Here is a 53,834-nt window from a genome sequence, read left to right as displayed (position 1 = left end):
GCCCGGTTACATTTCGAACCCGGAAGCTAAGCCTTACAGCGCCGATGGTACTGCAGGGGGGACCCTGTGGGAGAGTAGGACGCCGCCGAACAATCTTTGGGAAGGACCCCTGGTCACCAGCGTTCAGCTGGGACCAGGGGTCCTTTTGTTTTTACAATGCTTGTAGTACCGAAGACAGGAGTCACCGATGTCCACCAACTCTCCCGACGACCGTCCGGAGCGCGATCAGCGGCGCCGGGAGGGCGGGGAACGCGGCGACCGTGGCGGCTTCCGCGGCGGCAACGACCGTGACCGTGGCGGCTACGGCCGCCGTGACGGTGGCGACCGCGGCGGCTTCCGCCGTGATGACCGGGGCGACCGTGGTGACCGCGGTGGGGCCCGGCGTGACGACAACCGTGGTGGTTTCGGCCGGCGCGACGACCGGGACCGGGGACCGCGGCGTGATGACCGTGGTGGTGACCGTCCCGGGTTCCGTCGTGACGACCGCGGGGACCGTGGCGGTGACCGTCCGGGCTTCCGTCGTGACGACCGTGGTGGTGACCGTGACGACCGTGGTGGTGACCGTCCCGGGTTCCGTCGTGACGATCGCGGGGACCGCGGTGGTGACCGTCCGGGCTTCCGCCGTGACGACCGCGGCGACCGCGGTGGTGACCGTCCCGGGTTCCGTCGTGACGATCGCGGGGACCGTGGCGGTGACCGTCCGGGCTTCCGTCGTGACGACCGTGGTGGTGACCGTCCCGGGTTCCGTCGTGACGACCGTGGTGGTGACCGTCCCGGGTTCCGTCGTGACGACCGCGGGGACCGTGGCGGTGACCGTCCGGGCTTCCGCCGTGACGATCGCGGGGACCGCGGTGGTGACCGTCCGGGCTTCCGCCGTGACGATCGCGGGGACCGCGGTGGTGACCGTCCCGCGTTCCGCCGTGACGATCGCGGGGACCGCGGTGGTGACCGTCCCGGCTTCCGCCGTGACGACAACCGCGGTGGTTTCGGCCGGCGGGACGACCGGGGCGACCGCGGTGGTTTCCGCCGTGACGACAGGCGCGATGACCGCCGTGACGATCGGCGCGACGACCGTCGGGACGACCGCGACCGTGGAGGCTACGCGCCCCGGGACGACCGCGGCGACCGTGGCGGCTTCCGTCGGGACGACCGCGACCGTGGAGGCTACGCGCCCCGGGACGACCGCGGCGACCGTGGCGGCTTCCGTCGGGACGACCGCGGTGACCGCGGTGGTTTCCGCCGTGACGACCGCCGTGATGACCGTCGTGACGACCGCGGTGGTGACCGTCGCTTCGGCGAGCGTCGGGACGACCGTGCCGGCGAGCGCCGCTTCGGTGACCGCGGCGGTGAGCGCACCGGCGAGCGTCGCTTCGGCGACCGTGGTGGAGACCGTGGTGGCTTCCGTGGCCGGGACGACCGTGGCGATCGCGGGCCCCGTCGGGACGACCGCGGTGGCCGGCCGGGCGGTTTCCGTGGCCGGGACGACCGTCGGGATGACCGGCGCGGCGGCGGAAGCTTCCGTGACGACCGCGACCGCGAGCCGATCAAGCGGCTGCCGATCCCGCCGGACGTCACCGGCGAGGAGATCGACAAGGACGTACGCCAGGAGCTGCAGAGCCTGCCGAAGACGCTCGCGGACGACGTCGCCAAGAACCTGGTGATGGTCGCGCGGCTCATCGACGAGGACCCCGAAGGCGCCTACGGCTACTCCAAGGTGGCCCTGCGGCTCGCGTCGCGGGTCGCCGCCGTGCGGGAGGCCGCCGGTTTCGCGGCGTACGCCAGCCAGAAGTACAGCGAGGCGCTCGCCGAGTTCCGCGCGGCCCGGCGTATGACCGGCAACACCGACCTGTGGCCCGTGATGGCCGACTGCGAGCGTGGGCTCGGGCGGCCCGAGAAGGCGCTGGACATGGCCGGTGCCCCCGAGGTGCACAAGCTGGACAAGGCCGGCCAGGTCGAGATGCGGCTCGTCGCGGCGGGTGCCCGGCGGGACTTGGGGCAGCTCGACGCGGCCATCGTGACGCTGCAGAGCCCCGAACTGGCCTCCAACTCGGTCCAGCCGTGGACCGCGCGCCTGCGCTATGCGTATGCCGACGCGCTGCTGGCGGCCGGCCGCAAGGACGAGGCACGCGAGTGGTTCGCCAAGGCCGTCGAGGCGGACCGGGACGGCAGCACCGACGCGTCGGACCGGCTCGCCGAGCTGGACGGTGTGGAGTTCGTCGACGCCCTGGACGAGGACGCGGCCGACCCGGAGATCGCGGAGATCCCGGAGGCATCGGAGGTCGCGAAGACCTCCGAGGAGAAGGACGCCGCCGCCGACGCTGCCGCCGATGAGGACGCCGAGGCCGTCGACAGCGACAAGGACAGCGACAAGGACAGCGACAACGACTGACGGCCGTGACGGCAGAGGGCGGGCTCCCCGGGTTCACCGGGGGCCCGCCCTTTCGTCGTTGTGCCGTCGCGCCGGAAGACCGAGGGGTTCAGAGGTCGAGGGCGCGCAGGACCAGGCCGGAGGCCGGTTTCGGACCGAAGGACGTCGACTTGCGGGGCATGGTGACGCCGTGGCGGGCGAGGTCGCGGACGACTTCCTCGCGCACCGGGTGCAGGAGCACCGCCGTGGAGCCGTCGCGTTCCGCCTTGGTGATGGTGGCGGCCGTGTCGTGGATGTAGGCGATGTGGGCCGGGGAGTCCTCGGGGATGTGCCAGACGTGTTCCAGCAGCGTGGCGTGCAGGACCGTCGCGTCCAGGGTGCGCCAGGCCGCTGGGCGGTCGGCGGGGATCGTGCGGGCCAGCAGCGCCGGGTCGGGCCGGTCGAGGAGGTGGAAGGCGCCGTCGCCGGCCAGCAGGAAGGCGTTGCCGGCACAGGCCGCGTCGGCGAGGGCCTCCATGGCCTCCGGCAGCGCCACGTCCAGCCGCTGCACGCGGAAGTGGCCCTCGACGGCGGCGACCGCGTCCGCGACCGGCAGGCCGTGCAGGAGCCGGTGGATGGCGCGGACGCGCAACGGGTAGCGGACGGTGTCGACGAGCAGGACCAGGCCGTAGTCCCAGGGGCCGGGGGAGGGGTGTTCCTCGCGCAGCCTGCGGTAGGTGGCCCAGCGGTGGTGGCCGTCGGCGATCAAGGCCTGGTGGTGGGTCAGGTCGGCCTGGATCGCGGCCAGTTCGGCCGGGTCGGTGACGGCCCACAGGCGGTGGGTGAAGCCGTCCTCGGTGGTCGTCGACAGCAGCGGGGGCTGCTCCGCGGCGCGCTCGACGGCCCGGGTGGTGGGGGCCGTGGGGCCGTTGCCGCGGTAGGTCAGCAGCAGCGGTTCGAGGTTCGCGGAGGTCGCGCGCATCAGGGCGGCGCGGTCGGCGACCACGTGCGGCATGACGTCCTCGTGCGGCAGGACCAGGCCGTCGTCCGGGTCGGTCACGCGCAGGGCGCCGATCAGGCCGCGCTGGAGCATGCCGTCGCCGTCGCGCTGTTCGTAGACGTAGAGACCGGGTTCCGGGTCCGCGGTGAGGACGCCCTCGTCGAGCCAGCGGCGCAGGGTGTCGGCGGCCTGCTCGTTGCGGGCGCTCGGGGTGCCGGCCTCGGGCAGGATGAGGCGGACGATGTTGTACGGGTCCGACGACTGGAGGTGGTGCAGGCCGTCGGGGCGGACCACGACGTCGTACGGCGGTGAGGTGACGGCGGCCAGGCTGCCGACCCGGTCCGGGTCGTAGCGCAGACCTCGGAACGGGGTGAGTTCGAGGCCCCGGCGCGCCGTCGCTTCCGAGTGACCTGCTGTGTCCATCCCGGCATCGTACGTGTGTCAGTGGCATGCGCGATGATCGGGGGAAAGAGCATGCGACCCGAGGAGCGATGTGCAATGAGCCGGAGCGTCAGGACGAGGCCCGAGGGCAGTGGCCAGGCCCTGAGCGAGGCGTACGACACGGCGCTGCTCGACCTGGACGGGGTGGTGTATGCGGGCGGGAACGCGATCGCGCACGCCGTGGAGTCGCTGGAGAGGGCGCGGGCGGGCGGGATGCATCTCGCGTACGTCACGAACAACGCGCTGCGCACGCCGGACGTGGTCGCGGAGCATCTGACCGAGTTGGGCATACCGACGGGCGCGGAGGACGTCATCACGTCCGCGCAGGCGGTGGCCCGGCTGATCAGTGAGCAGGTGCCGGCGGGTTCGCGGGTGCTGGTGATCGGTGGTGAGGGGCTGCGGGTGGCGCTGCGCGAGCGCGGTCTGGTGCCCGTGGAGTCGGCGGACGACGACCCGGTGGCGGTGGTGCAGGGGTACGGCGGGCCGGACCTGTCGTGGGGGCGGTTCGCGGAGGCGTCCTACGCGGTCGCGCGCGGGGTGCCGTGGTTCGCGTCCAATACCGATCTGACGATTCCCAGCGGGCGGGGTATCGCGCCGGGCAACGGCGCCGCCGTGGAGGTGGTGCGGATCGCGACCGGCGCCGAGCCGCAGGTCGCGGGCAAGCCGCTGCCGCCGATGCACCGGGAGACCATCCTGCGCACGGGTGCGAAGCGGCCGCTGGTGGTGGGCGACCGGCTGGACACGGACATCGAGGGGGCGTTCAACGGCGGGGTCGACTCGCTGCTCGTGCTGACCGGGGTCACCGACGGCGCGCAGTTGCTCGCCGCGCCGCCGCAGCACCGGCCGACGTATGTCGACGCGGATCTGCGCGGGATGCTCACCGGGCAGCCGGAGATCACCGAGGAGGGTGACGGTTTCCGGTGCGGCGGGTGGACGGCGCGTGCCGCGGAGGAGCAGCTGGGGCTGAGCGGGGACGGTGAGGCGCTGGAGGGTCTGCGGGCGCTGTGCGCGGCGGCCTGGACGGCGGCCGGGGACGGTGTGTGCGAGCTGGACGGGGGGAAGTCGCTGGCCCGGCTGGGGCTGTGAGCCGGGGTCCGGTGTCCGGTCTGCGCAGAAGGCTCTGACCGGGAGCGGACCAGTCACTACGACCGGGGATCGTGGAGCGGAGCGAGGGTAGGCTAACCTAACCTCGTGTTGGTCGACAGTCCTCCCGAACAGTGCGCGGCGACCGCTCCCGCGCCCCCGAGCCGCCGGGCGCTCCGTGCCGTCGGGCTGCTGGTCGCCGTGGCGCTTCTGGCGCTCCTCGTCGTGGCGAGCATCGCCGTCGGGGCCAAACAGCTGTCCGTGGGGCAGGTCTGGCACGGCTTGTTCCACGACACCGGGACGTACGGCGACGTCGTCGTCGACGACCGGCTCGCGCGGACCGTGCTCGGGCTGCTCGCCGGAGCGGCGCTCGGGCTGTCGGGGGCCGTGCTCCAGGCGCTCACCCGCAACCCGCTCGCCGATCCGGGGCTGCTCGGCATCAACGCGGGCGCGTCCGCCGCGGTCGTCACGGCCATCACCTATCTCGGCGTCACCAGCCTGACCGGCTACGTGTGGTTCGCCTTCCTCGGGGCCGCCGTCGTGGGCGCGCTGGTGTGGTTCCTCGGCGGCAGCCGGGGCGCCACCCCGGTCCGGCTCGCGCTCGCGGGCACCGCGATCACCGCCGCGCTGTACGGGTTCGTACAGGCCGTGATGATCACGGACGACGCGGCGCTCGGCAAGATGCGCTTCTGGACCGTCGGCTCGCTCAACTCCGCCACCGACGGGACCATCAAGCAGGTGCTGCCGTTCTTCGCGGCCGGCACCCTGCTGGCGCTCGTCCTCGCCCGCCCGCTGAACGCGATGGCCATGGGCGACGACACCGCAAAGGCGCTCGGCGCCCACCTCGACCGGACCCGGGCGCTGGCCATGCTCGCCGCCACCGTGCTGTGCGGGGCGGCCACCGCCGCCTGCGGGCCGATCCTGTTCGTCGGGCTGATGGTGCCGCACGTCGTGCGCTCCTTCACCGGTCCCGACCTGCGCTGGATCCTCCCGTACGCCACCATCCTGTCGCCCGTGCTGCTGCTGGGCGCCGACGTGCTCGGCCGGATCGCCGTGCGGCCCTCGGAGCTCCAGGTCGGTGTCGTCACCGCCCTCCTGGGCGGTCCGGTCTTCATCTTCCTGGTCCGACGGCGGAGGACGGCGCAGCTGTGAGCACGGCGGTGAAGAAGGCGAGCACCACCGGGCGCACGAGGCGCAGCGACAGCCCGCCGCGTGCGCTGCGCACCCCCGGCGGGCTGTCGCTGCGCCTCGACGTACGCGCGCTGGTCGTCGTCGCCCTGCTGCTGGTGGCCGCGCTCGCCGCGAGCGTCGTACTCATCGGCACCGGTGACTTCCCGATCTCCGCCGGGGACGTGATCAGGACGCTGCTCGGCTACGGCAATCCGGGCCAGGAGTTCATCATCCGGGAGCTGCGGCTGCCGCGGGTGCTGGTCGGCCTGCTGGTCGGGGCCGCGCTGGGACTGGGCGGTGCGCTGTTCCAGGCGGTCTCCCGCAACCCGCTGGGCAGTCCGGACGTCCTGGGCCTCGGGCAGGGCTCGACGGCCGGGGCGCTCGTGGTGATCGTCCTGGTCGGCGGCAACACCGCGCAGGTCACCCTCGGCGCGCTGGCCGGCGGCCTGCTGACCGGCCTCGCCATCTATCTGCTGGCCTGGAAGCAGGGCGTGCACGGCTACCGGCTGGTCCTGGTCGGCATCGGCGTCTCCGCCGTCGCCACGGCCGTCAACGGCTACCTCATCACCAAGGCCGACCTGGTCGACGCGGCCCGCGCCGTCGTCTGGATGACCGGCTCGCTCAACGGCCGCGGCTGGGAGCAGGTGTGGCCGCTGCTCGCGCTGTGCGCGGTGCTGGTGCCGCTGGTCCTCGCCCACGCCCGGGGCCTGAGGATGATGGAGATGGGCGACGACATGGCCGGCGCCCTCGGGGTGCGCGTCGAGCGCGTACGGATGCTGCTGCTGGTGGCCGCCGTCCTGCTCACCGCGACCGCCACGGCCGCCGCCGGACCCGTCGGCTTCGTCGCCCTCACCGCCCCGCAGCTCGCCCGTCGCCTGACCCGCTCGCCGGGGCCGAATCTCCTCCCGTCGCTGTGCATGGGCGCCGCCCTCCTGGTCGCCGCCGACTTCGCCTCGCAGCGGCTGTTCGGCGCCGACCAGCTGCCCGTCGGCGTGGTCACCGGCGTGCTCGGCGGCGTCTACCTGCTGTGGCTGCTGGTCACCGAGCGCCGGGCGGGCCGGATATGAGCGGCACGCATCAGAACACCGATAGGAGCCCCGTGAACCGCCTGTCCGCGGAAAACGTCACCCTTGCCTACGATCAGCGCGTCATCGCCGAGCAGCTGTCGGTTCAGATCCCCGACCACTCCTTCACGGTCATCGTCGGACCGAACGCGTGCGGCAAGTCGACGCTGCTGCGGGCGCTGTCGCGGATGCTCAAGCCGAGCCGGGGCCGGGTGCTGCTGGACGGGCAGGTCATCCAGTCGATGCCGGCGAAGAAGGTGGCCCGCACCCTCGGCCTGCTGCCGCAGTCGTCGCTCGCGCCCGACGGCATCACGGTCGCCGACCTCGTCGGCCGCGGCCGCTACCCGCACCAGGGCCTGCTGCGCCAGTGGTCCGGCGAGGACGAGCGCGTCGTACAGGAGTCCATGGCGCAGACGGGGGTCGCCGAACTCGCCGACCGGTACGTCGACGAGCTGTCCGGCGGTCAGCGGCAGCGGGTGTGGATCGCGATGGCGCTCGCCCAGCAGACCCCGCTGCTGCTGCTCGACGAGCCGACGACCTACCTCGACATCCAGCACCAGATCGACGTGCTCGACCTGTGCGCCGAGCTGCACGAGACACAGGGCCGCACCCTCGTCGCGGTGCTGCACGACCTCAACCACGCGGCCCGGTACGCCACGCACCTGATCGCCCTCAAGGGCGGCCGGGTGGTCGCCGAGGGCGCGCCGAAGGAGATCGTCACGGCCGAACTGGTCGAGGAGGTCTTCGGTCTGCGCTGCCAGGTCATCGACGACCCGGAGACGGGCACGCCGCTGGTGGTACCGGCCGCGCGGAGAGCACGCGTACGGGCCTAGAGCAGCTTCCTGAGCCGGAACAGGTCCACCAGGCTCGCCTCCAGCCTCACCCGGCCCGAGCCCCAGGCGCGCGCGAAGCTCAGCTCGCCGTCCACCAGGGCCACCAGGTCGTCGCCGGCCATCGCCAGCCGGATCTCGGCCCGCTCCGGGGGCGGCCCTTCAAGGGTGTCGTCCACCCGGATCCGGCCGCCGGTCAGCCGCCCGACGAAGGTGACGTCCAGGTCCCTGATGTGGCAGCTCACCGAACGGTCCATGGCCGCGGCCTCGCGGACGTCGCCCTCGGCGCGCTGCATGTTGTCCGAAAGCTGGTCGAGCGCGCTGCGGCACTCCTCGATCGTGGCCATCGCGCTCGACGGTACCGCAGGGCTTCGAGGTAGCGTCTGGGCATGCACGACACCGTCCCCGACGCCGAGGCGCACGAGGGGGGCCCGGACGAGCAGGCCTACGACCCCGCCGCCCCGGCCCCGCTGACCGTGCCCCGCACCCCCACCGGCAACGCCGACGTCGACGCCGCCCTGGACCGGCTCGCCGATGCCGACCACCTCGCCACGGACGGACACCTCGAGGTGTACGAGGATGTACATCGGGGGCTGCGCGACGCGCTCACCGCGCTCGACGCCCGCCCGGGACCTCCGGCGCCCCCGACGCCGTATGGAAACAGGAGCTGAACGCACCGTGGCAGGAGTCGCACGTCGCCGTCTGGACGCGGAGCTGGTCCGCCGCAAGCTCGCGCGCTCGCGTGAGCACGCCAGCCAGCTGATCGCCGCGGGGCGGGTCACCGTCGGCAAGACCGTCGCGACCAAACCCGCCACGCAGGTGGAGACCGCGGCGGCGATCGTCGTCAGGGCCGACGGCAGCGATCCCGACTACGTCTCCCGCGGCGGGCACAAGCTCGCCGGGGCGCTGGCGGCCTTCGTGCCGCAGGGGCTGGCCGTGGAGGGCCGGCGGGCGCTGGACGCCGGCGCGTCCACGGGCGGCTTCACGGACGTACTGCTGCGGGCCGGTGCCGCGCACGTGGTCGCGGTGGACGTCGGGTACGGGCAGCTCGCCTGGACGCTGCAGAGCGATGAACGCGTCACCGTCAAGGACCGTACGAACGTACGCGAGTTGACGCTGGAGGCGATCGACGGCAAGCCCGTGGATCTGGTCGTGGGGGACCTGTCGTTCATCCCGCTGGGTCTGGTGCTGCCCGCGCTGGCGCGGTGCGTGACGCCGGACGCCGATCTGGTGATGATGGTCAAGCCGCAGTTCGAGGTGGGGAAGGAGCGACTGGGCAGCGGGGGTGTCGTACGGAGTCCGCAGCTGCGGGCGGAGGCCGTGCGGGGCGTCGCCGGGAAGGCGTGGGAGCTGGGGCTCGGGGTGAAGGGTGTCACCGCGTCTCCGCTGCCCGGGCCGTCCGGCAACGTCGAGTACTTTCTGTGGCTGCGTGCCGGGGCGCCCGCCCTGGACCCGGCCGAAGTTGACCGTGCAGTGGCGGAGGGGCCGCGTTGACGCAGAACCGAGCTCGTACTGTTTTCCTGCTCGCCCACACCGGACGGCCGGCGGCCGTGCGCAGTGCCGAGCTCGTGGTCAAGGGCCTGCTGCGGTCCGGTATCGGGGTGCGGGTGCTTCAGGCGGAGGCGGTCGACCTGCCGCTGCCGGACGAGGTGCAGCTGGTCAAGGAGGCGACCCCGCAGTGCCTCGACGGGTGCGAGCTGCTCATCGTCCTCGGCGGTGACGGCACGCTGCTGCGCGGCGCGGAGTTCGCGCGGGCGTCCGGGGTGCCGATGCTCGGCGTCAACCTGGGGCGCGTCGGGTTCCTCGCCGAGGCCGAGCGGGACGACCTGGAGAAGGTCGTCGACCGGGTGGTGGCGCGGTCGTACGAGGTCGAGGAGCGGATGACCGTCGACGTCGTCGTGCACCGCAACGGCGACATCGTGCACACCGACTGGGCGCTGAACGAGGCGGCCGTGCAGAAGGTGTCCGCGGAGCGGATGCTCGAGGTCGTGCTGGAGATCGACGGCCGGCCGGTGACCGGGTTCGGCTGCGACGGAATCGTGTGCGCGACGCCGACCGGGTCGACGGCGTACGCGTTCTCGGCGGGCGGGCCGGTGGTGTGGCCGGAGGTCGAGGCGCTGCTGATGGTGCCGATCTCGGCGCACGCGCTGTTCGCGAAGCCGCTCGTGACGGCGCCCGACTCGGTGCTGGCCGTCGAGGTGCTGCCGCACGTCCCTCCGGGGGTGCTGTGGTGCGACGGGCGGCGGACGGTGGAGCTGCCGCCGGGCGCGCGGGTGGAGGTGCGGCGGGGGGCCGTGCCGGTGCGGCTGGCGCGGCTGCACCACGCCAACTTCACGGACCGCCTCGTCGCGAAGTTCGCGTTGCCGGTTTCGGGATGGCGCGGGGCGCCGCACTAGGCCGACGCCGCCTTGGCCGAACGACGGCGCCTCGCTCGCGTGGGTGACAAAGGCGGGGCGGTCGCAATCGCCCTGCGGGACCTCGTATGGTCTTGTGCGTGCTGGAAGAGATGCGGATACGGTCGCTCGGTGTCATCGACGACGCCGTTGTCGAGCTGTCGCCCGGGTTCACCGCCGTCACCGGCGAGACCGGTGCGGGCAAGACCATGGTGGTCACCAGCCTCGGGCTGCTGCTGGGCGGCCGCGCCGACGCGGCGCTCGTGCGGCTCGGGGCCGACAAGGCGGTGGTCGAGGGCCGGATCACCGTACCCGCGGACGCCACCGCCGTCGTACGGGCCGAGGAGGCCGGGGCCGAGCTGGACGACGGGGCGCTGCTGATCAGCCGCACCGTGTCCGCCGAGGGCCGGTCGCGGGCGCACGTGGGCGGGCGGTCGGTGCCCGTGGGGCTGCTCGCGGAGCTGGCCGACGACCTGGTGGCCGTGCACGGGCAGACCGACCAGCAGGGGCTGCTGAAGCTGTCCCGGCAGCGTGAGGCGCTGGACCGGTACGCCGGGGACGCGGTCGCCGTGCCGCTGGCCAAGTACCGCGAGGCGTACAAGCGCCTGCGGGCCGTGGCCGCGGAGCTGGAGGAGATCACGACACGCGCGCGTGAGCGGGCCCAGGAGGCCGACCTGCTGCGCTTCGGTCTCGACGAGATCGCCGCGGTCGAGCCGCGCGCCGGTGAGGACACCGAGCTGGCCGAGGAGGCCGAGCGGCTCGGGCACGCGGAGGCGCTGTCGTCGGCCGCGACGGTCGCGCACGCCGCGCTCGCGGGCAATCCCGAGGACCCCGAGGGCATCGACGCGACCACGCTGGTCGCGGGCGCCCAGCGGGCCCTGGAGGCCGTCCGGTCGCACGATCCGGCGCTGGCCGCGCTCGCCGACCGGATCGGCGAGATCGGCATCCTGCTCGGGGACGTGGCCGGGGAGCTGGCGGGCTACGCCGACGACCTGGACGCCGATCCGCTGCGGCTGGCGGCGGTGGAGGAGCGCCGGGCGGCGCTCACCCAGCTGACGCGGAAGTACGGCGAGGACGTGAACGCCGTGCTGGCGTGGGCCGAGCGCAGCGCGCAGCGGCTGACCGAACTCGACGGCGACGACGAGCGGATCGAGGAGCTGACCGCCGAACGCGACGGGCTGCGCGCCGAACTCGGCGGGCTCGCGCAGGCGCTGACCGAGGCGCGCACCGAGGCCGCCGAGCGGTTCGCGGCGGCCGTGACCGCGGAGCTGGCGTCGCTGGCCATGCCGCACGCGCGCGTGTCGTTCGACATCCGGCAGACGGACGACCCGGAGGGCGTCGAGGTGCACGGGCGCACGGTCGGCTACGGCCCGTCCGGTGTGGACGAGGTCGAGCTGCTGCTCGCCCCGCACCCGGGTGCGCCGCCGCGGCCGATCGCCAAGGGTGCCTCCGGCGGTGAGCTGTCCCGCGTCATGCTGGCCGTGGAGGTCGTGTTCGCGGGCACGGACCCGGTGCCGACGTATCTCTTCGACGAGGTCGACGCCGGCGTCGGCGGCAAGGCCGCGGTGGAGATCGGGCGGCGCCTGGCGCGGCTGGCGAAGTCCGCGCAGGTCGTCGTCGTCACGCACCTGCCGCAGGTGGCCGCGTTCGCCGACCGGCAGCTGCTGGTGGAGAAGACCAATGACGGCTCGGTGACCCGCTCGGGCGTGAAGGTCCTGGAGGGCGAGGACCGCATCCGCGAACTGTCCCGGATGCTGGCCGGCCAGGAGGACTCCGAGACGGCCCGCGCCCACGCGGAGGAACTCCTGGCGACGGCCCGCGCGGACGTGTAGCGCCAGGTCTGGCCGAGGGGCAGAGGGGCGCGGTCCGCTCACTCGTGTGAGTGACGCCGGGAGGCGCACGAGGTCGGCGTGCGCCCCCGGGGTTCCCGGAACGCCCGTACGTGCTGGCATTCTTGGCGTCAGTGGCGGAGGAAACGGTGTGGTCCACCCCCTTCGCACGATCCTTCTGTACGTTCTCTTCGTGACCGTCCCACGCCGACCCAGGAGCCCGGCCACGTGACCCCCGCGAGCAGCCCGTCACCGCGCGGCCGGCCGTTGCTGCGCACCGTGCAGGTACTCGGCGGCGGCAACGCCTGCAGCAGCGCCCATGTGCGCTCGCTGGCCGCCGGGCTCGTCGCACGGGGCGTGAAGGTCACCGTGTGCGCCCCCTACGAGGTCGATCACGCCTACGACTTCACCGGCGCCGGCGCCGATCACGTGGCCGTGCCGCGCAGCAGCGACCCGGTGTCCGTCGCCGCGCTGCGGGCGGCCTGCGCCAACGCCGACCTGGTGCACGCGCACGGGCTGCATGCCTCCTTCCGGGCCGTGCTCGCGCTCAGCGGGCGCCGCACCCCGCTCGTCGTCACCTGGCACGACCGGGCGTACGCCGAGGGGCCGCGCGCCCAGCTGCTGCGGCTGCTGGAGCGGCGGGTGGCGAGGACCGCCTCCGTGGTGCTCGGGACCAGCTCCGTCCTGGTGGACGTCGCCCGCCGCACCGGCGCCCGGGACGCCCGGCTCGCCGCGGTCTCCGTACCCGGATCGCGCCCGGCCGCACCGGACGAGGAGGCCGAACGGCGGCGGCCCAAGGTGCGGGCCGAGCTCGGCGCCACCGGGCGCCCGTTGCTGCTGGCGGTGGGCTCCCTGGACCGGCACCGCGGATACGACCGCCTGCTGGACGCCTCGCGCGCGTGGCGCTCCCTGGACCCGGCGCCGCTGGTCGCGATCGCCGGGGAGGGCCCGCTGCGGCCGGAATTGCAGCAGCGTATCGAGGACGAAGGGCTGCCGGTCCGGCTGCTCGGGCGCCGCGACGACGTCGGCGAGCTGCTCGCCGCCGCGGATCTCGCGCTGCTGCCCAGTCGCTGGGAGTCGCGGTCGGTGCTCGCCCAGGAGGCGCTCCACGCGCGCGTACCGCTGGTCGCGACCGACGTCGGCGGCATCCGCGAACTCGTCGGCGACGCCGCCGAGCTGGTGCCGTACGGCGACGCCGCCGCACTCGCCGCCCGTGTGGTCGCCCTGCTCGGCGACCCCGGCCGCTGCGAGAGGCTGCGGCACAAGGGCGCACGCCAGGCGGCCACCTGGCCCTCGGAGGACGAGACGGTCGCTCAAGTGCTGAGCGTCTACGACGAGTTGACCCAGCCCTCGCCGTGGCTGTAGGAGCCTACGGCGCGTGCCGGCGGGCGCGCAGCGCCAGGCTCAGGGCCAGGACCGTCTGGGGGTCGTCGAGGTCCGTGCCGAGGAGTTCGCCGATCCGGGCGAGGCGGTTGTAGAGCGTCTGGCGGTTCAGGTGCAGTTCGCGGGCCGTCTCCGCCTTGCGGCCGGCGTGCGCCAGGTACGTCTCGAGGGTGGGCAGCAGCGGGGGGCGCGAGCTGCGGTCGTGCTCGCGCAGGGGCCCGATCGCGCGGTCCACGAAGGCCGCGAGGTCCGGATGGTCGCGCAGCCGCCACAGCAGCAGGTCGATGTCCAGGCGGCGGGCGTCGTACCAGGGGCGGTCCGTGAGGCCCTGCGCCGCCGTCGCCGTCTCCGCCGCGTGCCGCAGGCCCGCCGAGGCCGCCGCCCAGCCGCCCGCGACCCCGACCACCACGACCGGCGGCTGCGCGCCCGGCCGCTGCATCCCGGCCCGCTCCACGCCCGCCCGCAGCGCCGCCGCGACCCGGTCGGCGACCGCGGCCCGCTCCGACTCCGAGCGCAGGCCCAGCAGGACCAGCACCCGGCCCTCGACCGGGCGTACGCCGATCAGCACCGGCACGCCCACGGCCGCCAGTTCCTCGGAGACGGCACGGGCCAGCACCGCCCAGCCGCCGCCGGGGGAGAGGGCGTCGCCGAGCCGCATCACCACCGGCAGCAGCGGCCCCGAGCCCGGTTTGAAGCCGAGGACGCGGGCCTGCGCCGGGGCGTCCTCGGCGGCGATCCGGCCCTCGGCGAGGTCGGTGAGGAAGTCGCCGCGCCCGCGCGCGGCGAGCTCCTCCTCCTGGCGGGCCTGCATCAGCACCACCGCGAGGATGCCCGCGGCCCGCTCACCGGCGATCCGGTGCACGGGGGCCAGCGGTGAGCGCACCGGCAGCAGCACCAGCCGCGCCCGCACCGAGCCCGTGCCCGGACCGCCGCCGGGAACGTCCACCAGCACCGAACCCGACGGCGGCGGCGCGTCCTTGTGCGGGCCGCGCAGCCCCTCCCACACCTGGAGCGGATCGGTGCCCTCCGGCCCGGCCCCGGCGGCGTACAGCAGCCGGCCGTCGGCCGTCTCCAGGAAGACCGGGTTGTCGCTGAAGTCGGCGAGGATGCCGAGGACCTGGGGCACCCCGCCGCCGCCCAGCAGGGCCTGCGTGCAGCGCCGGTGCACTTCTTCCGCCCGCTGCAGCAGCGCGTAGTGGCCGTTGACGATCTCGGTGTGGATCTCCTCGGTGACCGTCACGAACGGCACCTCGCGGTGCAGCTGGACCAGCGGCAGCCCCGCCGCCCGCGCCGTGTCCACCAGCGGTGCGGGCAGCCGGGCGAAGCGCGGGCCCAGCTCCACCACCAGCGCCGCGATGCCACGCTCGGCCAGGGTCCGCACGAACGCCCGCTGCTCGGCCGGACGGGTGCCGACGCCGTATCCCGTGGTCAGCAGCAGCTCGCCGCCCTTGAGCAGGGAGGCGATGTTCGGCACCTCGCCCGCGTGCACCCAGCGCACGGTGCGCCCCAGCCGGTCGGCGCCCGCGAGCACCTCGGGCAGCCCGCTGCGCAGACCCGGCAGCTCCAGTGCGCGCTGCACGGTGATCCCGGTGCCCTGGGTGTCGAATCGGTGGTCGGTGCGGCTGTCCATGCAGCGGACGCTACCCGCGCCCGCGTTGCGCTGACATCTCCGGGCGGTCACGGAGACGATCACCGGGCCGCCCGGCACGACACTGCGTCGCCCCGGGCGGGCAATCGCGCGACCCCCTGTCTGTTGTGGCGTGCGTCACTTGGCCGCCACACTGTCGCATCCGCAGGAAAACCCTACGTGATCTTCGGATTTCGTTGTGACTGCATGGTGAGAGGGGCGGGAATGGCAGAAACTCCCACGCGAGAGGTGCAACGCCTCAAAGCGAATTCCGTAGGACTGGTGGGTGTGGTGTTCATGGCGGTGGCCACCGCCGCGCCCATCACCGCGATGACCGGCAACCTGCCCATCGCGGTCGGCTACGGCAACGGCACCGGCGCACCGGCCGGCTATCTGTTCGCCACCCTCGTGCTGACGGTCTTCTCCGTCGGCTACGTCGCGATGGCCCGCCGGATCACCGCGGCCGGCGCCTTCTACGGCTACATCTCGCACGGCCTGGGCCGGATCGCCGGACTGGCCTCCGGGATGCTCGCGGTACTCGCGTACATCGTCTTCGAGGCGTCCATCGTCGGCGTCTTCTCCTACTTCGCGAAGACCACCGTCCACGACCAGCTCGGCGTCGACCTGCCCTGGGTCCTCTACGCCGCCGCCATGCTGCTGGTCACTGCCGTCCTCGCGTACTTCGACATCAACCTCACCGCCAAGGCGCTCGGCGTCATGCTGATCGCGGAGATCGCCGTCCTCTTCGCGGTCGCCACCGCCGTACTGGTGCACGGGGGCGGCCCGGACGGCATCCCGCTCGAGCCCGTCAACCCGAAGAACGCCTTCACCGGCGCATCCGCCGGGCTCGGCCTGTTCTTCGCCTTCTGGTCCTGGGTCGGCTTCGAGTCGACGGCGATGTACGGCGAGGAGTCGCGCGACCCCAAGCGGGTCATCCCGCGCGCCACGCTCATCTCCGTCGTCGGCGTCGGCCTGTTCTACATCTACGTCTCCTGGATGACCATCGCCGGCAACGGACTGAACGGCGCCGTCAAGCTGTCCGCCGGGACGAGCCCGCTCGACCTCTTCTTCGCCCCCGCGCACACCTTCATCGGCGCCTGGGCGGTCAACGCCTTCCAGTGGCTGCTGATCACCGGCTCGTTCGCCTGCGGCATGGCCTTCCACCAGTGCGCCGCGCGCTATCTGTACGCCATCGGCCGCGAGGGATTCCTGCACCCCGCCCTCGGCCGCACCCACCCGCGACACGGTTCGCCGTATCTCGCCTCCTTCGTGCAGTCGGTCATCGCCGTCGCCCTCGTCGGCGCGTTCTGGGCGACCGGGCAGGACCCGTACATCCACCTGTACACGCTGCTGGCGATCCTCGGCACGATGGCCATCCTCATCGTGCAGACCCTGTGCTCCTTCGCGGTCATCGGCTACTTCCGCAAGAACCACCCCGAGGACCGGCACTGGTTCCGCACCTTCACCGCGCCCCTGCTCGGCGGGATCGGCATGACCGCCGTGGTGGTGCTACTGGTGGTCAACATGGACACCGCGGCCGGTACGGCGGCCGACTCGCTCTTCTTCAAGGCCATCCCGTGGATCGTCGGGCTGGTCTTCTTCGGCGGCCTCGGCCTGGGCCTGTATCTGCGGGCCCGCCGGCCGGAACGCTACGAGATCATCGGCCGGATCGTCCTGGAGGACGCGGCCGAGCGCACGGACAGCGACATCGAGGAAGCCCCCGCCAACGCCTGAGGAGCCGCACCGTGTCCCGTACGCAGCTGATGCACGCCCTGAGCGCCCTCACCGCCGACCACGCCGCCGCCCACCGGCTCGGCGTCCCCGTCGCCGAGGCGCGCCAGGTCCGCCGCCGTACCGTCCTCAAGGGCGCCCTCGCCACCGCCGCCGTGACCGCCGCGGCGGCCCCGGCCAGAGCGGCCGCCGCGTCCGCGCCGCGCATCGCCGTCGTCGGCGCCGGCATCGCCGGACTCACCGCCGCGCTCACCCTGCACGACGCCGGATACGCCTGCACCCTCTACGAGGCCAACCCCGACCGGGTCGGCGGGCGCATGTACTCCCAGCGCGACCACTGGGCCTGGGGGCAGACCTCCGAGATCGGCGGCGAGCTGATCGACACCGGCCACAAGAAGATCCAGGAACTGTGCCGCCGCTTCTCCCTGCCGCTGGAGGACTTCCTCGGCGGCGGGCCCAACGGTGCCGAGGAGGTCTTCTTCTTCGACGGCGTCTACTACCCGCGCGCACGGGCCGACGAGGACTTCAAGGCCGTCTACCAGGCCCTGCACACCGACCTCCAGGCGGCAGGCGAGGTCAAGTGGAACCAGACCACCGCCGCCGGCACCGCCCTGGACACCATGTCCCTGTACGACTGGATCGAGTCACACGTGCCCGGCGGCCACGCCTCCCCGCTGGGACAGCTCTTCGACGTCGCCTACAACGTCGAGTACGGCGCCGACACCACCGAGCAGTCCTCGCTCGCCCTGGTGCTGCTGATGGGCTACCAGACCAATCCCGGCGACTTCAACATCTGGGGCCTGTCCGACGAGCGCTACCACATCGTCGGCGGCAACGACCAACTCCCGCACTCCATCGCCGGCTCCCTGCCCGCAGGGACGATCCGGCAGGGCTGGTCGCTGCAGGCGGTACGCGCCGAGGCCGACGGCACACAGACGCTGACCTTCAGCGAGGCCGGCACCACCCGCACCGTCACCGCCGACCACACCGTGCTGTGCGTGCCGCTGCCGATCCTGCAACGGCTCGATCTGAGCCGGGCCGGCTTCGACCCCCGGATGACCAGCCTGCTGCGCGACGCCCGCATGGGCTACTGCACCAAGCTCAACATGCAGTTCTCCAGCCGTCTGTGGCGTGGCACCGGCCCCTGGCCCGGCGTGTCCGCGGGCGAGTGCTTCACCGACGGCCGGGTGCAGCAGACCTGGACACCACCAAGGTCCAGCCCGGCACCGGCGGCATCCTCATCCAGTACGGCGGCGGCAGCCTCGCCAAGTCGCTGACGCCGGCGGGACCGTTCTCGTACGAGAGCGATCCCTATGTGAAGGGCCTCGCGGGCAAGTACCTCAAGGACATCGACGCCTTCTTCCCCGGCACGTCGGGTGCGTGGACCGGCCGGGCGCAGCTGTCCGCGTGGCACCTCAACCCGTACTCGCTCGGCGCCTACTCCTACTGGCCGGTGGGCTATCTGCACCGGTACGCGGGCTACGAGGGGACCGCGCAGGGCAACATCCACATCGGCGGCGAGCACTGCAGCTACGACTTCCAGGGCTACATGGAGGGCGGTGCCACGGAGGGAGAGCGGGCGGCGCGCGAGGTGATCGCCGCGCTGGATTAGATGCGTGTGCATCGGGTAGCGGCGCCCGCATGGACTTCAGTGTGGTTGCCGTGGCACGTGAGGACGACAGCCCGGTCGACGAGCCGTTGCGCGTCGCGGCGCTCGCCGACCGGCTCGGATACCGGGAGGTGTGGGTCGGCGAGGGGCCGACCTGGGACGCGTTCGTGCTGGCCACGGCGATCGGCGCGGCGACACGGAGGGTCGCGCTGACGGCGGGGCCGGTGCCGGTGTCGGTGCGGGACGCGTACACCATCGCCCGGGGCGCGGCGGGCACCGCCGCCGTGACCGGCGGCCGGGCGGTGGGCGTGGCGATCGGCACCGCCAGCAAGCGGGTGGTCGAGGGGGTGCACGGGCGGCCCCGCACCCGGCCGACGGCCGCGATGGAGGAGTCGGCGGCGGCGCTGCGGAACCTGCTGCACGCGGTGCCCGGCGAGCCGGTCGTACCCGGCAGCCCCTTCCGCCGCCGCCTCGCACCGCCCGGCGGCCCGCTGACCGTGGCGGCCTTCGGGGACCGCGCCATCGGCATCGCCGCCGCGCACGCCGACCGGATGCTGCTCGACCTGGTCACACCGGAACGGGTACGGGTGCTGCGCGGCAAACTCGACGCGGCGGCGGAAAAGGCGGGTCGTACGCCGCCGACGCTCGCCGCGTGGCTGCCGGCGGCTCTCGATCCGGCGCCTGAGTCGGTTCGACAGGTCCTGGGCAGCATCGCCGGGTACCTGACCGTGCCGGGCTATGCCGACATGTTCCGGGCGGCGGGGTTCGGGGAGGCGGTGGACCTGGCCGCCGCGGGAGCGGACCGGGAGGCGCTGATCGAGGTCCTGCCGCCCGAGGCCGCGGCCAAGGTCGGCCTGGTCGGCGACCTGAAAACGATCCAGGCCCGCGTCGACGCGTACGCCGAGGTGGGCCTGGAAGAGATCGCCCTGGTACCGGCCACTGCCGGGGATCCCGGCGGCACCTTGACACTGACGGCGCTGGCAGCAGACGTCTAGGGGCGCGGGGCTGTGTCGATATGCGGCTACCGCCGCGTGGGCGCGACCAGCCACGACGGCGCCGCAGCCCGGAAGCGACCGTCAGCCCCCGTACGCGCCGGACGCGGTCAACCGCAGCGCCGTGTCGATCAAAGGCACGTGGCTGAACGCCTGCGGGAAGTTCCCCACCTGCCGCTGCAACCGCGGGTCCCACTCCTCCGCCAGAAGACCGAGGTCGTTGCGCAGGGACAGCAGCTTCTCGAACAGCTTGCGGGCCTCGTCCACGCGGCCGATCATCGCCAGGTCGTCGGCCATCCAGAAGGAACACGCGAGGAAAGCGCCCTCGTCGCCCGGGAGGCCGTCGACGCCCTCGTGCTGGCCCTCGGTGGGGTAGCGCAGGATGAAACCGTCCGACGTGGACAGTTCCCGCTGGATCGCCTCGATCGTGCCGATCACCCGCTTGTCGTCCGGCGGCAGGAAGCCCATCTGCGGGATCAGCAGCAGGGAGGCGTCCAGCTCCTTCGAGCCGTAGGACTGGGTGAAGGTGTTGCGCTCCTTGTCGTACCCCTTCTCGCACACCTCGCGGTGGATCTCGTCGCGCAGCTCCCGCCAGCGCTCCAGCGGGCCGTCGGCCTCGCCGGACTCCAGCAGCTTGATCGTGCGGTCGACGGCGACCCACGCCATCACCTTGGAGTGCACGAAGTGCCGGCGCGGCCCGCGCACCTCCCAGATGCCCTCGTCCGGCTCCTGCCAGTGCTTCTCCAGATAGCTGATCAGCTTCAGCTGGAGCAGCGAGGCGTAGTCGTTGCGGGCCAGGCCCGTCATGTGGGCCAGGTGCAGCGCCTCGGTGACCTCGCCGTACACGTCCAGCTGGAGCTGGTGCGCGGCGCCGTTGCCGACCCGCACCGGCGCGGACTTCTCATAGCCCGGCAGCCAGTCCAGCTCCGCCTCGCCGAGCTCGCGCTCGCCCGCGATGCCGTACATGATCTGCAGGTTCTCCGGGTCGCCGGCCACCGCGCGCAGCAGCCACTCGCGCCAGGCGCGGGCCTCCTCGCGGTAGCCGGTGCGCAGCAGCGAGGACAGGGTGATCGCCGCGTCCCGCAGCCAGGTGTAGCGGTAGTCCCAGTTGCGGACGCCGCCGATGTCCTCCGGCAGGGAGGTGGTGGGCGCCGCCACGATGCCGCCCGTGGGGGCGTACGTCAGCGCCTTGAGGGTGATCAGCGAGCGGACCACTGCCTCCCGGTAGGGGCCGTGGTACGTGCACTGCTCGACCCACTCGCGCCAGAAGTCCTCCGTCGCCTCCAGCGACTGCTCGGGCTCAGGCAGCGGCGGCGGCTCCTTGTGCGAGGGCTGCCAGGAGACCGTGAACGCGATCCGGTCACCCGGTGCGACGGTGAAGTCCGAGAACGTCGTCAGCGACTTGCCGTAGGTCTCGGCCTCGGTGTCGTACCAGACCGAGTCCGGGCCGGCCACGGCCACCGTGCGCCCCTCGTGCTTGTGCACCCACGGCACGACCCGGCCGTAGGAGAAGCGCATCCGCAGCGCCGAGCGCATGGGGACGCGGCCCGAGACGCCCTCGACGATCCGGATCAGCTGCGGGGCGCCGTCACGCGGGGGCATGAAATCGGTCACCCGGACCGTGCCGCGTGGTGTGTCCCACTCCGACTCGAGGATCAGCGAGTCACCGCGGTAGCTGCGCCGCGCCGCGGTCGGCGGCTGCTGGTCGGGCCCGTGGGCCGGGCCCAGCCGCCAGTACCCGTGCTCCTCGGTACCCAGCAGGCCGGCGAAGATGGCATGCGAGTCGAAGCGCGGCAGGCAGAGCCAGTCCACCGTGCCGTCACGGCAGACCAGCGCCGCTGTCTGCATGTCTCCGATGAGTGCGTAGTCTTCGATGCGCCCGGCCACGTGCAACTCCAGTCGAACGGCCACGTCGCCCCGCGCGTGCGGGGCTGTCGCTAGTGCGGTCAAGGGGTCGTTGTAGTGCGTCGTTGAGCGGTGAAGCAAAGCAGCCGCTCAACCGCGATGGCAAAACGACAATCTCTGCTCAACGAACTGACGAGCTCTCGTTGTTCCGGTGATGTACGGGCTTGGGGTGGCGCCTGGTACCCGGCCGGGCTCGGCAGCGAGTGTCCGAGCAGGATACGACGCACGTAGATGGTCCGCGTGCCCCTCCGGGCAACAGCCATCCACCGAACGAGTGAGCATCGGGTGAGAAACCCGTAATCCATGCGTGCCGGGTGGCGGCGCGTGCGCGGAGCGTGGCCGGAAGCCATCGGCGCCGGTCGCTGATACCCTGGTAGCCCGTGGACCGGTGGGAGCAAAACCCCCGAACCGCAGCGACGGCACCCCCGGACTTCCGGAGCGGACAGCCGACCCGCAACCCCCAGACCGCGACCACGGGAGCCCCCCTTTGGCCATGCCGCCCGCTGCTTTTCGAAACAGCAAAGCCACGACGACCAAGCACATCTTCGTCACCGGGGGTGTCGCCTCCTCTCTCGGTAAGGGGCTGACCGCCTCCAGCCTCGGCATGCTGCTCAAGGCCCGGGGCCTGCGCGTCGTCATGCAGAAGCTCGACCCGTACCTGAACGTCGACCCGGGCACGATGAACCCCTTCCAGCACGGTGAGGTGTTCGTCACCAACGACGGCGCAGAGACCGACCTGGACATCGGACACTACGAGCGCTTCCTCGACCGTGACCTGGACGGCTCCGCCAATGTCACTACAGGCCAGGTCTACTCCACGGTGATCGCCAAGGAGCGCCGCGGCGAGTACCTCGGCGACACCGTGCAGGTCATCCCGCACATCACCAACGAGATCAAGCACCGCATCCGGCGCATGGCCACCGACGAGGTGGACGTCGTGATCACCGAGGTCGGCGGCACCGTCGGCGACATCGAGTCGCTGCCGTTCCTGGAGACCGTCCGCCAGGTCCGTCACGAGGTCGGCCGCGACAACGTCTTCGTCGTGCACATCTCGCTCCTGCCGTACATCGGCCCCTCCGGCGAGCTGAAGACCAAGCCGACCCAGCACTCGGTGGCCGCGCTGCGCAACATCGGTATTCAGCCCGATGCCATTGTCCTGCGCTGCGACCGCGAGGTGCCCACCGCGATCAAGCGGAAGATCTCGCTGATGTGCGACGTCGACGAGGCCGCCGTGGTGGCCTGCCCCGACGCCCGCTCGATCTACGACATCCCGAAGACCGTGCACGGCGAGGGCCTGGACGCCTATGTCGTGCGCAAGCTCGACCTGCCCTTCCGGGACGTCGACTGGACGACCTGGGACGACCTGCTGGACCGCGTCCACAACCCCGACCACGAGATCACCCTCGCCCTGGTCGGCAAGTACATCGACCTGCCCGACGCCTATCTGTCGGTCACCGAGGCGCTGCGCGCCGGCGGCTTCGCCAACCGCGCCCGCGTCAAGATCAAGTGGGTCACCTCCGACGACTGCAAGACGCCGGCCGGCGCCAAGGCGCAGCTGTCGGACGTCGACGGCATCTGCATCCCCGGCGGCTTCGGCGACCGCGGTGTGCTCGGCAAGGTCGGTGCGATCAAGTACGCCCGCGAGAACAAGATCCCGCTGCTCGGCCTCTGCCTGGGCCTGCAGTGCATCGTGATCGAGGCCGCCCGCAACCTCGCCGACATCCCGGACGCCAACTCCACCGAGTTCGACCCGGCCACCGGCCACCCGGTCATCTCCACCATGGCCGAGCAGATGGACATCGTCGCCGGTGAGGGCGACATGGGCGGCACGATGCGACTCGGCATGTACCCGGCGAAGCTGGCCGAGGGCTCGATCGTGCGCGAGGTCTACGACGGCAAGGAGTACGTCGAGGAGCGGCACCGCCACCGCTACGAGGTGAACAACGCCTACCGCGCGGAGCTGGAGAAGAAGGCGGGCATCCTGTTCTCCGGCACCTCCCCGGACGGCAAGCTCGTCGAGTACGTCGAGTACCCGCGCGAGACGCACCCCTACCTGGTGGCCACCCAGGCCCACCCGGAGCTGCGCTCGCGTCCGACGCGCCCGCACCCGCTGTTCGCCGGTCTCGTGAAGGCCGCGGTCGAGCGGAAGAATTCGAAGTAACACACCAGCTTGTACGGTGGCCGGGGTGCATACCTTTCAGTAGGGAGCACCCCGGCTTTCGTATGCGCACGTGGGGAAGGAACGGCATGACGATCAAGGACACGCCCGAGGAGTGGGAGATCCGGGCGACGCGGACCCCGTTCACCGGGGCCAAGACCTCCGTCAGGACGGACGACGTGGTCATGCCCGACGGCTCCGTGGCCACGCGCGACTACCAGGTCCACCCCGGCTCGGTCGCCGTCCTCGCCCTCGACGAGGACGACCGGGTCCTGCTGATCAACCAGTACCGCCACCCGGTGCGGCACAAGCTGTGGGAGATCCCGGCCGGCCTGCTCGACGTGCCCGGGGAGAACCCGCTGCACGCCGCCCAGCGCGAGCTGTACGAGGAGGCGCACGTCAAGGCCGAGGACTGGCGGGTGCTGACCGACCTGTACACCACGCCCGGCGGCTGTGACGAGGCCGTACGGATCTTCCTCGCGCGCAATCTGTCCGAGGCGGAGGGGGAGCGGTTCGCGGCGGAGCACGAGGAGACCGACATGCAGCACGCGCGGGTGCCTGTCGATGAGCTGGTGCGGGGGATTCTCGCCGGGGAGCTGCACAACACGTGTCTGGTGACGGGGGTGCTGTCTCTCGTTGCCGCGCGGCAGGGGGACGGGGTGGAGGCGTTGCGGCCGGCGGACGCGGAGTGGCCTGCGCGGCCGTTCGAGGTGTAGCGCTGCGGGGATTCCGCCCGTGCTTGTGGCCGCGGGTTCGCTGTGGCTGGTCGCGCCCACGCGGCGGTAGCCGCACATCGGCACAGCCCCGCGCCCCTTACCGGTACTGCTCAGCCGTTGGTCTGAAGATCCGTTGATCCGATCAGGGGACTCTCGCCCCTGTACCGCCGTGCTCCGCACGGGTTCGTCGCAGAGCGTGAACTAGGCTCTGGAGACGCCCGATCGATTGGTCCCGTCGGGCACTGGCGTGCGGTGGAACGGGAGCGTGGCCCGTGACGGAACAGGCGGTGGACGAGGACGGCGTGCGGCTGTCGGCGGAGAGTGTCTTCCTGGGCCGCACACGGGAGTTGAAGGAACTGCGCGCCGACATCGAGCGCGCGGGGCTGGACACGCTCAGCGGCAAGAAGGCCCCCCGCGCGCGGGTGCTGCTCATCGCCGGACGCCCCGGCTCCGGCCGTACCGCCCTCGCCGAGGAACTGGCCCGGCAGGTCGCGGACCGTTACGAGCACGGGCTGCTGCGCGCCCGGCTCAGCGAGGCGGACGGCACGCCCGTCCCCGTGGAGCGTGCCGCCCGTGAGCTGCTCGCCGCGCTGGAGCGGCCCGTTCCGCCGGGGGCCGGCGAGGACGAGCTGACCGAGGCGCTGCGCGACGCCCTCGCCGACCGGAGGACGCTGCTCCTGCTGGACGACGCGGCCGGCGCCGAGCAGGTCGACGCCCTCCTCCCCGACAACCCCGGCTGCCTGGTCGTCGCCGTCTCCGCGCGTCCCCTGACCGGCATCGCCGATGTGCGGCCCTGCACACTGGGCGGGCTGGACACCAAGTCCGCCGTCGAACTGCTGTCACGCCGGATCGACTCCGTGCGGGTCACCGTCGACCCGAGGGCCGCCGAAGGCCTGGTCGAGGTGTGTCAGGGCGAGCCCGCCGCGCTCACGCTGGCCGCCGGCTGGCTCACGGCCCACCCGAAGGCGGCCGTCGCCGACCTCGCCAAGCAGCTGCGCGCCGACGGCGACGACACCGCCCCGCTGGCCCGGGTCTTCAAGCTCGCCTACACCGCGCTGCCCGCCCCGGCCGCCCGGATACTGCGTCTGCTCTCCCTCGCCCCCGCCGGGCACGTCGACCCGCACACGGCGTCCGCGCTGGCCGGCTGCTCGGTGAGCGGCGCCCGCACCGCCCTGGACGACTTCGTCCGCTTCGGCCTGCTGCGGGCCGTGGACTCGCCATTGCCGGAGTACGAGATCCCCGGCGCTCTGCACCCCTTGCTCAAGGCCCTCACCGAGACCCAGGACCGCCCCGCCGAGCTGCAGCTCGCCCGCGCCCGCATGCTGGAGCGGACCGTACGGCTGCTGCAGTCCTGCCGGGCGATCACCGAGACGGACAGCCCACAGGCACGGGAGAAGCTGCTCGGCATGCCGCGCGCCCTGCGCTTCTCCAGCCCCGCGGCGGCCGAGGAGTGGCTGCGGGTGCGCCGCCCCGCGCTGCTGGGCGCCGCCCGCCTCGCGGTCGCCGACGGGGAGCTGGACACCCTCGCCCGGCGGCTGCTGTCCCAGCTGGTGCGGGCGATGGTCGCGCACGTCGGCACCGAGGCCGCCGCGCCCGACCTGTACGGCGTGCACCGCCTCGTCCTCGACGTGGCCGACCGGCGCGAGCTGCCCCGGGAGAAGGCCGCCGCCCTGCTGAACCTGGCCGACCTGGACGCCCAGACCGGCCGGACGAACGAGGCGCTACTGCGGTATCGCGCAGCTTTGGATGCCGGACGCAAAGCAAATGACCCGTACGCGACCTCTCGCGCAATGGAATCCGTAGGTGGGGCGCATCTGGAGCTGGGGGACTACGAGCGGGCCGCCGACTGGTTCGGCCGGGCGCTCACCCAGCGCCTGGCCCGCGCCGAGCGCGCCGACGCCGCCCGGCTGTACGGCCGTATCGCCACCGCGCACACCTACGCGGGCCGCTACGGCGAGGCGCTGCGCAGCTGGCGGGCTGCCGCCGCCGGCTACCGGCGGTGCGGTGATGTGGCCGCGCACGCACGGGCGTTGAGCGAGCTGGCGCGGGTGCAGGAGTACGCCGGACGGCCGGCGGAGTCGCTGCGCACCTGCAAGGAGGCGGTGGAGTGGGCGCGCCGGGCCGAGGACACCCGGCTGCAGGCCGCGCTGCACCTGCGGATCGCCGACACCCTGGACCGCCTCGCCGATCCGGTGGCCGCCGGCATCCACCGCGGGACGGCCGAGCGGATGCTCGCGGAGGAGGGGCCGGAGAGCCCTGAGGGGCCCGACCAGCGGGAATACGCCGCCAATGCCTGCGAAATCCGTAGTGCATCCGCTGAAGATTGATGCAATGAAAGGCTAGACAGCTGGAACGCCTTCATTAGACTGGCTCTGCCGCACGTTCTCCTGCGGTGTCTCCCGGTGTGCCGCCGCATGCCTGGGTATGTCTAGTAATGCCCCTGTTTCCCCTGAGCCAAGGACCGTGATCGACGTGAAGGTCGGCATCCCCCGCGAGGTCAAGAACAACGAGTTCCGGGTGGCCATCACCCCCGCCGGCGTGCACGAGCTGGTGCGCAATGGCCACCAGGTGGTCATCGAGCGCAACGCCGGCGTCGGCTCGTCGATCACGGACGACGAGTACGTCGCCGCCGGTGCGCAGATCCTGGAGACGGCCGACGAGGTCTGGGCCTCCGCCGACCTGCTGCTGAAGGTCAAGGAGCCCATCGCGGAGGAGTACCACCGCCTCCGCAAGGACCAGATCCTCTTCACCTACCTGCACCTGGCCGCCTCCAAGGAGTGCACGGACGCGCTCATCGAGTCCGGCACCACGGCCATCGCCTACGAGACCGTCGAGCTGCCCAACCGCGCCCTGCCGCTGCTCGCCCCGATGTCCGAGGTCGCGGGCCGGCTGGCCCCGCAGGTCGGCGCCTACCACCTGATGCGCGCGGCCGGCGGCCGTGGCGTGCTGCCCGGCGGCGTCCCTGGCGTGACCCCGGCCAGGGCCGTCGTCATCGGCGGTGGCGTCTCCGGCTGGAACGCCACCCAGGTCGCCGTCGGCATGGGCTTCGACGTGACCCTGCTCGACCGCGACATCAACAAGCTGCGAGAGGCCGACAAGATCTTCGGCACGAAGGTCAAGGCGATCATGTCCAACGCCTTCGAGCTGGAGAAGGCCGTCCTGGACGCCGACCTCGTCATCGGCGCCGTGCTCATCCCGGGCGCCAAGGCCCCCAAGCTCGTCACCAACGAGCTGGTGGCCCGCATGAAGCCCGGAAGTGTTCTTGTCGACATCGCGATCGACCAGGGCGGCTGCTTCGAGGACTCGCACCCGACCACGCACGCCGAGCCGACCTTCAAGGTCCACAACTCGGTCTTCTACTGCGTCGCCAACATGCCCGGCGCGGTGCCGAACACCTCCACCAACGCCCTCACCAACGCGACGCTGCCGTACATCGTCTCGCTCGCGAACAACGGCTGGGTGGAGGCGCTGCGTCGTGACGCCGCGCTGGCCAAGGGCCTCAACACCCACGACGGCAAGGTCGTTTACAAGGAGGTCGCCGAGGCCCACGGCCTGGAGCATGTGGAGCTCTCCACCCTCCTGGGCTGACCCTCCGGCCGACCGGCTCGCCGCCCGCGGGTCCAAGTCATCCGCAGGAATAAGGCGATACGTCAACACAGGTCGTCAACACCGCGCATCCGGCCGGACCTTGCCCGACAAGGTCCGGCCGGATGTGTGTATGGTCACTTTGCGACTCTCGGTCAACTCGCCTCGAACGTAACCCTTCGACCCATTCGCACACCGGTGAAACCTGCGGTGCGACGGCCGTACGCCCTTGACAGCGCGATGTTTCATTGCCGACACATCGGGCCGGGTCCGGCGGATTGTGTTGCTGCGGACGCCCGACACGCCATAGAGTCGCCAACCGTCGGCATGGTGCCACGCTGACCTTGTCTAGAAGTTTCCTGGTCACCAAGGAGGTAAGACGACTTGTGAATGAGTCGACATTTTCTCCCGGGGGTGGTCGACCAGGAATGCCTGCGCGGGGCCAGGACCCCACGGGGCTCGAGGCTGTCGGCTCCGTCGCTGTCCGAACCTTCGCAGCCCACCAGAGCCAGAACAGCCCCCATACGGCTCTGTCAGCACACCAGAGCATGGACGGTCATCACGTGAACGCCATGGCCGGCGACGGAAGTGGCGCGCCCCACAACCACTTCGCCGACTACGACGAACTGCCCGAAGGGCACTTCTACGATCCCGACGCCGAGTACGAGCCGGACCCCGAGTACGCGGCCACCCTCGCGCCCGACGCCGCGCGTCAGCGCCGCGAGCGCGTCGGCCCGACCGGGCGCCCGCTGCCGTACTTCCCGATCCCGGGCCCGCTGACCGACCACGGCCCCGCGAAGATCATCGCGATGTGCAACCAGAAGGGCGGCGTCGGCAAGACGACGTCGACCATCAACCTGGGTGCCGCGCTCGCGGAGTACGGCCGGCGCGTGCTGCTCGTGGACTTCGACCCGCAGGGCGCGCTGTCGGTGGGTCTCGGCGTCAACCCCATGGAACTGGACCTGACGGTCTACAACCTGCTCATGGAGCGGGGGATGTCCGCGGACGAGGTCCTGCTGAAGACGGCGGTCCCCAACATGGACCTGCTGCCCAGCAACATCGACCTGTCGGCCGCCGAGGTCCAGCTGGTGAGCGAGGTCGCGCGCGAGTCCACGCTGCAGCGCGCGCTGAAGCCGCTGCTGCCGGACTACGACTTCGTCGTCATCGACTGCCAGCCCTCGCTCGGCCTGCTCACCGTGAACGCGCTCACCGCGGCGCACAAGGTGATCGTGCCGCTCGAGTGCGAGTTCTTCGCGCTGCGCGGTGTCGCGCTGCTGACCGAGACCATCGAGAAGGTCCAGGAGCGGCTCAACCCCGACCTGGAGCTCGACGGCATCCTCGCCACGATGTACGACTCGCGCACCGTCCACAGCCGTGAGGTGCTGGCCCGTGTGGTCGAGGCGTTCGACGACCACGTCTACCACACGGTCATCGGGCGCACGGTCCGCTTCCCGGAGACCACGGTCGCCGGTGAGCCGATCACCACCTACGCCTCCAACTCCGTCGGCGCCGCCGCCTACCGTCAGCTCGCCAGGGAGGTGCTCGCCCGGTGTCACGCCGAGTGAGTCTGCCGGGGGCCGACGAACTCTTCCGTACGACAGGGGGGATGGCGCTGCAGCCGTCCACTCCCCGGCGACCGGGCGGCGAGGCCCGGGTGCCCGCTCCCGCGGGGGAGAGTGACGCCGCCGCGGCCGCCGCGCCCGACGACGCGCCGCACTCCGTGCCCGCGCAGGGCGGGGACGGCCAGGGCGTGGAGCACGTCGCGGCCGATGCCGAGGCGGGCGAGGAGTCCCGCAGCCGGGCCTCGACGGCGCCGGAACGTGCCGCGCGCCGCAGGGCGGTGCAGCAGGAAGGTTCTGCCAGCGGTGCCGGTGCGGTGGACGACGAGGCCGCGCAGCCGCGCCGGCGCGGGCGCGCCGCACGGCGGCCCAGCGGGCGGGAGCGGCACGACGAGAAGATCACGGTCTATGTCTCCGCCGAGGAGCTGATGGACCTCGAGCACGCCCGTCTGGTGCTGCGCGGCGAGCACGGCCTGGCCGTGGACCGCGGGCGCATCGTCCGCGAGGCGGTCGCAGTCGTCCTCGCCGACCTGGAGTCCCGCGGGGACGCGAGCATCCTCGTACGCCGCCTGCGCGGACGCTAGCGGTACCCTGCGGGGGTCATGACCTCGAACGACCCCCCCACCCCCAACGGCCCGGCCGGCCGCCGACGCCCACTGGGCCGGGGGCCGGTGGCTGCGCCGGATGGGCGGGAGCAGCCGGGCGAGCCGGAGCAGCCGGGCGAGCGGAGGGTGCACGGCGAGCCGTCACCGTCCGAGGCGCCGGAACGGCCGGACCCGGGTCCGCCGCAGGAGCGGGAGCTTCCGCGCGAGCAGGTGGACCGGGGCGACTTCGCGGCGCGGGACGATGCGGCGGCGCCGTCGGCGACGGACGTGCCTGCCGGACCCGGGGCACCGGAACGGCCCGAGCCGCGCGGCGGTGATGAGGACAGGGCCGGTGCGGGGGCGCCCGTCGGTGGGCTCGACGCCGCGGAGCCCGGCGGTGGGCTGACGGACGTCGGCGCGACCGGGGCATCCCCGAAGACCCGGGCGGGCCTGTCGGGTGCCGTGGTCACAGCCGACGCAAGCGCGTCCGGCGCCGGGGGAGCCCCGGTCAGGACGGCGGATGTCGCGGACGCGGGCGCCGTCGGTGTTCCCGGCCCCGCGATCGCCGGCCCCGGCGGGCAGTCCGCATCCGGCGCCGGCGCGGGCGCGCCCGATGCCGGGGACGGTGTTCCCGACGGCGACGGCGTCTTCAAGGTTCGGCTGGACAACTTCGAGGGGCCGTTCGATCTGCTGTTGCAGCTCATCTCGCGGCACAAGCTCGACGTCACCGAGGTCGCGCTGTCCAAGGTGACCGATGAGTTCATGGCGCACATCCGCGCCATGGGGGCCGACTGGGACCTGGACCAGACGACCGAGTTCCTCGTCGTCGCCGCCACCCTGCTCGACCTGAAGGCCGCCCGGCTGCTGCCCGCCGCCGAGGTCGAGGACGAGGGCGACCTCGCCCTGCTGGAGGCCCGCGACCTGCTGTTCGCGCGGCTGTTGCAGTACCGGGCGTACAAGCAGATCGCCGACATCTTCAACGCCCGGATCGAGGACGAGGCCCGCCGCTACCCCCGTACCGTCGGACTGGAGCCGCACCACGCCGAGCTGCTGCCCGAGGTCGTCATCAGCATCGGCCCGGAGGGCTTTGCCCGGCTCGCCGTGAAGGCGATGCAGCCGAGGGCCAAGCCGCAGGTGTACGTCGACCACATCCACGCGCCTTTGGTCAGCGTGCAGGAGCAGGCACAGCTCGTCGTGGCGCGGCTGAAGGAGCTGGGCGAGGCCAGTTTCCGTACGCTCGTCGCGGACACCGAGGACACCCTCACCGTCGTGGCCCGCTTCCTCGCCCTGCTGGAGCTGTACCGCGAGAAGGCCGTCGCCCTGGAGCAGGAGGCCGCCCTCGGCGAGCTGACCGTGCGCTGGACCGGTGGGGACGGGGACGCGGCGCCGACCGTCACGGACGAGTTCGACCGGCCGCCGGAGAAGGCCGAGGAGGCCCGGGAGGAGAAGAAGGCGTGAGCGAGGACATCAGCGAGCCCGGCCACGGCCCGCGGGCCGTGGCCGGGCTCGACCTCAAGCCGGCCCTCGAGGCCGTCCTCATGGTCGTCGACGAACCCGCCACCGAGGAGCACCTGGCCAGGATCCTGGAGCGGCCCAAACGGCAGATCGCCGACGCGCTGCGCGAGCTCGCCGACGAGTACACCGAGCAGGGGCGCGGTTTCGAGCTGCGGTACGTCGCCGGCGGCTGGCGTTTCTACACCCGCCCCGCCTACGCGCCCGCCGTCGAGCGCCTCGTCCTGGACGGCCAGACGGCCCGGCTCACCCAGGCCGCCCTGGAGACCCTCGCCGTCGTCGCCTACCGCCAGCCGGTCAGCCGCAGCCGGGTCTCCGCCGTCCGCGGAGTCAACTGCGACGGCGTGATGCGCACCCTCCTGCAGCGCGGTCTGGTCGAGGAGGCGGGCACGGAACCCGAAACAGGTGCGATCCTGTACAGGACGACGAACTACTTCCTGGAGCGGATGGGCCTGCGCGGCCTGGACGAGCTCCCGGAACTCGCGCCCTTCCTCCCGGAGGCGGAGGCGATCGAGGCCGAGACGCAGGAAGGGGTTCCGTCATTCGATCCGGACGCTCCGGATTCCGACGAGGCAGACGACAAGACGGAACATTGATGCGAAGCAGTAGCGGCAGGAACAGCAGCGGAAACAACGGCGGGAGCCGTGGTGGCAACAGCGGCGGCCGCGGCGGGAGCAGCGGGGGCCGCGGGAACCACCGCGGCGCCGGCAACAACCGCGACGACAAGCAGGGAGGCCGTCCGAAGAAGCCGCGCCCGGAGGAGCGGCGCTACGACGTCGGCCCCGGCGCCACGCAGGACGGTCCGAAGTCGGGCCGGGGCCCCTCGGCCCGCGGCGGCGCCAAGGGCAGCCCCAAGCAGGGGCAGCGCCCCGGCGGCCGTACGGCCCCCTCGCGCTCCCGTGAGTACGAGACCCGTACCGAGGAGCGCAACCGGGAGCGGTACGCCGGCAAGAAGGACATCAAGCTGCCGAAGACCTTCCCGGGCGCCGAGCAGGAGGGCGAGCGGCTGCAGAAGGTGCTCGCACGTGCCGGCTACGGCTCCCGGCGGGCCTGCGAGGAGCTGATCGAGCAGGCGCGGGTCGAGGTCAACGGCGAGATCGTGCTGGAGCAGGGCAAGCGCGTCGACCCGGAGAAGGACGAGGTCAAGGTCGACGGCCTGACCGTCGCGACCCAGTCGTACCAGTTCTTCGCGCTGAACAAGCCGGCCGGTGTCGTCTCCACCATGGAGGACCCCGAGGGCCGCCAGTGCCTCGGCGACTACGTCACCAACCGGGAGACCCGTCTCTTCCACGTCGGCCGCCTCGACACCGAGACGGAGGGCGTCATCCTGCTCACCAACCACGGCGAGCTGGCGCACCGGCTGACCCACCCGAAGTACGGCGTGAAGAAGACCTACCTCGCGCACATCGTCGGCCCGATCCCGCGCGACCTGGGCAAGCGGCTCAAGGACGGCATCCAGCTGGAGGACGGCTACGCCCGCGCCGACCACTTCCGGGTGGTGGAGCAGACCGGCAAGAACTATCTGGTCGAGGTCACGCTGCACGAGGGCCGCAAGCACATCGTGCGCCGCATGCTGGCCGAGGCCGGCTTCCCGGTGGACAAGCTGGTCCGGGTCGCCTTCGGCCCCATCACCCTGGGCGACCAGAAGTCGGGCTGGCTGCGCCGCCTGTCGAACACCGAGGTCGGCATGCTGATGAAGGAAGTCGACCTGTAAACCGACCCTCTCGGCGCCTTGCGGTGATCACCCTCCCCCTTTATTGTCATGGTGACGATAAAGGGGGATGGTGATCGCATGTCCAAGCGAGCCGCGACCGGAGCACTCATCGGCCTCGCCCTCGGGGACGCCCTGGGCTTCCCGACCGAGTTCAACGATGTGCCGTCGATTCTGGCCAAGTGCGGGCCATGGCGTGAGATGGAGCTGCCGAAGCGGCCGTTCGTGTCCGACGACACCCAGATGACCCTCGCCCTCGGGCGCGGACTGCGCACCGCCATGGACCGCGGCCACCTCGCGCCCAAGCGGCTGGAGCGGCCCGTACGCGAGGAGTTCGTCGACTGGTACCAGTCGCCGGACAACAACCGCGCCCCCGGCAACACCTGCCTGCGCGCCTGCAGCCTGCTCAAGGAGGAGGGCCGCCTCTGGCAGGACGCCGGCCAGATCCACTCCAAGGGCTGCGGCGCCAACATGCGCGTCGCGCCGATCGGGCTCGCGCCCGGGCTGACCGACGCCCAGCGCTCCGGTGCCGCCCAGCTCCAGGCCGCCCTCACCCACGGCCACCCGACGGCGCTCGCCGCCTCCGACCTCACCGCGCACGCCGTGCACCTGCTCGCGCAGGGGGCCGACCCCACCGCGCTGGTCGGGCTGCTGCGGTCGTACGCCCTCGACCACCGCACCTCCTACGACCACACCTGGCTCGGTGACCTGTGGACCCGCAGCCAGGACCCTTCCCCCGAGCACTTCATCGCGCGCGGCTGGGACGAGTGCCTGGAGATCCTGGCGCGGCTCCAGGACGCCGCGCGGACCGTGTCCCCCGAGACCGACCCGTGTCTGGCCACGGGGGAGGGCTGGATCGCCGAGGAGGCGCTGGCGACCGGGCTGCTGTGCTTCCTGCTCTTCCCCGACGAGCCGCTGACCGCGCTGCGCCGCGCCGCCTGCACCGCCGGGGACTCCGACTCCATCGCCTGCCTGACCGGCGCCTTCGCGGGGGCGTACCTGGGCGCCGTCGCATGGCCGGCCGCATGGGCGGACCGCATCGAGTACCGCAGCGAGCTGCTGGCCCTCGGCGCGCTCTGGGACGCCTGACGGGGCGGCGCGCGACGGCTGCGCGGGGGCGGGTGCGCCTTCGGGGTACCCGGTGCGTCGAGGGAGCCCCCGGAAGGTCGGGGTCTCGCCGGGGCAGGCCGCCGGCGACCTCGCCCAGGTGCTCCCGCACACGGTCGACCGCCTCACTCCCGACGGCGAGGTGCCGCCGGCCGGGCCCTGGAGGAGCAGATCCGGCGGCAGACCCCCTGAGGCGGCCCGGCGAACGGCCCGGGCGTCTCAGCCCACGGGCGCCGCACGCTCACGGGCCCCGGCCTGACTAGGCTGGACCGACAGCACCAGAGCCGATACGCAAGGAGCAGCGCCGTGGCGGTACGAGCGGTCCGGGGGGCCGTCCAGTTGGAGCGCGACGAGGCCGGGCACATGGACGAGCAGGTCGCGGCGCTGCTCACCGCCGTCCTGGAACGGAACGGCCTGAGCACGGACGACCTGATCAGCATCTGGTTCACGGCCACCCCCGACCTGCACAGCGACTTCCCGGCGGCCGCCGCCCGCAAGCTCGGCATCGTCGACGTGCCGCTGATCTGCGCGCAGGAGCTCGACATCGAGGGCGCGATGCCCCGCGTGGTGCGCGTCCTCGCGCACATCGAATCGGACAAGCCGCGCGCCGACATCAACCACGTCTACCTCGGCGCCGCCGCGGCCCTGCGCAAGGACATCGCCCAGTGAGGACCGCACTCGTCATCGGCACGGGCCTGATCGGCACCTCCGCCGCCCTCGCCCTCGCCCAGCGCGGCGTCACCGTCCACCTCGTCGACCACGACCCGGAGCAGGCCCGCACCGCCGCCGCGCTCGGCGCCGGCACCGACGAGCCGCCCACGGGCCCGGTCGACCTGGCGATCGTCGCCGCCCCGCCCGCCCACGTGGCCACCGTGCTGGCGGACGCCATGGGTCGGGGAGTGGCCCGCGGCTACATCGACGTGGCCAGCGTCAAGGGCGGGCCGCGCCGGGAGCTGGAGGCGCTCGGCCTGAACCTCGCCTCCTACATCGGCACCCACCCGATGTCCGGCCGGGAGAAGTCCGGCCCGCTGGCCGCCTCCGGCGACCTCTTCGAGGGCCGCCCCTGGGTGCTCACCCCCAGCCGGGACACCGACACCGAGGTGCTGAACCTCGCCCTGGAGCTGGTCTCGCACTGCCGCGCGGTGCCGGTCGTCATGGACGCCGACGCCCACGACCGGGCCGTAGCGCTGGTCTCCCACATGCCCCACCTGGTCTCCAGCATGGTCGCCGCCCGCCTGGAGCACGCCGAGGAGACGGCGGTACGGCTGTGCGGGCAGGGCATCCGGGACGTGACCCGGATCGCCGCCTCCGACCCGCGCATGTGGATCGACATCCTCTCCGCGAACCCCGGACCGGTCGCCGACCTGCTCTCGGACGTGGCCGCCGACCTGGAGGAGACCGTCCAGGCGCTGCGGGCGTTGCAGTCCAGCGACGACGACAAGCGCCGCGAAGGCACCGCCGGCATCGAGGACGTGCTGCGCCGCGGCAACGCGGGGCAGGTCCGCGTCCCCGGCAAGCACGGCAGCGCACCGCGCGTCTACGAGACCGTCGCCGTCCTCATCGACGACCAGCCCGGGCAGCTGGCCCGTATCTTCGCCGACGCGGGACGGGCCGGGGTCAACATCGAGGACGTGCGCATCGAGCACGCGACCGGACAGCAGGCGGGCCTGGTCCAGCTCATGGTCGAGCCGAAGGCGGCGCCGGTGCTCACGGCCGCGCTGCGCGAGCGGGGCTGGGCCATCCGGCAGTAAGAGGCGCGCCGCGGAGCCAGTAACCTTGTGCGGGGCGTCCCTCTAGGGCCGTGCGCCCCGCACCCCGCTCACCGCCTCGCACCAGGAAGGTGTCCCCCCGTGGAAAACGGCGCCGCCCAGCCCGTGATTGTCGCCATCGACGGTCCCTCCGGCACGGGCAAGTCGAGCACGTCGAAGGCCGTGGCCGCGCAGCTCGGCCTGAGCTACCTGGACACCGGCGCCCAGTACCGGGCGATCACCTGGTGGATGGTGACCAACGGTGTCGACGTCGACGACCCCGCCGCGATCGCCGCCGCCGCGGGCAAGCCGCAGATCGTCTCCGGCACCGACCCGGAGAAGCCGACGATCACCGTCGACGGCTTCGACGTGTCCGCTCCGATCCGCACCCAGGAGGTCACCTCCCAGGTCAGCGCGGTCAGCGCGGTGCCCGAGGTGCGCGCCCGGATCACCGAGCTGCAGCGCTCCATAGCGATCGGCGCGGAGAACGGCATCGTCGTCGAGGGCCGTGACATCGGTACGACCGTGCTGCCGGACGCCGACCTGAAGATCTTCCTCACCGCCTCCCCGGAGGCCCGCGCCGCCCGGCGCAGCGGTGAGCTGAAGGGCGCCGACGTGCACTCGACCCGTGAGGCGCTGCTCAAGCGGGACGCGGCCGACTCCAGCCGCAAGACCTCGCCGCTGGCCAAGGCCGGCGACGCCGTCGAGGTGGACACCACCGAGCTCACGCTGGCCCAGGTCATCGAGTGTGTGGTCACCCTCGTCGAGGAGAAGCGGGCGGGGAAGTGACCGTAGCGTCCGAGCGCGGCGCGGACGTCGGGCGGCGCATCGGCGTCGGCCTGATGTACGGCCTGTTCAAGCCACGTGTGCTGGGTGCCTGGCGGATGCCGGCGCGCGGCCCGGTGATCCTTGCCGTCAACCACTCGCACAACGTCGACGGCCCGATGGTCATGGGTGTGGCGCCCCGGCCCGTGCACTTCCTGATCAAGAAGGAAGCGTTCATCGGGCCGCTCGACCCCTTCCTGACCGGCATCGGCCAGCTCAAGGTCGACCGCTCCACGGCCGACCGCACCGCGATCACCCAGGCGCTGGACGTCCTCACGGCCGGCGGCGTCCTCGGGATCTTCCCGGAGGGCACCCGCGGCGAGGGCGACTTCGCCTCCCTGCGCGCCGGACTCGCCTACTTCGCGGTTCGCTCCGGGGCGCCGATCGTGCCGGTGGCGGTGCTGGGAAGTTCCGAGCGGCGCGGACGGTTGATAAAGGCGCTGCCGCCGCTGCGCTCGCGCATCGACGTCGTCTTCGGCGACCCGTTCGACGCGGGCGACGGCAGTGGACGCCGTACGCGCAGGGCACTCGACGAGGCCACCGAGCGCATCCAGAAGCAGCTCACCGAGCACCTGGAAAACGCCAGGCGGCTGACCGGCCGCTAGGCGACACTGAGTAGTGGATCAGCCTCCTCGCGGGCCGCTCCACCGATCACCACGAATGAACGACGAGGTACGGACTTCATGAACGACCACATCCAGCCCGACGGCTCGGACGCACACGAGCACGATCACGGGGCTCTCGGCGACGCCGAGTACGCGGAGTTCATGGAGCTCGCCGCGGAAGAGGGTTTCGACGTCACGGACGTCGAGGGCGCGATCGAGGAGGCCGGGCACGGCCCGCTGCCGGTCCTCGCCGTCGTCGGCCGCCCCAATGTCGGCAAGTCGACCCTGGTGAACCGGATCATCGGCCGCCGTGAGGCCGTCGTCGAGGACAAGCCCGGCGTCACACGCGACCGCGTCACCTACGAGGCCGAGTGGGCGGGCCGCCGCTTCAAGGTCGTCGACACCGGCGGCTGGGAGCAGGACGTCCTCGGCATCGACGCCTCCGTCGCCGCGCAGGCCGAGTACGCCATCGAGGCCGCCGACGCCGTCGTCTTCGTCGTCGACGCCAAGGTCGGCGCCACCGACACCGACGAGGCGGTCGTACGGCTGCTGCGCAAGGCCGGCAAGCCGGTCGTGCTGTGCGCCAACAAGGTCGACGGGCAGAGCGGTGAGGCCGACGCGGCTTACCTGTGGAGCCTCGGTCTCGGCGAGCCGCACCCCGTCTCCGCGCTGCACGGCCGCGGCACCGGCGACATGCTGGACGCCGTCCTGGAGGCGCTGCCCGAGGCGCCCGAGCAGTCCTTCGGCACCGGCGTCGGCGGCCCCCGCCGGATCGCGCTCATCGGCCGTCCGAACGTCGGCAAGTCCTCCCTGCTGAACAAGGTGGCCGGCGAGGAGCGCGTCGTCGTCAACGAGCAGGCGGGCACCACGCGTGACCCGGTCGACGAGCTGATCGAACTCGGCGGCACGACCTGGAAGTTCGTCGACACCGCCGGCATCCGCAAGCGGGTCCACCTCCAGCAGGGCGCCGACTACTACGCCTCACTGCGCACGGCCGCCGCCGTGGAGAAGGCCGAGGTCGCGGTCGTCCTGATCGACGCCTCCGAGAACATCTCCGTGCAGGACCAGCGGATCGTCACCATGGCGGTCGAGGCGGGCCGCGCCCTCGTCCTCGCCTTCAACAAGTGGGACACCCTCGACGAGGAGCGCCGCTACTACCTGGAGCGGGAGATCGAGACCGAGCTGGGCCAGGTGGCGTGGGCGCCGCGCGTCAACGTCTCCGCCCGCACCGGCCGGCACATGGAGAAGCTGGTGCCGGCGATCGAGACCGCCCTCGCCGGCTGGGAGACCCGCGTCCCGACCGGCCGGCTGAACGCCTTCCTCGGCGAGCTGGTCGCCGCCCACCCGCACCCGATCCGGGGCGGCAAGCAGCCGCGCATCCTGTTCGGCACCCAGGCCGGCACGAAGCCGCCGCGGTTCGTGCTCTTCGCCTCCGGCTTCATCGAGGCGGGCTACCGGCGCTTCATCGAGCGCCGGCTGCGCGAGGAGTTCGGGTTCGAGGGAACGCCGATCCACATCTCTGTGCGCGTGCGAGAGAAGCGCGGCAAGAAGAAGTAGTCCGGGTACGCCGGAGGGCGGCGCCCCGAGTCCGTCACGGGCTCGGGGCGCCGCCCTCCTTCGTCATGCGGCCGTCGGCTGCCCGGTTTCGGCGGGCCGTCAGCTGCCGCCGGTCCGGCCGGGCGGCAGCGCCGCCGGGGCGAATCGAGCGGTCCCGCCCGCCTGCCCCACCGGACCGACCCGCTGCCACGCCGACTGCCGGCCCACGCGGGCGCTCTGCGCTCCCGCGCTGTAGGCGCTGTACGAGCTGGAGAACGAACCCGGCCGGGGGACGACCGGGCCGCTGTGCCGGATGCTCCCGAAAGCGGTGAACCCCAGGTCCTCCTCGCCGCTGCGGTCACCCGGCAGCGAGCGGAAGGACTTGACGTACTCGGCGTAGAGCGCGTCGTAGATCGGCGTGGCCGATGGGCCGCGGTCCGAGTCCTGCCCCACCCGCGGCGGAGGCGGAACCGAGGAGAAGCTCTGGCGGCGGGGAACGTCGTAATTGTGCACGTAAGTCCCAACGACACGGCACGTCATGAGATGCGGCCACCGGTGCCTCCGGCGGCGTCCCCTGTCTCCGACGGCCACGCCTGCCTTCGGCGGCGACCTGCCTCTGACGGCCTCCCTGCCCTGGCGGCGACCGCGACCTCACCCGGTCTGGGGCTCGGGCCTCGGCTCCGGCACCGGCCCCAGGCCTTGGCCCGGCGTGACCCAACAGCCCGGAGTGGGCTCCGGCCCCGAGAATGGCCCTGGGCCTCAGTGCCTTGGGCGGCCGGCCCCCCTCCTTGGCCCCGGCTCCCGCCCGGGCCTTGGCCCGGCGTGACCCAACAACCCGGCGTGGGCCCGGCTCCGGGCTGCGGCCTCCGGCCCCGGTCCCGGCCTCGGTGCGAGTCAAGGCCGACTGCAGGCCCGGCCCCGACAAAGGCCGGCAGGTGTCGGCCGTGGGCGCAGTCTCGGCGTTGTCGCCGCGGGTTCAGTCAGGGGCGAGGTCGACCGGTCCGGCGGTGGGCCTGGCCCGGCCGAGGCCGCGGGCATCGGCCGCTGGCCTTCGCTCGGCCCGGCGTCGCCAGGTGTCGGCTGGGGTGCCGTACGAGCCGGTGCCGGCCTTGGGTTCGGCTCTGGTTTGTGTCAAGCGGTGCCGACGGCAGGCGCAGTTCAGGGCGGGGCAGCCTGTGTCGGACCCGGTCGGGGTCGGCTAGTCCGCGGCGGCGGGCCGGGAAGGGGGCGGCGAGGCCGGGGTGGCGGGCGGGCCCTGACCGGGCCCCGGCCCGCGGGTGTCGGATGCCGCCCTGGTTCGGTCGCTCGACCGGTGTCGGCAGGCCCCGGCTGTTGGCTCTGTCCGGGCGGGACGGACCCGGATTCGGCCTGGGCCGCTCAGGGCGGGTGGGGGCCGACCGGTCCCCGGCCGCGCGTCTGGTCCGGGCCGGGGCCGGGGCCGGCGTTGGTGGCAGGCGTCCGTGCCGAGGGTGGATGCGGGCGTGCCCGGACCGCCGTCAACCGGTGCCGACTGTTCCCGACAGGCGGCCTCGGCTCGGTCGAGTTGGGGGCTCAGGTCCCGGCCGGTGGGCAGGGAGCGCCGTCGATCGGTGCCCGACTGGCCCGGCAGGTGGCACCGGCTCGGTCGAGTCGCGGGCTCAGGAACCGGTCACGGGCAGGCAGCGCCGTCGGTCGGTGTCGACCGGTCCGGTCGGCGGCCTGGGTCCGGTCGAGTCCGGGCTCAGGTCCCGGCCAGGGGCAGTGTCGCCGCGACCAGGTGGCCGTTTGCCGCTGTCTTGTCCAGCGCGTCGCGCAGGAGGTCCTCGCGGGGCTGGCGGCCGATGGAGCCCACGGGGGCCGCGAACATCAGTACCTGCTGGTGCTTGTTGGCGGCCGCTCGCCAGCCCTCGGTGACCTGCAGCGGCTGGTGCGCCTGCCACCAGGCCACCGGCTGGCCGCCGTCCGCGCCGGGCTGGAGCACCGCGTGCAGCTGCCCCATCGCCAGCAGCACGGACCAGCCGTGCAGCACCGGCGGTACGGCGGACAGCTCGGGCAGCGGCATGAAGCCGTGCTCGATCAGCAGCGGCAGGAAGTCGTCGCCGGTACCGGTGGAGCCGGGGCGCACGATCGGTCCGGTCGGCTCCACGACCAGCGCCGGGTGCAACTCCCCGGTGATCAGGACCAGTCCGCTGGTCACGCCGAGCACGGCCTGCTCCGGCACCGACTTCACCGGCTCACCCACAGCGCCCTGGCCGCCGGCGACGCCGCCGATGGAGCGGACCGCGCCCTGCAGCTGCTCCTCGGTGACCTGGACGACCTGCGAGGGCAGGCAGCCGGCGTGGGCGAAGGCGAGTACGGCGGTCTCGTCGCCGATGAACAGCACGGTGCTGGTGCGCTCGTGCTCGGGGTTGCCCGGGGTGCGGCAGGAGGTGCAGTCGTAACTCCCGGGGGCGTTGTCCCCGGCGAGCAGCCGGTCGGCTTCTTCGTCGCCGATCTCGGCGCGAACCTCGTCGCTGACGTCGAGCATGCGCGGCACGGGTGGCTCCCTCGGGATGCGGTGCGTTGGCGGCGCCGGGCGGTTCCCGGCTCATGAAGAGCACAACGGACGATCTGTGGTGGGGGTCACGCACGCGCGGGAACGGAATCCCCTCATCCGACGCGTACGGTCAACTCCGCGCCGGAATCGGTCACTCAGCGTCAAGTGTTCGAGTCCTCAAGGACGTTGGCGCGGTGAAGTGGCTCACAGGGTGGCGTGGGTCGTGGTTGATATGTTGCGGAATTTCAGGATGTAGTGGGTGTCCGAAAATCGTTGATACCCCGGGTAACGGCCAACTGGCCTGGAATGACAGCGAATTGGTTGATGCCGGGCCCTCCGGCTCCCTACATTCCTCCGCCGTGTGCAACGAGCACCGCTCGAGTACGTCCACCGGTCCGCGCCGAGTCGCGGAGCACCACCCCCGGTGGACGGGGCGGAGCGCGACCCCCGCGCCGATGCGCGAGGGGTGGCGGTCCGCCTTGGGGGACCTCGAGTCGTTCGAGAGGGATCTACATGTCCGAATGTGCCGATAACACCCGCACCACCGACCGCAAGACCCTGACCAAGGGTCAGGCCCGCACGACGGCGGTCCTCGCCGGGGCGGCGCTCCTCGCCCCCCTCGGCCTGCTCGCCTCGGCCGGCGGTGCCGCGGCGGCGGACGGCGGAGTGTGGGACCGCATCGCCCAGTGCGAGAGCGGCGGCAACTGGCACATCAACACCGGCAATGGCTACTACGGCGGGCTGCAGTTCTCCGCGAGCACCTGGCGCGCCTACGGCGGCACCGCCTACGCGCCGACCGCCGACCAGGCCTCCCGGTCCGCGCAGATCTCGGTGGCCACGAAGGTCCAGCGCGCCCAGGGCTGGGGCGCCTGGCCGGTCTGCTCGGGCCACGCCGGGGCGTACGGCGACGCACCCGCGGCGAACCCCGTCTCGGCGAAGTCGAAGTCGAAGTCGAAGTCGAAGTCCAAGCCGAAGCGGACCGAGTCCGCCGCGTCGAAGCCGGCGAAGGCGCCGGCGCGTTCCGGCGGCCACGCCGACCGCGGATCCGCGCGCGGCGGTGACTACACCGTGCGCCAGGGCGACACGCTCAGCGCCATCGCCGCCCACAACGGGACGAGCTGGCAGCGGATCTACGCCGCGAACAAGAGCGTCATCGGCGGCGACCCCGACCTGATCGAGCCGGGCATGCGACTCGCGCTCCGGCACCTCTGAGCCACGCCTCGGGGCCCCACCCGGGCGGCCGGCCGGGTGGGGCCCCGAGGGCTGTGCCGGCCCCAGGGCGCCCCGGCGTGGTGGGCCGCTCACCTCGCGGATCCCCGTCGTTCCAGCTCCGCCGCCTCGCCGCTGAAGACGACACTGCCGCGCCCCAGTTCGTACACCACCACCGACCGGCGGCCGGGCAGCGCGGGCGGCAGCCGCTGCTCGGCGAGGATCACGCAGACGTCGAGCGAGGCGAGCAGCTCGTAGGTGCGGGCGGCCACCGCGGGCGCCATGCCCTGCGTGGGCTCGTCCACGAGCACCGCACGCGCGCGTGCCGACAGCGCGCGGGCCAGCGCGAGCATGCGCTGCTCGCCGCCGGAGAGCGTGCCGGCGCGCCGCGCGAGCAGGGCCTCCAGCTGCGGGTAGGCGGTGAGGGCGGCGTCGTGGGCGCCGGCCGTGAGGGCGAGGTTCTCGCGGACGGTGAGGGAGCCGAACACCGCCTGCCGCTCCGGGACGAGGCACAGGCCGCGCCGGGCCCGCTCGTACGCCGGCAGCCGTGAGATGTCCGCGCCGTCCCACAGCACCGCCCCGGCGGCCAGTGGCACCGTCCCGGCCAGCGCGCGCAGGGCGGTGCTGCGGCCGGAGCCGTTGCGGCCCAGCAGCACCGTCAGGCCCGGGCCGGGGGCGGTCAGCGTGACGCCGTGCAGAGCCTCCAGGGGGCCGTACCGCACGCGCGCGTGCCGCAGGACGAGGGTCATGTGCCCGCCTCCTGTCCGGCCCGGGCGGCGAAGGCGTCCAGGACGCGGCCGGGCGGCCCGGAGGCGACGACCCGGCCGGCGCTCATCACGTGCACGACGTCGGCGAGATCGGCGACCAGGTCCAGATCGTGCTCGACGACGAGCAGGGCGGTGCCGTCCGCGGCCAGCGCGCGCAGCACCCGGGCCATCGCTGCGACCTCGGCGGTGTCCAGCCCGGCGGCGGGTTCGTCCAGCAGCAGCACGCGCGGGCCGCCCGCGAGCGCCCGGGCCAGCTCCACGCGCCGCAAGGTGCCGGTGGGCAGCCCGGCGGCCGGCAGCGCCCGGACGGGGCCGTCCAGCGCGAACAGCCGCAGTGCCCGCTCCACCGCCGCAGGATCGGTGACCCGGCCCTGTTCGGCGCCGATGCGGACGTTCTCGGCGACGGTGAGGGACGGGAAGACGGCCAGCTGCTGGAAGCTCCGCCCGATCCCCAGCCGGGTGCGGGCGTACGCCGGGAGCCGGGTGACGTCCCGTTGCCCGAACAGAACCTGCCCGCGCACCGGCCGCACGGTCCCGGCCAGGCAGTGGAACAGTGTGCTCTTCCCGGCCCCGTTGGGCCCGACGACCGCCGTGACCCGCCCGCGGGCGACCTCCAGATCGACCCCGTCCAGCGCGGTGAACCCGCCGTAACGGACCCGCAGACCGCGGGCGGTGAGCACGGAGGCGGGCGCGCCGGCGGAGCCTGGGCGCGCCCTGGGTGTGCCGGCCGCCGGATCGGCGAGGACCGACGGGGGTGTGTCCTCCGGGTGAGCCGCGCCGCCGGCACCCCGGTCCGGCAGCGCGGCCTCCGCGCCGTCACCGCTCGCCGCCGACACCGCCGTAGCCCCCGTCAGACCCGCACGCCCCGGGGCCCGTTCCCGGGCCGGGTGCAGCCGTGTCCGTGCCCGTGCGCCCACTGCCGTCAGGTGAGCCCCGCCCTCGAACCGCAGGCGCTCGGCCGCCGAGCGCAGCGCCTCGTACGGGCCGCCAGGGAAGCGGCCGGCGAACGCGGCGAGGACGCCGACCAGGGCCGCCGCCACCCCGCCGCGCGCGCCCGCGTCCAGGCCGACCAGGAGTGCCGCAGCGACGAGCGCGCCCAGGGTGCTGTCGGCGCCCAGCACGATCACCGCGGCGAACCACAGCAGGCCGCGCACCGGGTCGTACGTGCCGGGGTCGAAGGCGCGCAGCCCCATGCCGAGCAGGCCGCCGCCGAGGGCGGCCAGCGCCGCACCGCACACGAAGGCGAGCAGCTTCAGCGAGGGCACCTGGACTCCGGCTGCCGACGCGCCCTCCTCGTGGTCCCGCATGGCCGCGAGCGCCCGCCCGGTACGGCCCCGGCGCAGCAGCCGCGTCGCCAGCAGCGCGGCCGCGAGCAGGGCCAGTTCCAGGACGTAGTAGGCGCGGTCGCCGGCGAAACCGGCCGGCCGGTCCAGAAAGAGCCCGGCCGTGGCGTACGGCTGGGCGAAGACGAAGCGGCTCACGCCGACCCCGACCGCGAAGGTCGCGAGGGCCAGGGCGAGGCCCCGGCGGCCGATCGCGGGCCAGCCGGTGAGCAGCCCGAGCGGCGCCACCAGCACGACGGCGACCGCGAGCGCCGTCAGCTCCGGCAGCCGCGGCAGGACGGGGAAGCGGCCGGCCGCGAGCAGCGCCGTGAACAGCGCGCCCAGGCCCGCGTACGCCGCCTGACCGAGGGAGATCTGGCCGCCCCGCCCGGTGACGACCACCAGGGACAGCAGCACGATGGCCAGCGCCGGCACCTGCACCGCCGTACGCAGGTCCGAACCGGCCAGCCCCAGCGGCAGCAGGAACAGCACGGCGGCGACGATCCACGCGCCGTGCGGTGCGGCCGGGGCGCGGGCGGTCACCGGGTGGGGGAGCGCGCCACGGCGGCCGATGCCGGGCAGGACCAGCGACGCCACCAGCAGCGCCACCACGAACAGATTCGCGCCGACCGCCTGGAGCAGCGGCTGCGCCCAGCCGGCCGGGTGCAGCCGCGTCAGCTGGCTCTGCGCCACCCCGATCCCGAGCGCGACCACCACCGCGACGGGCAGGCTGCGCATCCGCGCGGCCACCGCGACCGCGACCACCTCCATCACCAGCAGCGGCAGCCCGTACGGGTCGAGTCGCACGTACGGCGCCAGCAGCGCCCCCGTCAGACCGGCCGTGAACGCCCCGAACGCCCAGCCCGCAGCGGCCACCCGGTCGGCGTCGATGCCGCCGAGCACGGCGAGCTGCCGGTCGTCCACCACGGCCCGCAGCTCCCGCCCGAACCGTGTCCAGCGGATGACGGCCGACACCCCGCCCGCCAGCAGCAGCGCCACCGCCAGCTGCCCCCACGGGTCGGCCGACACCAGCTGCGGCGCGTCGTCCCGCGCCCCCTGCCCCCACAGCAGCACCGCGCCGCCGACCAGCAGCACGAACACCCCGATGGAGGCGACCAGGGTGCGCGCCGGGTCGCCGCCGAGCACCGCGAGCGGCCGGAAGACGAACCGTTCCAGCAGCACGCCGATCCCCGGCGCCAGCACCAGCAGCGTCACCACGGCGCCCAGCCACAGCGGCCAGCCCCACACCACCACGCACTGCCGCAGCGCGTACGCGCAGACCATCGCGATCGCCCCGTGCGCGAAGTTGAGCACGCCGGTCGCCCGGTAGGTGACGATCAGGCCGATCCCGGTGAGCGCGGCGGCGCTGCCGACCGACAGCCCGGCGAGCGTGAGGTCGTAGGTGAGGGAGGACATCAGTCCTCCGCGGCGTCCGGCTCGCAGATCGGGCAGGGGTCCAGCGACCCTTCCGCGAGCAGCCGGCCGTCCACCGGCAGCGCCTGCGTCTTGCCCGCGACGAGCGGGCAGTCCGCGCGGTGCCACAGCGTGCCGCCCGGCACCATCAGCGTCCGCCCGCCGACCGCGACCGGGGCGGCGCTCGACCCGCCCGCGCCGGCCGTGTCGTCCCCGCCGGCCCCGGCCGCCACCAGCAGCCCGTACAGCTCCTCCAGGCGCGCGGCCGCCCGGGCGTCCCGGCCGTGGCTCAGCAGCACCGCCCCGGCGACGATCAGTGCGGCGCCCGGCACCGTGCAGGAGGCCAGATAGGGCAGCTGCCGCTCGGCGAACCGCTCCCCGGAGACGCCGTACCAGCCGATGACGCACAGCACCGCGCCCGCGGCCAGCGCCGCCCAGCCGGCCCACAGGACGGGGTGCACGGTCCGCAGTCGCGCTGTCCGCATCGCTGGCTCCCACACGTCACGCAGCCGCCGGCCCGGCCCACTTGCCCGGTATGCCCCTGCCGGCCGATGGCTTGCACTATGTCTGTTGTGCGCCGACCCTGAAAGCACCGGGCGCCCATCGCCCGGACCGACACCCGGTGGTGAGCCAGATGGTTCTGGGAAGCGACCTCAGGCGGGGGACGGCAGACAAGGGGCGCGGCCCAGGGGCGACGGGACGGAGTACGGCAGTGGCGGCCGCTCTCGTTCTCATTCTCGCCCCGGCCCTCGCGGCGTGCAGTGACAACAACGGCGGAGGCGGGAGCGCCACGCCCTCGGCGCAGCGGACGACCAGCGCCGCGCCCATGGCACCCGCGGACCCGGCCGCGGCACAGCAGGAGATCAAGCAGAACTGGCAGACGTTCTTCGCGCCGACGACACCGCTCAAGGACAAGCAGGCCGTCCTGGAGAACGGTGACCGCATGGCCCCCGTCCTGCAGGCCTTCAGCAGCGACCAGCGCGGCCGGCAGGCGCAGGCGAAGGTGACGAAGGTGACGTTCACCTCGCCGACCAGGGCGGCCGTCACGTACGACCTCGTCGTCCAGGGCGCAACCGCCCTGCCGAACGCGGCCGGCATCTCGGTCCAGCAGGACGGAAAGTGGAAGGTCTCCGACAGCACGCTGTGCGCGCTCGTCAAGCTGAGCGGCAATGCGTCCGCGCCGGCGATCCCGGGGTGCTAGGCCCCGCGACGCCGGGATGATCCGAACGACAGGGCCTGGCCCCGCCGGCCGCACGGCCGGGGCGGCCGCCGCTGTGCTGCTGCTCATCCTGTGCGCGGCGTGCGGCAGCCGGCTGCCGGAGCGCGACTTCGAGCAGGGCACACGCGCGTCCACGCCCGCGCCGAGCGCGGGTGCGCCGATCCGGGTCGGCATCATCACCAGTGCCACCAGCCCGGTCGGCGGGAGCACCTTCACCGGGCCGCGCGACGGCGCCAAGGCCTACTTCGACCGGCTCGACGCACGCGGCGGCATCGCCGGCCGGCGCGTCGAGGTGCACCTGTGCGACGACGGCGGCAGCGGCATCGGCAACAACGCGTGCGTGCACCAGCTCATCGACGAGGACAAGGTCGTCGCCCTGGTCGCCACCACCGCCCTCGACTACGCGGGCGCACCGCGCGTCTCCCACGCGGGCGTGCCCGACATCGGCGGACAGCCCATCGGCGCCGCCTACGACACCTGGCCGCACCTGTACGGCATCTACGGCAGCCTCGCGCCACGCGACGGCACGCCGGGCTGGGGCGGGAAGCTGTACGGCGGCACGGAGGTCTACCGGTACTTCGAGCGCGAGCACGGCGCCCGCACGGCCGCCGTCGTGTCGTACAACCAGTCGGCGTCCGCCGCCTACGCCCGGCTCGTGGAGCGCGGGCTCAAGGCCGAGGGGTACCGGGTGGTCACCGAGGAGGTCGACTTCGCGCTGCCCAACTTCCGCGCCGTCGCCGCCGACCTGAAACAGCAGGGCACCGACCTGGTCTTCGACGCGATCGACACCCACGGCAACGCCCAGCTGTGCCGGGCGATGGACGAGGTCGGCGCGCACGTCACCGCCAAGGTGACCAACGTGCAGAACTGGACCTCCACCGTCCCGCAGGACTACAAGGACGCCCCGCGCTGCCGCAACGCCCTGTGGGCGACCGGCGCCAGCCGCAACCACCAGGACACCGGCAACAGCGCGGTACGGGAGTTCCGGGACGCCACCGCGGGACTCCCGGCGCACTCCCAGTGGCAGCTGGAGGGCTGGGCGGCGGCCATGTGGTTCACCGACGCCGCCCGCTCCTGCGCGCAACAGGACGTCACGCGCGCGTGCGTGGACGCCTGGATGAACCGTCACGGCAACGGGTACACCGCCCGCGGTCTGCTGCTCCCCGTCGAGTTCGCGCGGCTGCCGCAGCCGCCGAAGGACCGCCGCACCTGTCTGTCGGTGGCCCGCTGGCAGGACGGCAAGGGCTGGGTGACCCAGGGCGACATGAACCGCACCTGCTTCGTGGTGCCGCAGCTTCCCTACACACCGTGACCCCCTGCGGCCGGGTCTTCGCGGACACAGCCTGTCCGCAAGCCCTGGCAGACTCGGCGCCATGCTGGAGACCTCCGCACGACTGCTGCGCCTGCTGTCCCTGCTCCAGGCCCACCGCGAGTGGTCCGGCCCGGACCTCGCCGAACGGCTCGGTGTCAGCCCGCGAACCGTGCGCCGGGACGTCGACCGGCTGCGCGAGCTGGGCTATCCCGTCAACGCCAGCCCCGGCACCGGCGGCGGCTACCAGCTGGGCGCCGGCGCCGAACTGCCGCCGCTGCTGCTGGACGACGACGAGGCGGTCGCCGTGGCGGTCGGCCTGCGCACCGCCGCCGGGCAGGGCATCGAGGGCATCGGGGAGACCTCGGTACGGGCCCTGGCCAAGCTGGAGCAGGTGCTTCCGGGCCGGCTGCGCCACCGGGTGAGCGCGCTGAACGCCTTCACGGTGCCGATGCTGCGTCCCGGCCCGCCGACGGCCCCCGTCGACCCGGCCCTGCTCACGGAGCTGGCCCACCTGTGCCGGGACAGCGAGCGGCTGCGCTTCGAGTACCGCACACACGACGGCGCCACCAGCCGCCGTACCGTCGAACCGCACCGCCTGGTGTGCACCGAGCGCCGCTGGTACCTGGTCGCCTGGGACGTGGAACGCGCCGACTGGCGCACCTTCCGCGTCGACCGCATCACCCCCAAGCCGCCGCACGGCCCGCGCTTCACGCCGCGCACCCCGCCCGCCGACGACCTCGCCGCGTACGTCTCGAAGGGCGTCTCCACGCGCGCGTACGCCACCCACGCCACCGTCCGGCTGCTGGTGCCCCTCGCCGAGGCCGCCGAGCGCGTCTCACCGTCCGCCGGGACGCTCGAGCCGGACGGCCCCGGCGCCTGCCTGCTGCGCACCGGTGCCGGGAGCCTGGACGTGATGGTGATCCACGTGATGATGCTCGGCTTCCCCTTCGAGGTGATCGAGCCGGCCGGGCTGGTGGACGCGATCAGGACGGCTCGGGACCGGCTTGATGCCGCTCTGGCTCGGGCTGCGGGGTCAGCGCCGCGAATTCCGGATGGTGCAGGTCGAACGCCGGGGACTCCGAGCGGATCCGCGGCAGCGCGGTGAAGTTGTGCCGCGGGGGCGGGCAGGAGGTCGCCCACTCCAGCGAGCGGCCGTAGCCCCAGGGGTCGTCGACGTCGACCTTCTCGCCGTACTTGGCGGTCTTCCAGACGTTGTACAGGAACGGCAGCGTGGACAGGCCGAGCACGAACGCGCCGATCGTGGAGACGGTGTTCAGCGCGGTGAAACCGTCGGCGGCCAGATAGTCCGGGTAGCGGCGCGGCATACCCTCCGCGCCCAGCCAGTGCTGCACCAGAAACGTGGTGTGGAAGCCGGTGAAGAGCGTCCAGAACTGGATCTTGCCGAGCCGTTCGTCGAGCATCTTGCCGGTGAACTTCGGCCACCAGAAGTACAGCCCGCCGAAGATCGCGAAGACGACCGTGCCGAAGACGACGTAATGGAAGTGCGCGACGACGAAGTAGGAGTCCGTGACGTGGAAGTCCATCGGCGGGGAGGCCAGGATCACCCCGGTCAGTCCGCCGAACAGGAACGTCACCAGAAAACCGGTCGCCCACAGCATGGGCGTCTCGAAGGACAGAGAGCCCTTGATCATGGTGCCGGTCCAGTTGAAGAACTTCACCCCCGTCGGCACCGCGATCAGGAACGACATGAAGGAGAAGAACGGCAGCAGCACCGCGCCCGTGGCGAACATGTGGTGCGCCCACACCACCACCGAAAGCCCGGTGATCGAGATCGTCGCACCGACCAGCGTGAGATAACCGAAGATCGGTTTACGGCTGAAGACCGGGATGATCTCGGTGATGATGCCGAAGAACGGCAGCGCGATGATGTACACCTCGGGATGGCCGAAGAACCAGAACAGGTGCTGCCACAGCAGCGCGCCGCCGTTGGCCGCGTCGAAGACATGGCTGCCGAAGCGCCGGTCCGCCTCCAGCACCAGCAGCGCGGCCGCCAGCACCGGGAACGCCATCAGGATCAGGATCGACGTCAGCAGGGTGTTCCAGGTGAAGATCGGCATCCGGAACATCGTCATGCCCGGGGCGCGCATCCCGACGATGGTGGTGATGAAGTTGACCGCGCCGAGGATCGTGCCGAAGCCGGACAGCGCGAGCCCCATGATCCACAGATCGGGTCCGAGGCCGGGGGAGTGCACCGCGTCGTTGAGCGGCGCGTAGGCGAACCAGCCGAACGCGGCCGGCCCGTCCGGCACCACCAGCGAGCTGAGCACGATGAGCCCGCCGAACAGGAACAGCCAGTACGAGAGCATGTTCAGCCGCGGGAAGGCCACGTCGGGCGAGCCGATCTGCAGCGGCACCAGCTCGTTGGCGAACCCCGCGAAGCTGGGGGTGGCGAAGAGCAGCAGCATGATCGTGCCGTGCAGCGTGAAGAGCTGGTTGAACTGGTGGTTGTCGACGATCTGCAGGCCGGGCCGGGCCAGCTCCGCGCGCATCAGCAGCGCCATGATCCCGCCGATGAGGAAGAACACGAACGACGTGATCAGATAGAGGTGGCCGATCTTCTTGTGGTCGGTGGTGGTCAGCCAGTCCACGACCACCCGGCCGCGCCGCTCGCTCCGCCTGGGCCGTGCCGCCGCCCGTACGGTCTGCAGTCCCATCGTCCGCTCGCCCCTTCGCTTGTCGCGTCCCGGGTCCGCTGCAAGCCCGCGGCGCAAGCTGCGCGCGGGCCGAGGCCATGATGCGCACGCCGCGGTGCGCTCCGACAGGGGGCGTAGGGAGATTATGTGGGGGAACCGTGGATTTCCCATGGGACGCCGATGCGTACGGCATTCGGGAAATCGGTGCGGAAAGCGCGGCCCGCGGGGCTGGGCCGGGGCATTTTCCGGCAGGTGCCCGATAGGGCCGGTTCGGCTCGCGCGAATGGCGCTGGAATGCACCCGGAAGACGTAATGAAGGTCGCTGGACCGCCCCCGGCATGACTGGACGCGATCAAGCAGAACGGTGTGATCTTGTGACACAAGCGTGACACCGCCTAGCGTGGCGGTATGGCACCCATTCCCTCCCCGTCGGGGGAGCCCCAGGACAGTCCCGAGGGTTACGTCGGCCTCGACGCCGAGCGGGCCGAGCGCCTCGCGCGCGAGCGCGGGTGGTCGACGGTGCGCTCCCTGCCGCCCGGGGCGGTCATCACCATGGAGTACCGCGTGGGCCGGCTGAACTTCGAGGTCAGGGACGGCCGGGTGGCCCGCGCCTGGAAGGGCTGAGCCGCCCGGGAGACGACGAAGGCCCCGGTTCCTGCCCGGAACCGGGGCCTTCGACGTGCGCGGCGGGGTGTGTGCGTACCGGTCCGCCGTGTGGCGTTCAGCTGCCCGCGGGGCGGGCCGCCGGGCTCGTGCCGCGCGCGACGCGGTCCGGGTGCGGCGGGCGGCGGCTGCCGGCCGGGGTGACCGGGGTGCGTTCCGCGCGGGTGGTGTGCGGGCCCGGGGCCAGATAGGCGGGCGCTCTCGGGGCGCGGCCCGTGGTGGCCGCCGCGCGGCCCGCGGGGGCCTCGTCCTGCGTCGAGGGGAGCGAGGGGACCAGCACCGGCGCCGTGACCGGGGCGGCCGGGGCCGGCGCCGTACCGGTGCGGCGGTCGCGCAGGCGGTCGCGCAGGTCGAAGATCCCGGTCTCGGCGCGGGCGATCAGCGGCTCGCACCACGGCAGCGCGAGCAGGACCAGCAGGCCCGCCGCCCAGCCGAGGAGCACATCGCTCAGCCAGTGCGTACCGAGGTAGACCGTGGACAGGCCCACGCCCAGCGCGGTCATGGCCGACAGCGCGGACAGCCAGCGCCTGGCCCTCGGGGTGGAGGCCAGGTAGGCCAGGATTCCCCAGGTCACGACGGCGTTGGCGGTGTGGCCGCTGGGAAATATATCGCCGCCGAGACCCATCTCGTTCGATCCGATGACGGTCGCGTAGTGCGGGCCGAGCCGGCCCATGCCGATCTTCGCCGCGCCCACCGTGATGTTCAGCAACAGCAGAGACGCCCCCAGCGTCAGCAGGGGGCGCACCGTGTGCTGCCGCCAGGAGCGCCAGCCCAGCCAGGCGGCGACCATCACGGCGGTGGGGCCACGCTGGCCGAGCACCACGTAGTAGTCGACGAACCAGTGGATCTGCGCCCACTGCTGGTAGGGCCGGAAGAACATGACCTGCCAGTCCAGCCGGACCAGCCACGAAGTGGTCACCACCAGCCACACGATCGCCGCGTAGAAGGCCAGGGTCGAGCCGAACAGCACGACCCTGTGCCGCGTCATCCGCGGTACGTCGATGTGGGCCGGTCGTTCCGGCTCCCGGTCCAGTCTGGTGAACACCCGGTCCAGACGGGTGAGGTTCGGTTCGATACGCACCCAATCGACGTTACAGCGAGTGAGCTGTCAACCCCTGCGAATCCACGGCTTTGTGATGACGATGTGATGTGGGATTCCTCTCAACAGTGGGTTCAATTCCTGTGAATCCGTAATCGGACAACGTCGCGCCCTGCAATTCCTTTGATCATTCCGGAGCGGGTTTTATGGCCTGTCCGAATGCGTTCACCGCGCGACCGCCCGGATTTCGCCGCCTGCTCGCGTCGCAGCGTGATCGCGGCCGGGCGGGGGCCGGCCGGCGAACCCGCGGAGGGAGTGGCGTACGCCACATGGGTTCACCGGAACCGGTGAGACGTCCGCCACGCGAGCGGCGAGCGAATGCGCGTACGCTGACGTGTCACTCGCGTTCGCTGCGCGGGCCGGAGACGACCGCTTCTCTCCGGCCGAGTCGCGGGGGAGTCCCCACCCCCACGAGCCCGCCGGGCGTGAGGTTCATCTGGGAGGTACGTACATGTCCGGGACGACCACGGCCGCCGCGCTGCGCCGTCGGGCGGCCGGGGCCGGTGCCAACCGCTGGGTCGTTCTCGTCGTCCTGTGCGCCAGCCTGCTGCTCGTCGCCGTCGACGCCACCGTCCTGCACGTGGCGGTGCCCGCCGTCACCGAGGACCTGA

At 72.8% G+C, this 53,834-nt stretch carries 45 protein-coding genes, 1 rRNA gene and 1 pseudogene (1 of these 47 cut by a window edge); 36 read left to right on the top strand and 11 right to left on the bottom strand.

The genetic code is table 11. The features are described 5' to 3' along the window. Both rrf and AB0J12_RS26720 read left to right on the top strand, forming a co-directional pair. Positions 1-91 (top strand): 5S ribosomal RNA (gene rrf, locus AB0J12_RS26725); the annotation flags it as partial. A 1,461-nt stretch (positions 92-1,552) separates the two neighbouring features. Further along, the gene (locus AB0J12_RS26720; protein WP_363266958.1) at positions 1,553-2,389 is read left to right on the top strand and encodes a tetratricopeptide repeat protein; all 837 of its coding nucleotides are present in this window, start codon (positions 1,553-1,555) and stop codon (positions 2,387-2,389) included. An 88-nt stretch (positions 2,390-2,477) separates the two neighbouring features. Here AB0J12_RS26720 and AB0J12_RS26715 read toward each other — a convergent pair whose 3' ends face one another. After that, positions 2,478-3,770, bottom strand: coding sequence for a DUF1015 domain-containing protein (locus AB0J12_RS26715; RefSeq protein ID WP_363266950.1), 1,293 nt, complete (start codon positions 3,768-3,770; stop codon positions 2,478-2,480). A 75-nt stretch (positions 3,771-3,845) separates the two neighbouring features. Between AB0J12_RS26715 and AB0J12_RS26710 the strand changes: the two genes are divergently transcribed. The 4 genes from AB0J12_RS26710 (at position 3,846) to AB0J12_RS26695 (ending at position 7,938) form a co-directional block, all read left to right on the top strand. After that, positions 3,846-4,874, top strand: coding sequence for an HAD-IIA family hydrolase (locus AB0J12_RS26710; RefSeq protein ID WP_363266949.1), 1,029 nt, complete (start codon positions 3,846-3,848; stop codon positions 4,872-4,874). A gap of 105 nt (positions 4,875-4,979) precedes the next feature. Then, positions 4,980-6,023, top strand: a complete 1,044-nt coding sequence (locus AB0J12_RS26705; protein WP_363266948.1) for an iron chelate uptake ABC transporter family permease subunit — start codon at positions 4,980-4,982, stop codon at positions 6,021-6,023. An 8-nt stretch (positions 6,024-6,031) separates the two neighbouring features. Beyond that, positions 6,032-7,108, top strand: a complete 1,077-nt coding sequence (locus AB0J12_RS26700; RefSeq protein ID WP_363266957.1) for an iron chelate uptake ABC transporter family permease subunit — start codon at positions 6,032-6,034, stop codon at positions 7,106-7,108. Continuing rightward, positions 7,105-7,938: an ABC transporter ATP-binding protein gene (locus AB0J12_RS26695; RefSeq protein WP_363266947.1), complete on the top strand. Its 834-nt coding sequence runs from the start codon at positions 7,105-7,107 to the stop codon at positions 7,936-7,938. The genes AB0J12_RS26700 and AB0J12_RS26695 overlap by 4 nt, the downstream gene beginning before the upstream one ends. On the opposite strand, the gene AB0J12_RS26690 is transcribed toward AB0J12_RS26695, so the two are convergent. Continuing rightward, positions 7,935-8,282: a sterol-binding protein gene (locus tag AB0J12_RS26690; protein ID WP_363266946.1), complete on the bottom strand. Its 348-nt coding sequence runs from the start codon at positions 8,280-8,282 to the stop codon at positions 7,935-7,937. The two genes, AB0J12_RS26695 and AB0J12_RS26690, sit on opposite strands and share 4 nt — an antisense overlap. 42 nt (positions 8,283-8,324) lie before the next feature. On the opposite strand from AB0J12_RS26690, the gene AB0J12_RS26685 reads away from it, so the two are divergent. The 5 genes from AB0J12_RS26685 (at position 8,325) to AB0J12_RS26665 (ending at position 13,522) form a co-directional block, all read left to right on the top strand. Next, positions 8,325-8,606: a hypothetical protein gene (locus tag AB0J12_RS26685; protein ID WP_363266945.1), complete on the top strand. Its 282-nt coding sequence runs from the start codon at positions 8,325-8,327 to the stop codon at positions 8,604-8,606. Positions 8,607-8,613: 7 nt separating this feature from the next. Continuing rightward, a complete protein-coding gene (locus AB0J12_RS26680) occupies positions 8,614-9,429 on the top strand; it encodes a TlyA family RNA methyltransferase (protein WP_363266944.1) in 816 nt (271 codons plus the stop codon). Then, a complete protein-coding gene (locus AB0J12_RS26675; protein ID WP_103786058.1) occupies positions 9,426-10,331 on the top strand; it encodes an NAD kinase in 906 nt (301 codons plus the stop codon). Before AB0J12_RS26680 ends, AB0J12_RS26675 begins: the two co-directional genes overlap by 4 nt. A gap of 86 nt (positions 10,332-10,417) precedes the next feature. Continuing rightward, positions 10,418-12,160 carry a DNA repair protein RecN gene (gene recN, locus AB0J12_RS26670; RefSeq protein WP_363266943.1) on the top strand — a complete coding sequence of 581 codons (1,743 nt, stop codon included), beginning with the start codon at positions 10,418-10,420 and terminating at the stop codon, positions 12,158-12,160. A 225-nt stretch (positions 12,161-12,385) separates the two neighbouring features. Continuing rightward, positions 12,386-13,522 (top strand): glycosyltransferase family 4 protein, encoded by a 1,137-nt coding sequence (locus AB0J12_RS26665; RefSeq protein ID WP_363266942.1) that lies wholly within the window; start codon positions 12,386-12,388, stop codon positions 13,520-13,522. A gap of 4 nt (positions 13,523-13,526) precedes the next feature. Here the strand turns inward: AB0J12_RS26665 and AB0J12_RS26660 are convergent, their stop codons facing one another. Further along, a complete protein-coding gene (locus AB0J12_RS26660) occupies positions 13,527-15,170 on the bottom strand; it encodes a PucR family transcriptional regulator (RefSeq protein ID WP_363266941.1) in 1,644 nt (547 codons plus the stop codon). Positions 15,171-15,392: 222 nt separating this feature from the next. Between AB0J12_RS26660 and AB0J12_RS26655 the strand changes: the two genes are divergently transcribed. The 4 genes from AB0J12_RS26655 to AB0J12_RS26640 are packed head-to-tail and all read left to right on the top strand — an operon-like array spanning position 15,393 to position 19,502. After that, positions 15,393-16,901 carry an APC family permease gene (locus AB0J12_RS26655; RefSeq protein ID WP_363266940.1) on the top strand — a complete coding sequence of 503 codons (1,509 nt, stop codon included), beginning with the start codon at positions 15,393-15,395 and terminating at the stop codon, positions 16,899-16,901. 11 nt (positions 16,902-16,912) lie between these two features. Continuing rightward, a complete protein-coding gene (locus AB0J12_RS26650) occupies positions 16,913-18,175 on the top strand; it encodes an FAD-dependent oxidoreductase (RefSeq protein WP_363266939.1) in 1,263 nt (420 codons plus the stop codon). Continuing rightward, positions 18,067-18,510, top strand: coding sequence for an FAD-dependent oxidoreductase (locus AB0J12_RS26645; RefSeq protein ID WP_363266938.1), 444 nt, complete (start codon positions 18,067-18,069; stop codon positions 18,508-18,510). The genes AB0J12_RS26650 and AB0J12_RS26645 overlap by 109 nt, the downstream gene beginning before the upstream one ends. 29 nt (positions 18,511-18,539) lie before the next feature. Then, entirely contained in the window at positions 18,540-19,502 is a 963-nt protein-coding gene (locus tag AB0J12_RS26640; RefSeq protein WP_363266937.1) for an LLM class F420-dependent oxidoreductase, read from the top strand. A gap of 81 nt (positions 19,503-19,583) precedes the next feature. On the opposite strand, the gene AB0J12_RS26635 is transcribed toward AB0J12_RS26640, so the two are convergent. Continuing rightward, on the bottom strand, positions 19,584-21,386 hold the full coding sequence (locus tag AB0J12_RS26635) for a glycoside hydrolase family 15 protein (protein WP_363266956.1): 1,803 nt from the start codon (positions 21,384-21,386) through the stop codon (positions 19,584-19,586). A 511-nt stretch (positions 21,387-21,897) separates the two neighbouring features. Between AB0J12_RS26635 and AB0J12_RS26630 the strand changes: the two genes are divergently transcribed. From AB0J12_RS26630 to der, 15 genes are all read left to right on the top strand, one after another. Then, on the top strand, positions 21,898-23,565 hold the full coding sequence (locus AB0J12_RS26630) for a CTP synthase (protein WP_363266936.1): 1,668 nt from the start codon (positions 21,898-21,900) through the stop codon (positions 23,563-23,565). Between the two features lie 86 nt (positions 23,566-23,651). Continuing rightward, positions 23,652-24,278, top strand: a complete 627-nt coding sequence (locus AB0J12_RS26625; protein WP_363266935.1) for an NUDIX hydrolase — start codon at positions 23,652-23,654, stop codon at positions 24,276-24,278. 272 nt (positions 24,279-24,550) lie between these two features. After that, the gene (locus AB0J12_RS26620; RefSeq protein WP_363266934.1) at positions 24,551-26,605 is read left to right on the top strand and encodes a tetratricopeptide repeat protein; all 2,055 of its coding nucleotides are present in this window, start codon (positions 24,551-24,553) and stop codon (positions 26,603-26,605) included. Between the two features lie 136 nt (positions 26,606-26,741). Then, complete coding sequence (ald, locus tag AB0J12_RS26615; protein ID WP_363266933.1) at positions 26,742-27,866, top strand: alanine dehydrogenase; 1,125 nt, start codon at positions 26,742-26,744, stop codon at positions 27,864-27,866. A 425-nt stretch (positions 27,867-28,291) separates the two neighbouring features. Continuing rightward, complete coding sequence (locus AB0J12_RS26610; RefSeq protein ID WP_363266932.1) at positions 28,292-29,428, top strand: ParA family protein; 1,137 nt, start codon at positions 28,292-28,294, stop codon at positions 29,426-29,428. Beyond that, positions 29,413-30,006: a hypothetical protein gene (locus tag AB0J12_RS26605; protein WP_363266931.1), complete on the top strand. Its 594-nt coding sequence runs from the start codon at positions 29,413-29,415 to the stop codon at positions 30,004-30,006. Before AB0J12_RS26610 ends, AB0J12_RS26605 begins: the two co-directional genes overlap by 16 nt. Before the next feature lie 18 nt (positions 30,007-30,024). After that, positions 30,025-31,464 carry a segregation/condensation protein A gene (locus AB0J12_RS26600; protein ID WP_363266930.1) on the top strand — a complete coding sequence of 480 codons (1,440 nt, stop codon included), beginning with the start codon at positions 30,025-30,027 and terminating at the stop codon, positions 31,462-31,464. Further along, positions 31,461-32,114 carry an SMC-Scp complex subunit ScpB gene (scpB, locus tag AB0J12_RS26595; RefSeq protein ID WP_363266929.1) on the top strand — a complete coding sequence of 218 codons (654 nt, stop codon included), beginning with the start codon at positions 31,461-31,463 and terminating at the stop codon, positions 32,112-32,114. The genes AB0J12_RS26600 and scpB overlap by 4 nt, the downstream gene beginning before the upstream one ends. Beyond that, positions 32,114-33,232 (top strand): pseudouridine synthase, encoded by a 1,119-nt coding sequence (locus tag AB0J12_RS26590; protein ID WP_363266928.1) that lies wholly within the window; start codon positions 32,114-32,116, stop codon positions 33,230-33,232. Before scpB ends, AB0J12_RS26590 begins: the two co-directional genes overlap by 1 nt. Before the next feature lie 78 nt (positions 33,233-33,310). Next, positions 33,311-34,318: an ADP-ribosylglycohydrolase family protein gene (locus AB0J12_RS26585; protein WP_363266927.1), complete on the top strand. Its 1,008-nt coding sequence runs from the start codon at positions 33,311-33,313 to the stop codon at positions 34,316-34,318. A 324-nt stretch (positions 34,319-34,642) separates the two neighbouring features. Further along, positions 34,643-35,005, top strand: a complete 363-nt coding sequence (gene aroH / locus AB0J12_RS26580; protein ID WP_363266926.1) for a chorismate mutase — start codon at positions 34,643-34,645, stop codon at positions 35,003-35,005. Continuing rightward, a complete protein-coding gene (locus tag AB0J12_RS26575) occupies positions 35,002-36,087 on the top strand; it encodes a prephenate dehydrogenase (RefSeq protein WP_363266925.1) in 1,086 nt (361 codons plus the stop codon). The genes aroH and AB0J12_RS26575 overlap by 4 nt, the downstream gene beginning before the upstream one ends. A gap of 99 nt (positions 36,088-36,186) precedes the next feature. Continuing rightward, the gene (gene cmk / locus AB0J12_RS26570; protein WP_363266924.1) at positions 36,187-36,873 is read left to right on the top strand and encodes a (d)CMP kinase; all 687 of its coding nucleotides are present in this window, start codon (positions 36,187-36,189) and stop codon (positions 36,871-36,873) included. 53 nt (positions 36,874-36,926) lie between these two features. Next, the gene (locus AB0J12_RS26565; protein ID WP_363266955.1) at positions 36,927-37,514 is read left to right on the top strand and encodes a lysophospholipid acyltransferase family protein; all 588 of its coding nucleotides are present in this window, start codon (positions 36,927-36,929) and stop codon (positions 37,512-37,514) included. Positions 37,515-37,592: 78 nt separating this feature from the next. After that, complete coding sequence (gene der, locus AB0J12_RS26560) at positions 37,593-39,071, top strand: ribosome biogenesis GTPase Der (protein ID WP_363266923.1); 1,479 nt, start codon at positions 37,593-37,595, stop codon at positions 39,069-39,071. A 99-nt stretch (positions 39,072-39,170) separates the two neighbouring features. Here der and AB0J12_RS26555 read toward each other — a convergent pair whose 3' ends face one another. Beyond that, entirely contained in the window at positions 39,171-39,563 is a 393-nt protein-coding gene (locus AB0J12_RS26555) for a hypothetical protein (RefSeq protein ID WP_363266922.1), read from the bottom strand. A gap of 1,207 nt (positions 39,564-40,770) precedes the next feature. Continuing rightward, positions 40,771-41,565, bottom strand: a complete 795-nt coding sequence (locus tag AB0J12_RS26550) for a hypothetical protein (protein WP_363266921.1) — start codon at positions 41,563-41,565, stop codon at positions 40,771-40,773. A 513-nt stretch (positions 41,566-42,078) separates the two neighbouring features. Between AB0J12_RS26550 and AB0J12_RS26545 the strand changes: the two genes are divergently transcribed. Further along, entirely contained in the window at positions 42,079-42,777 is a 699-nt protein-coding gene (locus AB0J12_RS26545) for a transglycosylase family protein (protein ID WP_363266920.1), read from the top strand. 89 nt (positions 42,778-42,866) lie between these two features. On the opposite strand, the gene AB0J12_RS26540 is transcribed toward AB0J12_RS26545, so the two are convergent. The 3 genes from AB0J12_RS26540 to AB0J12_RS26530 are packed head-to-tail and all read right to left on the bottom strand — an operon-like array spanning position 42,867 to position 46,761. After that, a complete protein-coding gene (locus tag AB0J12_RS26540) occupies positions 42,867-43,523 on the bottom strand; it encodes an ATP-binding cassette domain-containing protein (RefSeq protein WP_363266919.1) in 657 nt (218 codons plus the stop codon). Then, positions 43,520-46,279: an ATP-binding cassette domain-containing protein gene (locus AB0J12_RS26535; RefSeq protein ID WP_363266918.1), complete on the bottom strand. Its 2,760-nt coding sequence runs from the start codon at positions 46,277-46,279 to the stop codon at positions 43,520-43,522. Before AB0J12_RS26535 ends, AB0J12_RS26540 begins: the two co-directional genes overlap by 4 nt. After that, entirely contained in the window at positions 46,279-46,761 is a 483-nt protein-coding gene (locus AB0J12_RS26530) for a hypothetical protein (protein WP_363266917.1), read from the bottom strand. Before AB0J12_RS26530 ends, AB0J12_RS26535 begins: the two co-directional genes overlap by 1 nt. Before the next feature lie 149 nt (positions 46,762-46,910). Between AB0J12_RS26530 and AB0J12_RS26525 the strand changes: the two genes are divergently transcribed. The 3 genes from AB0J12_RS26525 (at position 46,911) to AB0J12_RS26515 (ending at position 49,912) form a co-directional block, all read left to right on the top strand. After that, positions 46,911-47,477, top strand: a complete 567-nt coding sequence (locus tag AB0J12_RS26525; RefSeq protein WP_363266916.1) for a hypothetical protein — start codon at positions 46,911-46,913, stop codon at positions 47,475-47,477. A gap of 16 nt (positions 47,478-47,493) precedes the next feature. Next, complete coding sequence (locus AB0J12_RS26520) at positions 47,494-48,807, top strand: ABC transporter substrate-binding protein (protein WP_363266915.1); 1,314 nt, start codon at positions 47,494-47,496, stop codon at positions 48,805-48,807. A gap of 61 nt (positions 48,808-48,868) precedes the next feature. Further along, positions 48,869-49,912: a YafY family protein gene (locus AB0J12_RS26515; protein WP_363266914.1), complete on the top strand. Its 1,044-nt coding sequence runs from the start codon at positions 48,869-48,871 to the stop codon at positions 49,910-49,912. 43 nt (positions 49,913-49,955) lie between these two features. Here the strand turns inward: AB0J12_RS26515 and ctaD are convergent. Beyond that, positions 49,956-51,482: pseudogene (gene ctaD, locus AB0J12_RS26510) on the bottom strand (cytochrome c oxidase subunit I); the annotation flags it as partial. Between the two features lie 387 nt (positions 51,483-51,869). On the opposite strand from ctaD, the gene AB0J12_RS26505 reads away from it, so the two are divergent. Beyond that, the gene (locus AB0J12_RS26505) at positions 51,870-52,085 is read left to right on the top strand and encodes an I78 family peptidase inhibitor (RefSeq protein ID WP_363266913.1); all 216 of its coding nucleotides are present in this window, start codon (positions 51,870-51,872) and stop codon (positions 52,083-52,085) included. A gap of 97 nt (positions 52,086-52,182) precedes the next feature. Here AB0J12_RS26505 and AB0J12_RS26500 read toward each other — a convergent pair whose 3' ends face one another. Beyond that, the gene (locus AB0J12_RS26500; protein ID WP_363266912.1) at positions 52,183-53,205 is read right to left on the bottom strand and encodes a phosphatase PAP2 family protein; all 1,023 of its coding nucleotides are present in this window, start codon (positions 53,203-53,205) and stop codon (positions 52,183-52,185) included. A gap of 469 nt (positions 53,206-53,674) precedes the next feature. On the opposite strand from AB0J12_RS26500, the gene AB0J12_RS26495 reads away from it, so the two are divergent. Next, on the top strand, positions 53,675-53,834 hold the 5' end (the start) of the coding sequence (locus tag AB0J12_RS26495; protein ID WP_363266911.1) for an MFS transporter. Its footprint extends 1,442 nt past the window's final position; 160 of the gene's 1,602 nt are visible here — the first part of the coding sequence; the start codon lies at positions 53,675-53,677; the stop codon falls past the right edge of the window.

The sequence above is a fragment of the Streptomyces sp. NPDC049915 genome (assembly GCF_040656475.1).
In the GTDB taxonomy this organism is placed as follows: Bacteria; Actinomycetota; Actinomycetes; order Streptomycetales; family Streptomycetaceae; genus Streptomyces.
Note: the sequence above shows the minus strand (reverse complement) of the source record. Positions and strands in the feature narration are given on the sequence as shown.

Excerpts from the sequence above, each read along its gene's own strand:
- der (WP_363266923.1), top strand. The coding sequence starts at position 37,593 with ATGAACGACCACATCCAGCCCGACGGCTCGGACGCACACGAGCACGAT.
- AB0J12_RS26585 (WP_363266927.1), top strand. The coding sequence starts at position 33,311 with ATGTCCAAGCGAGCCGCGACCGGAGCACTCATCGGCCTCGCCCTCGGG.
- AB0J12_RS26655 (WP_363266940.1), top strand. The coding sequence starts at position 15,393 with ATGGCAGAAACTCCCACGCGAGAGGTGCAACGCCTCAAAGCGAATTCC.
- recN (WP_363266943.1), top strand. The coding sequence starts at position 10,418 with ATGGTCTTGTGCGTGCTGGAAGAGATGCGGATACGGTCGCTCGGTGTC.
- AB0J12_RS26540 (WP_363266919.1), bottom strand. The coding sequence starts at position 43,523 with ATGACCCTCGTCCTGCGGCACGCGCGCGTGCGGTACGGCCCCCTGGAG.
- AB0J12_RS26660 (WP_363266941.1), bottom strand. The coding sequence starts at position 15,170 with ATGGACAGCCGCACCGACCACCGATTCGACACCCAGGGCACCGGGATC.
- AB0J12_RS26690 (WP_363266946.1), bottom strand. The coding sequence starts at position 8,282 with ATGGCCACGATCGAGGAGTGCCGCAGCGCGCTCGACCAGCTTTCGGAC.
- AB0J12_RS26625 (WP_363266935.1), top strand. The coding sequence starts at position 23,652 with ATGACGATCAAGGACACGCCCGAGGAGTGGGAGATCCGGGCGACGCGG.
- AB0J12_RS26685 (WP_363266945.1), top strand. The coding sequence starts at position 8,325 with ATGCACGACACCGTCCCCGACGCCGAGGCGCACGAGGGGGGCCCGGAC.
- AB0J12_RS26630 (WP_363266936.1), top strand. The coding sequence starts at position 21,898 with ATGCCGCCCGCTGCTTTTCGAAACAGCAAAGCCACGACGACCAAGCAC.
- AB0J12_RS26590 (WP_363266928.1), top strand. The coding sequence starts at position 32,114 with ATGCGAAGCAGTAGCGGCAGGAACAGCAGCGGAAACAACGGCGGGAGC.
- AB0J12_RS26515 (WP_363266914.1), top strand. The coding sequence starts at position 48,869 with ATGCTGGAGACCTCCGCACGACTGCTGCGCCTGCTGTCCCTGCTCCAG.
- AB0J12_RS26505 (WP_363266913.1), top strand. The coding sequence starts at position 51,870 with ATGGCACCCATTCCCTCCCCGTCGGGGGAGCCCCAGGACAGTCCCGAG.
- AB0J12_RS26525 (WP_363266916.1), top strand. The coding sequence starts at position 46,911 with ATGGTTCTGGGAAGCGACCTCAGGCGGGGGACGGCAGACAAGGGGCGC.
- AB0J12_RS26530 (WP_363266917.1), bottom strand. The coding sequence starts at position 46,761 with ATGCGGACAGCGCGACTGCGGACCGTGCACCCCGTCCTGTGGGCCGGC.
- AB0J12_RS26610 (WP_363266932.1), top strand. The coding sequence starts at position 28,292 with ATGCCTGCGCGGGGCCAGGACCCCACGGGGCTCGAGGCTGTCGGCTCC.
- AB0J12_RS26545 (WP_363266920.1), top strand. The coding sequence starts at position 42,079 with ATGTCCGAATGTGCCGATAACACCCGCACCACCGACCGCAAGACCCTG.
- AB0J12_RS26535 (WP_363266918.1), bottom strand. The coding sequence starts at position 46,279 with ATGTCCTCCCTCACCTACGACCTCACGCTCGCCGGGCTGTCGGTCGGC.
- AB0J12_RS26715 (WP_363266950.1), bottom strand. The coding sequence starts at position 3,770 with ATGGACACAGCAGGTCACTCGGAAGCGACGGCGCGCCGGGGCCTCGAA.
- AB0J12_RS26565 (WP_363266955.1), top strand. The coding sequence starts at position 36,927 with ATGTACGGCCTGTTCAAGCCACGTGTGCTGGGTGCCTGGCGGATGCCG.
- AB0J12_RS26695 (WP_363266947.1), top strand. The coding sequence starts at position 7,105 with ATGAGCGGCACGCATCAGAACACCGATAGGAGCCCCGTGAACCGCCTG.
- AB0J12_RS26710 (WP_363266949.1), top strand. The coding sequence starts at position 3,846 with ATGAGCCGGAGCGTCAGGACGAGGCCCGAGGGCAGTGGCCAGGCCCTG.
- AB0J12_RS26520 (WP_363266915.1), top strand. The coding sequence starts at position 47,494 with ATGATCCGAACGACAGGGCCTGGCCCCGCCGGCCGCACGGCCGGGGCG.
- AB0J12_RS26640 (WP_363266937.1), top strand. The coding sequence starts at position 18,540 with ATGGACTTCAGTGTGGTTGCCGTGGCACGTGAGGACGACAGCCCGGTC.
- AB0J12_RS26600 (WP_363266930.1), top strand. The coding sequence starts at position 30,025 with ATGACCTCGAACGACCCCCCCACCCCCAACGGCCCGGCCGGCCGCCGA.